This is a genomic window from Streptomyces sp. NPDC111520, assembly GCF_055635295.1.
Window position 1 is genome coordinate 167854 of the sequence record NZ_JBVKBW010000012.1, and the last position, 57369, is coordinate 225222.

48 protein-coding genes and 2 pseudogenes (2 of these 50 cut by a window edge) are annotated in these 57369 nt (G+C 71.1%); 20 read left to right on the forward strand and 30 right to left on the reverse strand.

All coding sequences use genetic code 11. The features are described from left to right. The 11 genes from ACZ7MY_RS27810 to ACZ7MY_RS27860 all read right to left on the reverse strand — a co-directional run. On the reverse strand, window positions 1–660 hold the 5' portion of the coding sequence (locus ACZ7MY_RS27810) for an ROK family protein (protein WP_499605880.1). Its footprint begins 507 nt before the window's first position; the window shows 660 of its 1167 coding nt (coding positions 1–660); it begins with the start codon at window positions 658–660; its stop codon lies beyond the left edge, outside the window. Between the two features lie 281 nt (window positions 661–941). After that, window positions 942–4241, reverse strand: a complete 3300-nt coding sequence (locus tag ACZ7MY_RS27815) for a PQQ-dependent sugar dehydrogenase (protein WP_499605882.1) — start codon at window positions 4239–4241, stop codon at window positions 942–944. Window positions 4242–4381: 140 nt separating this feature from the next. After that, a complete protein-coding gene (locus ACZ7MY_RS27820) occupies window positions 4382–5350 on the reverse strand; it encodes a sugar phosphate isomerase/epimerase family protein (RefSeq protein WP_499605883.1) in 969 nt (322 codons plus the stop codon). Between the two features lie 94 nt (window positions 5351–5444). Further along, a complete protein-coding gene (locus ACZ7MY_RS27825) occupies window positions 5445–6395 on the reverse strand; it encodes a hypothetical protein (protein ID WP_499605885.1) in 951 nt (316 codons plus the stop codon). A 979-nt stretch (window positions 6396–7374) separates the two neighbouring features. Next, entirely contained in the window at window positions 7375–7830 is a 456-nt protein-coding gene (locus ACZ7MY_RS27830; protein ID WP_499605887.1) for a DUF6069 family protein, read from the reverse strand. 185 nt (window positions 7831–8015) lie between these two features. Further along, window positions 8016–9017, reverse strand: a complete 1002-nt coding sequence (locus ACZ7MY_RS27835) for an RNA polymerase subunit sigma-70 (protein ID WP_499605889.1) — start codon at window positions 9015–9017, stop codon at window positions 8016–8018. Between the two features lie 182 nt (window positions 9018–9199). Next, the gene (locus ACZ7MY_RS27840; protein WP_499605891.1) at window positions 9200–9418 is read right to left on the reverse strand and encodes a hypothetical protein; all 219 of its coding nucleotides are present in this window, start codon (window positions 9416–9418) and stop codon (window positions 9200–9202) included. 79 nt (window positions 9419–9497) lie between these two features. After that, window positions 9498–10025, reverse strand: coding sequence for an SMI1/KNR4 family protein (locus tag ACZ7MY_RS27845; RefSeq protein ID WP_499605892.1), 528 nt, complete (start codon window positions 10023–10025; stop codon window positions 9498–9500). A gap of 85 nt (window positions 10026–10110) precedes the next feature. Next, window positions 10111–10437, reverse strand: coding sequence for a CPCC family cysteine-rich protein (locus ACZ7MY_RS27850; RefSeq protein WP_499605893.1), 327 nt, complete (start codon window positions 10435–10437; stop codon window positions 10111–10113). Between the two features lie 301 nt (window positions 10438–10738). After that, entirely contained in the window at window positions 10739–11539 is an 801-nt protein-coding gene (locus ACZ7MY_RS27855; RefSeq protein WP_499605894.1) for an alpha/beta hydrolase family protein, read from the reverse strand. Window positions 11540–12182: 643 nt separating this feature from the next. Next, the gene (locus ACZ7MY_RS27860) at window positions 12183–12467 is read right to left on the reverse strand and encodes a hypothetical protein (RefSeq protein ID WP_499605896.1); all 285 of its coding nucleotides are present in this window, start codon (window positions 12465–12467) and stop codon (window positions 12183–12185) included. 360 nt (window positions 12468–12827) lie between these two features. Between ACZ7MY_RS27860 and ACZ7MY_RS27865 the strand changes: the two genes are divergently transcribed. Next, complete coding sequence (locus ACZ7MY_RS27865) at window positions 12828–14738, forward strand: hypothetical protein (protein ID WP_499605899.1); 1911 nt, start codon at window positions 12828–12830, stop codon at window positions 14736–14738. A 134-nt stretch (window positions 14739–14872) separates the two neighbouring features. Here ACZ7MY_RS27865 and ACZ7MY_RS27870 read toward each other — a convergent pair whose 3' ends face one another. After that, complete coding sequence (locus ACZ7MY_RS27870) at window positions 14873–15493, reverse strand: SMI1/KNR4 family protein (RefSeq protein WP_499605901.1); 621 nt, start codon at window positions 15491–15493, stop codon at window positions 14873–14875. A 309-nt stretch (window positions 15494–15802) separates the two neighbouring features. Between ACZ7MY_RS27870 and ACZ7MY_RS27875 the strand changes: the two genes are divergently transcribed. Next, window positions 15803–16093 (forward strand): hypothetical protein, encoded by a 291-nt coding sequence (locus ACZ7MY_RS27875; RefSeq protein ID WP_499605903.1) that lies wholly within the window; start codon window positions 15803–15805, stop codon window positions 16091–16093. A gap of 187 nt (window positions 16094–16280) precedes the next feature. Here the strand turns inward: ACZ7MY_RS27875 and ACZ7MY_RS27880 are convergent, their stop codons facing one another. Beyond that, window positions 16281–17231, reverse strand: coding sequence for an NAD-dependent epimerase/dehydratase family protein (locus tag ACZ7MY_RS27880; protein ID WP_499605905.1), 951 nt, complete (start codon window positions 17229–17231; stop codon window positions 16281–16283). A 99-nt stretch (window positions 17232–17330) separates the two neighbouring features. On the opposite strand from ACZ7MY_RS27880, the gene ACZ7MY_RS27885 reads away from it, so the two are divergent. The 5 genes from ACZ7MY_RS27885 to ACZ7MY_RS27905 all read left to right on the forward strand — a co-directional run bounded on the left by ACZ7MY_RS27885 (window position 17331) and on the right by ACZ7MY_RS27905 (window position 23592). Further along, on the forward strand, window positions 17331–17945 hold the full coding sequence (locus ACZ7MY_RS27885; RefSeq protein WP_499605907.1) for a TetR/AcrR family transcriptional regulator: 615 nt from the start codon (window positions 17331–17333) through the stop codon (window positions 17943–17945). Window positions 17946–18146: 201 nt separating this feature from the next. Further along, window positions 18147–19346 carry a cysteine desulfurase-like protein gene (locus ACZ7MY_RS27890; protein ID WP_499605909.1) on the forward strand — a complete coding sequence of 400 codons (1200 nt, stop codon included), beginning with the start codon at window positions 18147–18149 and terminating at the stop codon, window positions 19344–19346. Between the two features lie 73 nt (window positions 19347–19419). Beyond that, entirely contained in the window at window positions 19420–20523 is a 1104-nt protein-coding gene (locus ACZ7MY_RS27895) for a Gfo/Idh/MocA family protein (protein WP_499605911.1), read from the forward strand. A 197-nt stretch (window positions 20524–20720) separates the two neighbouring features. Beyond that, entirely contained in the window at window positions 20721–22736 is a 2016-nt protein-coding gene (locus ACZ7MY_RS27900; protein WP_499605913.1) for a HEAT repeat domain-containing protein, read from the forward strand. A gap of 232 nt (window positions 22737–22968) precedes the next feature. Continuing rightward, complete coding sequence (locus tag ACZ7MY_RS27905; RefSeq protein ID WP_499605915.1) at window positions 22969–23592, forward strand: hypothetical protein; 624 nt, start codon at window positions 22969–22971, stop codon at window positions 23590–23592. Window positions 23593–23799: 207 nt separating this feature from the next. Here ACZ7MY_RS27905 and ACZ7MY_RS27910 read toward each other — a convergent pair whose 3' ends face one another. Beyond that, complete coding sequence (locus ACZ7MY_RS27910; protein WP_499605917.1) at window positions 23800–24228, reverse strand: hypothetical protein; 429 nt, start codon at window positions 24226–24228, stop codon at window positions 23800–23802. A gap of 1146 nt (window positions 24229–25374) precedes the next feature. On the opposite strand from ACZ7MY_RS27910, the gene ACZ7MY_RS27915 reads away from it, so the two are divergent. After that, window positions 25375–25632 (forward strand): hypothetical protein, encoded by a 258-nt coding sequence (locus ACZ7MY_RS27915; protein WP_499605919.1) that lies wholly within the window; start codon window positions 25375–25377, stop codon window positions 25630–25632. 101 nt (window positions 25633–25733) lie between these two features. On the opposite strand, the gene ACZ7MY_RS27920 is transcribed toward ACZ7MY_RS27915, so the two are convergent. From ACZ7MY_RS27920 to ACZ7MY_RS27935, 4 genes are all read right to left on the reverse strand, one after another. Then, entirely contained in the window at window positions 25734–26618 is an 885-nt protein-coding gene (locus ACZ7MY_RS27920; protein WP_499605922.1) for a C40 family peptidase, read from the reverse strand. Between the two features lie 152 nt (window positions 26619–26770). Next, the gene (locus ACZ7MY_RS27925; protein WP_499605924.1) at window positions 26771–30667 is read right to left on the reverse strand and encodes an nSTAND1 domain-containing NTPase; all 3897 of its coding nucleotides are present in this window, start codon (window positions 30665–30667) and stop codon (window positions 26771–26773) included. Window positions 30668–30877: 210 nt separating this feature from the next. After that, window positions 30878–31324, reverse strand: a complete 447-nt coding sequence (locus ACZ7MY_RS27930) for a hypothetical protein (RefSeq protein WP_499605926.1) — start codon at window positions 31322–31324, stop codon at window positions 30878–30880. Window positions 31325–31439: 115 nt separating this feature from the next. Next, window positions 31440–32378 carry a hypothetical protein gene (locus ACZ7MY_RS27935; protein ID WP_499605928.1) on the reverse strand — a complete coding sequence of 313 codons (939 nt, stop codon included), beginning with the start codon at window positions 32376–32378 and terminating at the stop codon, window positions 31440–31442. 715 nt (window positions 32379–33093) lie between these two features. Here ACZ7MY_RS27935 and ACZ7MY_RS27940 point away from each other — a divergent pair. The 6 genes from ACZ7MY_RS27940 to ACZ7MY_RS27965 all read left to right on the forward strand — a co-directional run bounded on the left by ACZ7MY_RS27940 (window position 33094) and on the right by ACZ7MY_RS27965 (window position 42912). Further along, window positions 33094–33795, forward strand: coding sequence for a DUF6058 family natural product biosynthesis protein (locus tag ACZ7MY_RS27940; protein ID WP_499605929.1), 702 nt, complete (start codon window positions 33094–33096; stop codon window positions 33793–33795). A 991-nt stretch (window positions 33796–34786) separates the two neighbouring features. Next, window positions 34787–37996: a hypothetical protein gene (locus tag ACZ7MY_RS27945; protein WP_499605931.1), complete on the forward strand. Its 3210-nt coding sequence runs from the start codon at window positions 34787–34789 to the stop codon at window positions 37994–37996. A gap of 22 nt (window positions 37997–38018) precedes the next feature. Continuing rightward, window positions 38019–39647: a hypothetical protein gene (locus tag ACZ7MY_RS27950; RefSeq protein ID WP_499605932.1), complete on the forward strand. Its 1629-nt coding sequence runs from the start codon at window positions 38019–38021 to the stop codon at window positions 39645–39647. Next, window positions 39623–40906 carry a nucleotidyltransferase family protein gene (locus ACZ7MY_RS27955; protein ID WP_499605934.1) on the forward strand — a complete coding sequence of 428 codons (1284 nt, stop codon included), beginning with the start codon at window positions 39623–39625 and terminating at the stop codon, window positions 40904–40906. The genes ACZ7MY_RS27950 and ACZ7MY_RS27955 overlap by 25 nt, the downstream gene beginning before the upstream one ends. A 26-nt stretch (window positions 40907–40932) precedes the next feature. Next, the gene (locus ACZ7MY_RS27960; RefSeq protein WP_499605935.1) at window positions 40933–42297 is read left to right on the forward strand and encodes a hypothetical protein; all 1365 of its coding nucleotides are present in this window, start codon (window positions 40933–40935) and stop codon (window positions 42295–42297) included. A gap of 51 nt (window positions 42298–42348) precedes the next feature. Continuing rightward, window positions 42349–42912: an SLATT domain-containing protein gene (locus tag ACZ7MY_RS27965; RefSeq protein WP_499605936.1), complete on the forward strand. Its 564-nt coding sequence runs from the start codon at window positions 42349–42351 to the stop codon at window positions 42910–42912. 458 nt (window positions 42913–43370) lie between these two features. Here the strand turns inward: ACZ7MY_RS27965 and ACZ7MY_RS27970 are convergent, their stop codons facing one another. Then, the gene (locus tag ACZ7MY_RS27970) at window positions 43371–44099 is read right to left on the reverse strand and encodes an SDR family oxidoreductase (protein ID WP_499605937.1); all 729 of its coding nucleotides are present in this window, start codon (window positions 44097–44099) and stop codon (window positions 43371–43373) included. A gap of 76 nt (window positions 44100–44175) precedes the next feature. Here ACZ7MY_RS27970 and ACZ7MY_RS27975 point away from each other — a divergent pair, with 76 nt between their 5' ends. The 3 genes from ACZ7MY_RS27975 to ACZ7MY_RS27985 all read left to right on the forward strand — a co-directional run bounded on the left by ACZ7MY_RS27975 (window position 44176) and on the right by ACZ7MY_RS27985 (window position 46003). Next, window positions 44176–44553 (forward strand): MerR family transcriptional regulator, encoded by a 378-nt coding sequence (locus ACZ7MY_RS27975; RefSeq protein WP_499605940.1) that lies wholly within the window; start codon window positions 44176–44178, stop codon window positions 44551–44553. 409 nt (window positions 44554–44962) lie between these two features. Next, window positions 44963–45130: a hypothetical protein gene (locus ACZ7MY_RS27980; protein ID WP_499605942.1), complete on the forward strand. Its 168-nt coding sequence runs from the start codon at window positions 44963–44965 to the stop codon at window positions 45128–45130. Between the two features lie 246 nt (window positions 45131–45376). Continuing rightward, complete coding sequence (locus ACZ7MY_RS27985) at window positions 45377–46003, forward strand: hypothetical protein (protein WP_499605944.1); 627 nt, start codon at window positions 45377–45379, stop codon at window positions 46001–46003. A gap of 69 nt (window positions 46004–46072) precedes the next feature. On the opposite strand, the gene ACZ7MY_RS27990 is transcribed toward ACZ7MY_RS27985, so the two are convergent. The 4 genes and pseudogenes from ACZ7MY_RS27990 to ACZ7MY_RS28005 form a co-directional block, all read right to left on the reverse strand. Beyond that, window positions 46073–46690, reverse strand: a complete 618-nt coding sequence (locus tag ACZ7MY_RS27990; protein WP_499605946.1) for a hypothetical protein — start codon at window positions 46688–46690, stop codon at window positions 46073–46075. 185 nt (window positions 46691–46875) lie between these two features. After that, on the reverse strand, window positions 46876–47454 hold the full coding sequence (locus tag ACZ7MY_RS27995; protein ID WP_499605948.1) for a class I SAM-dependent methyltransferase: 579 nt from the start codon (window positions 47452–47454) through the stop codon (window positions 46876–46878). Window positions 47455–47768: 314 nt separating this feature from the next. Continuing rightward, entirely contained in the window at window positions 47769–48137 is a 369-nt protein-coding gene (locus ACZ7MY_RS28000) for a profilin family protein (RefSeq protein WP_499605949.1), read from the reverse strand. Between the two features lie 191 nt (window positions 48138–48328). Further along, window positions 48329–48651, reverse strand: a pseudogene (locus ACZ7MY_RS28005) (twin-arginine translocase subunit TatC); the annotation flags it as partial. A 263-nt stretch (window positions 48652–48914) separates the two neighbouring features. On the opposite strand from ACZ7MY_RS28005, the gene ACZ7MY_RS28010 reads away from it, so the two are divergent. After that, complete coding sequence (locus tag ACZ7MY_RS28010; protein WP_361810266.1) at window positions 48915–49118, forward strand: cold-shock protein; 204 nt, start codon at window positions 48915–48917, stop codon at window positions 49116–49118. 619 nt (window positions 49119–49737) lie between these two features. After that, window positions 49738–49911, forward strand: a complete 174-nt coding sequence (locus tag ACZ7MY_RS28015) for a hypothetical protein (RefSeq protein ID WP_499605951.1) — start codon at window positions 49738–49740, stop codon at window positions 49909–49911. 48 nt (window positions 49912–49959) lie between these two features. On the opposite strand, the gene ACZ7MY_RS28020 is transcribed toward ACZ7MY_RS28015, so the two are convergent. From ACZ7MY_RS28020 to ACZ7MY_RS28035, 4 genes and pseudogenes are all read right to left on the reverse strand, one after another. Continuing rightward, window positions 49960–50985, reverse strand: a complete 1026-nt coding sequence (locus tag ACZ7MY_RS28020) for a glycine-rich domain-containing protein (protein ID WP_499605953.1) — start codon at window positions 50983–50985, stop codon at window positions 49960–49962. A 163-nt stretch (window positions 50986–51148) separates the two neighbouring features. Further along, window positions 51149–51697: a glycine-rich domain-containing protein gene (locus ACZ7MY_RS28025; protein ID WP_499605955.1), complete on the reverse strand. Its 549-nt coding sequence runs from the start codon at window positions 51695–51697 to the stop codon at window positions 51149–51151. A gap of 595 nt (window positions 51698–52292) precedes the next feature. Then, entirely contained in the window at window positions 52293–52856 is a 564-nt protein-coding gene (locus ACZ7MY_RS28030) for a glycine-rich domain-containing protein (protein WP_499605957.1), read from the reverse strand. A 1364-nt stretch (window positions 52857–54220) separates the two neighbouring features. Next, window positions 54221–54986: pseudogene (locus ACZ7MY_RS28035) on the reverse strand (oxidoreductase). Here ACZ7MY_RS28035 and ACZ7MY_RS28040 point away from each other — a divergent pair. Next, a complete protein-coding gene (locus ACZ7MY_RS28040) occupies window positions 54976–55101 on the forward strand; it encodes a hypothetical protein (RefSeq protein WP_499605959.1) in 126 nt (41 codons plus the stop codon). The pseudogene ACZ7MY_RS28035 and the gene ACZ7MY_RS28040 sit on opposite strands and share 11 nt — an antisense overlap. Before the next feature lie 258 nt (window positions 55102–55359). Here ACZ7MY_RS28040 and ACZ7MY_RS28045 read toward each other — a convergent pair whose 3' ends face one another. The 3 genes from ACZ7MY_RS28045 to ACZ7MY_RS28055 all read right to left on the reverse strand — a co-directional run. Further along, the gene (locus tag ACZ7MY_RS28045; RefSeq protein WP_499605960.1) at window positions 55360–55608 is read right to left on the reverse strand and encodes a hypothetical protein; all 249 of its coding nucleotides are present in this window, start codon (window positions 55606–55608) and stop codon (window positions 55360–55362) included. A gap of 9 nt (window positions 55609–55617) precedes the next feature. Further along, entirely contained in the window at window positions 55618–55857 is a 240-nt protein-coding gene (locus tag ACZ7MY_RS28050) for a hypothetical protein (protein WP_499605961.1), read from the reverse strand. A gap of 991 nt (window positions 55858–56848) precedes the next feature. Next, on the reverse strand, window positions 56849–57369 hold the 3' end of the coding sequence (locus tag ACZ7MY_RS28055; protein ID WP_499605962.1) for an MFS transporter. Its footprint extends 877 nt past the window's final position; only the last 521 of its 1398 coding nucleotides appear in the window; its start codon lies off the right edge, out of view; its stop codon occupies window positions 56849–56851.

Below are 57369 nucleotides of genomic sequence, written 5' to 3' on the forward strand. Positions count from 1 at the left end.
CCCGCGGTAGATGTGGCCGTGGACCTGGACGCCGCAGCCTATGCCGCTGCCGATCTTGACGAACAGCAGGTTGTCGACGGCCTTGGCGACCCCGGCGTACCCCTCGCCGAGGGCCATCACGTTCACGTCGTTGTCCACCACGACCGGGCAGCCGTGCGCGCGGGTGAGGGTGTTCCGGACGGGGAAGCGGTCCCAGCCCGGCATGATCGGCGGGGAGACCGAGATCCCCTCCTTGAAGCTGACCGGCCCGGGCAGCCCGATGCCTATGGAGTTGAACCGCGCGCAACCGGCCTGGTCCGCCATCTTGTTCAGGAGTTCGTTGACCCTGTCCAGGACCGCACGCGGGCCCTTGCGGATGTCGGCTGCCTCGGCATAGGAGGCGATCGGGTTCAGCCCTCCGTCGGTGATCTCGATGTCGATCGAACTGGCCCCGAGGTCCACCGCCGCGAAGCGGATGTCGGGATCGAGTTGGACGAGGGTGGAAGGTCGGCCGCCGCGAGAGGTGGCCCGCCCCGCCTCGAGCACCTTCCCGGCGGCGATCAGGGCTTCGAGTTCCGCCAGTAGCCTCGGCCTCGCCACTTCCAGCTCGTCGGACAGCTGCGCGCGCGACAGCGGCCCGAGGTCGCGCAACAGGCTCAGCACGCGGTACTGGATGCTCACGGGCCCACTTCCTGGGTATCGGCCGAATGTGTGACAAAACGTTAGAGGCGTCACTTAATAAGCGTCAATGGCTTTCACGCGAATCGTCGAAAGTTAAATCCGAAACGAAGAAAGCGCCGGTGTGCCGGGAAGTCGGCCGACGGGAATGCCCGTTGGGACGGCCGGGCATGTGGACGGACTCCAGGGCGGGCGGCCGCCGTCCCGCGACGGCCGCCGGAGAGCCCTGGAGCCACCGGCGGGGTGCTGCCCGGCCCCGTGACGGCCGGGCAGCACCCCTCATGTCAGCCGGCCAGGCCTCCCTTCACGGCGAGGGCATCGCGGGCCAGCGCGGTGCGCGCGGTCGCGTCGGTCACCAGCTTCGTGTCCGCCGCCAGTTGCGCGACCTGGTCCAGGACGGCGGCCGCCTGGTTGGTGCGCCCTGCGTCGGCGTGGGCCCGGGCCTGGTCGAGCCGGACCGTCAGGCGCTGCCGGCCCTGCTCGGTGAGCCGGTTCTCCGCACGCAGCTGGGTGATCAGCGTGTCCAGCTCGTCGAAGGAGGTGGTGGTGGTGAAGTGCACCGTGCGCGTGGTGGTGTTGCCCGCCGCGTCACGACCCGTGACCACCAGGTCGTGGCCGCCCAGCGGCAACCGCCACAGCAGCAGGGGCTGACCCGGGGTGACCGCCGTACCGTCCAGCGTCGCCGTCGCGGTCGGCCCGCCGGAGACGGCGTCCGTGACCGTGACCACCGGCGTCGGGCGCTGGGAGTCCCCGTAGGCGGTGTCGGCCGTCACACCGGTGACCGTCACCGCGGGTCCGGTCTTGTCGATCCGGACGGCGACGGTGCCCACGGCGGAGATGTTGTTGGCGGTGTCCGTCGCCCGGTACCGGATGGAACTCATGCCCTCCGTGGAGAGGGTGACCGTGCTGTTCGCGCTCAGCCAGGTCGTTCCGCCGTTGAGCGAGTACTCCCGGCTCTTGATGGCCCCGTTGTCGGCGGCGTTGACGGTCAGCGACACGTTGCCGGTGTACCAGCCGTTGCTGCCGCTGGGCTGGGCCGGGTTGAGCGTGGCCGTCACCGTCGGCGGGGTCCTGTCGGCGATACCGGACCCCTGGAAGGTGAAGGAGTCCACGTCGACGCCGCCCGAGGAGGTGACGTAGAGCTGCCCGGTGCCGGTGGGAGCCGAACCCAGCGCCGTGTTGACGGTCTGCCAGCCGTCGCCCGCCGGGACCGTGATCGTGGCGAACGGGTCGGACCTGGGCGTGCCCCAGCGCAGCGACAGCGTTCCCGCGCCGGTGGCACGGGTCTGCACCCCGGTGATGCCCGCGAAGGACACCGGGTCGTAGCCGATCCAGTCGCCGTTGTCGAAGGCGGTCAGCTTGCGCTGGCCGGAGGCGGTGGTGTCATCGGTGATCGTGACGCCCTGAGCCGAGTCGTAGTGCTCGCCCTGCATCAGCGCGGGGTTGAGGACGACCTGGGCGTCGCTGGTGGCCGGGGGCACACTGCCGGCGCCGCGGTCGGTGTAGGTGAGACCGAGGACGCCGAAGACGTTCTCCGTGTCACCGTGGCCGGCGTCGGCCGGGGTGGTGATCGCACCCGAGCAGCCGGTCCCGCTGCTCACCGGGTGGCCGTGCTGGTTGTGGCCGAGGCCGAGGGTCCAGGCGGCCTTGGTGCAGTCGACGTTGGTACCGTCCTCAGGATCGTCGATCCGGGTGGCGTACGGCACCACGTCGCCCCAGGTGAAGAAGCCGCCGTTGGGGGGTGAGGTGAACGCCACCGTCGGAGCGGTGTTGCCCACGGTGATCTGCTTGCTGGTCAGGCCGGTCTTGCCCTCGGGGTCGGTGACCTTGAGGCGGGCCTGGAGCTGCCCGTTGTCGGAGTACGTGCGGCTTGCCGTCGGGCCGGTGGTCTCGAAGGTGCCGTTGCCGTCGAGGTCCCACTGGTAGATGAGGGCGCTGCCTTCCGGGTCGCTGGAGCCGGTGGCGCTGAAGGAGACGGTCAGCGGTGCCTGGCCCGAGGAGGGACTGGCGCTGATCACCGCGGTGGGGGCCTTGTTGCCCTCCGCGTAGTCGATCCGGTAGAGGCCCGCGTCGGGGTTCTGCCGGAAGAAGCCGTCGCCGTAGTCGAGGACGTAGAGCGCGCCGTCGGGGCCGAACTCCAGGTCCATCGGGTTGTCCCACGGCGGGATGCCGTTGCCGGAACGTTCGCTGTTGGGCAGGACGTTCTCCAGCTTGGTGACCGGTCCGTCCGGGCCGGCAAGGGTCAGGGCGGCGACGTAGTCCTGGGAGAACTCCCCGAAGAAGGCCTTGCCGTCCCAGTAGGCCGGGAACTTGCCCGGAGCGGGGTTGGACGCGTCGTAGTGGTAGACCGGGCCGCCCATCGGGGCCTGTCCGCCGGGGCCGCCGGGACCGCGGAAGGCGGTCAGCTCCGGCCAGGGCTGGTCGGTGTCGCGGTCGCCGTACCACAAGGTGGCCGCCCTCGCCGGGGGCAGCTCGGTGAGGCCGGTGTTCCAGCGGGAGTCGTTGACCGGCGCGGCGCAGTCGAAGGCGGGGCCGGGGGTCAGGGTGGCGAAGTCGAAGTCCCGGTAGGGACGGGTGTTGTCACCGGTGCAGAACGGCCAACCGCTGTTCATGGCGGTGGTCGTGGTGTCCCACTCGACGTAGCCCATCGGCCCGCGGTTGGCGTCGGCGTTGCCGGCGTCGGGGCCGTAGTCGCCCCACATCACGGCGCCCGTGGCCTTGTCCACCGTCATCCGGTACGGGTTGCGCAGGCCCATCACGAAGATCTCGGGACGGGTCTTGGCCGTACCGACGGGGAACAGGTTGCCCGACGGGATCGTGTAGGACCCGTCGTCCTGGACGTGGATGCGCAGGATCTTGCCGCGCAGGTCGTTGGTGTTGCCGGAGCCGCGGCGCTCGTCGAGGCCGGGGTTGTAGGTGGCCGCGTCGTTGATCGGCGTGTAGCCGTTCACATTGGGCCCGGACGCGGGGGTGTTGCCGCCGGTGGACAGGTAGAGGTTGCCCTGCGCGTCGAAGTCGACGTCGCCGGCGACGTGGCAGCACTGACCGCGGTTGGTGGTGACGCGGATGATCTCCTGGGCGGTGGACAGGTCGAGCTGGTCACCGGTCCACTTGAAGCGGGTGAGGGTGTCGTAGCCCTCCCACTGCTTCCAGTAGGCGTCGGTCTGCCCGGCCGGCAGCCGCTCGGGGGCCGAACCGGTCGGAGTGCTCAGCGGCGGCGAGTAGTAGAGGTAGACCCAGTGGTTGGTGGCGAAGTCCGGGTCGAGGGTGACCGTCTGCAGACCCATCTCTGAGTTCTGGTAGACGTCGAGGTGGTTGACGACCTTGGTGATCCCGGTGCCGGGGTCGGTCATCCGCAGATCGCCGTTGCGGGCGGTGTGCAGGACGCGCAGATCGGGCAGCACGGCGAGGTCGATCGGCTCGCCGGTGTTCTTGCTGAGCGTGACCTTCTCGTAGTTCGACCAGTCCACGGCGGGGTCGGCGGCAGCGGCGGTCGCGAGCGCGTCGTCCGGGTGCGCCTGCGCGGCCGGTGCCAAGGCGAGACCGCTCAGCATGGGCAGCGATGCGAGGAGCACCCCGGCCATGAGGCCTCTCAGGGTACGGTACACAGTGATGCGTCTCCTTGGTCTGTGCCGGTCAGGAGGTGCGCGGCCGGGCCGGCCCGCCGGTTGCGCCGTGGCAGCGGCGCGTCACCGGCGGGCCGGGCCCGGTGGGGTGCCTGCGATCAGGCCAGCAGCTGATTCAGCGCGGTGAAGCTGCGCTGCGCGGCGCCGAACGAACCCGGCGGGTTGGGCTGGGTGTTGGGCGCGGTGTCCTGCTCCCAGATGCCGACGTGGCTGCCGCGGGCCCCGATGTCCCGGATGAACTGCTGGTACGGCAGGACGCCGGCGCCGAACTCGACGATGGAGTAGCCGTCCGCGCTCGAGTTGGCGGCGCCGTCCTTCATGTGGAACAGCGGGTACCGGTAGGGCTGGTTGCGCACGTAGGCCGCGGGGTCGAAGCCCGGCCAGCGGTGCTGGCCCACGTAGGCCCAGTACACGTCCATCTCCAAGTAGACGTAGCGCGGGTCGGTGTTGCGCAGGAAGACGTCGTACAGCCGGACCGACGGCTGGTCGGTGGCGAAGGCGAACTCGCCGGCGTGGTTGTGCTGGTACAGCTTCAGACCGCGGGCGGCGGCCGCCTGCCCCCAGGTGTTGAACTCCTCGGCGGCGGCGAGGTAGCCGGAGACCGTGTTGGAGTTCGACGGTGCGTTGGCGGTGCCGACGTGCGGCATGCCCAGGATCTGCGCCGCGTCGAGCTGGGCCTGGAGGTTGGAGCGGAAGTCCCCGATGCCGACATGGCTGCCGATCGCCTTCAGGCCGTTGTCGTCGAGCAGCTTGCGGATCTCCTGGAGCGTGATCTGCCGGCCGAGGATCGAGGTGTTCTGGGTGTAGCCCGCGAACTCGATCTCCTTGTAGCCGATGCGTGCCATCTCCTCCAGGACGACCCGGAAGCCCAGCGAGCTGACCTTGTCGCGGACGCTGTAGAGCTGCAGGGAGATGCGGTCCTTCGGGATGGACAGGATGCTGGGCGCGGCGGCGGCGGACGACGCCGTGGCGGCGCCGACGACGGAGGCGGCGGCGAGCGCCACGGTGACGCCGGCGGTGGCCCGCAGGAAGTCTCTGCGGTCGAAGGATTTGTCCAGGTGGCCCACGGTCACTCCTTGGGGGATGCGGCGAAGAAGAGTGGGGTGTGAGGTGTGCTGTGGTGACGCTGCCGAGCGCTGGTCGTCCGTGGACGGGCCGGGATCACAGCCCGCTGCCCGCGGCGGCCGCCTCGGTCTTCGCCTGCGCGGTCCGCTCCGCCACCTTCGCGGCGAGGTCGGCGCCGCGGTCCTGCGGGGCCGCCTTGGCGGCCCGGGCGAGCGACGCCGAGGGGGCGGTGGTGGTCGCGGCGATGCCGCCGCGCACGCGGGCCAGCGGGCCCACCTGGAGTGCGGGGCTGTTGTCGGTGGCGGTGAGCTTGCCGCGGACGATGGTGTTGTCCAGGACCGCGTTCGCGTTGTTGCCGGTGACCGCGAGGTCGCCACCGAGGTAGGTGGCCTGCGCGCAGGAGCTGAGCGGGCCGTCGCCGCCGAGCTGCAGGTTGTCGGAGTTGTCCTTGTACACCGTGTCGCCCTCGACCTCGCTGGCGCACAGGACACCGCCGAGCGTGTTGGCGCTCACCGTGAGCGTCTTGCCGACCGTGGTGTCGTAGACGTCGGTGTAGAGGTTCGCGTCACCGGCGACGGCGCCGGAGACGGTGGTGCCCGAGATGTACAGCTCGCCGGACGAGGCTCTGATGTCTCCCTTGACCGTGGCGTCGACGCTGTAGAGGAAGCCGTCGACGGCTGAGATGCCGCCGCTCGCCGTGGTGTTCTGCACGTGGACGCCGAAGGCTCCCTGCTGGGTCACCGCGCCCTTGACGCTGCTGTCGGTGATGTCCAGGTAGGCGTTGTTCCCGACGGCGACGGTGCTGCTGAAGGTGACGCCCTTCGCCACGAGGTCGGCGCCGGCCTCGATCGTCACCGTGCCCTTGACCTTCGTACCGGTCAGCGTGCAGGACGCACCGGCCGGCACCACGAGGGCGCCGCTCACGGTGACGGCCCCGCCTTCTCCCACACAGGTGGTCGTGAGCGCCGCCTGCGCGGGCGCCGCAATCGTGACCAGCCCGCCCGAGGCCACCAGCGAGGCTGCGACGAGGTACGAACGGATCTTCATGGGGCTTCCCTTTCTGCTGCGGTTACGGCCACGGCGACATGCCGCGGCCGGGAACCCCCGCCAGGGCGGGGTGCTGCGGAGTGCGGGACATCTGTGACGAGGGAAGGCCGCCGCTCGCGGGCGGGTGGAGGTCGGCTGCTCGTCGGAGGTGAGGACGCGTCACGTATGGCCCCGGCGTGCGGGGCGGGTGGGTTGCAAGGCCGCACTGTCGTTACATCGGCGCAACATCGTGTCGATCGGCTGGAACGCTAAACCGGGGTCCCCAGTGGTGTCCAGAGCTTTGGACGCAGTCACCAAAATCTTTTTGGTGAACCGTCAAAAGATCGCCGTCATCGGTGAATTGAATCCAATGAATGGTGGATAGCACCTTGACAGGCGTGACGCTCTGCAGCACGCTCGTGACGCTTCGCCACTTGGCGAGCGGTTCCACGCACCACCGTCATCCCTGACAGGAGCGCGCATGCCGACCGCAGTGTGGATGACGGGCGCCCGTGGCTGCGTCGCCACCACGGCGACCGCCGGCCTGTTCGGGTGTGCGGGTCTGACCGGCCGCACCCTCCGGAGGCGCGACCGAGCCTCCCCTCCGCTGATGTCGGCCTTCCTGGCTGGTCCGACCTGGTCGTGGGCGGCTTCGGCGTAGCCGATCCCCGCCCGGCGGCCTCCGTAGGGCATGACCGGACCGTGCGAGGCCCCTGTCGTCGCCGCTTGTGGCCTTGAGTGCGGTTGGCGGACGATTCTGTTCGTGACCCGCGGACCCGTACGGCTCGTCGTGAGTCGGGTCGCTGGACGGGTGGCGGCGCAGCTGCCGGCGAGGCGTGGACGCATCGCGGCCGGCATCGGCCGGACCCGCTGGGGTGAGAGCCCGCCGCCCCCTGAACAGCGTGGGGACCCGGGTCATGCCGACCCCGGTTACTCGCGCCGGCGGGTGTAGGCGCGCTCGCGTGTGCCTCGTGTCGTGCGTTGTCGTGTTGCCGGTCCGTCAATCCGTCAGGATGTGGAGGGCCCGTGCCAGGGTGGGGATCATCAGCGCTGCGGGGACGAGGTGAAGCCCGAGGAGGGCGGTGGCGGTGGCGGTGTTCGCCCCGGACAGCAGGGGCGGGGCCAGGGAGATCGCGGTCAGCGACGCTGCCGTCCACGTGAACCGCTTGGCGGGATGGGCGCTCCAGCGAAGAAGAGCAGCGGCCAGCATGACGCCCACGGCGGAGAAGAAACCGGTCACCACGGCGAACCCGGCCAGTGGGATTGTCTGGCTTCCGTCGGGGACCTCGAAGTCGACGCCGGCGGCCTGGGCGAGCGCAGCGGCGAGCGTGGTGGCGGCCGTTGCCGCGAGTGCGGCGATGAGGCCGGTGGCGGCGAGCTTGCGGAGCCGGCGGGTGCGGCTGGTCCGGCCGGGTGCCCGGCCTGTGACGACCCCGCTGTCATGGGTTTCGTTCAACTCGCTTCTCCGTCATTCGGTGAGTGGCCAACGGCGTGAGCTGACCGGGATGTGACGGTCCCGGCCCCGTGCGGGGGATGGCGCGTAGCTCCGTCCGCCGCACGCGCACGCGGGTGACGACGCCGGACGTGTCACGCCAGTGCGCACGACGTCACACGCGTCATCGCGCGGCGTCTGTCCCAGGGCTACCGCGTGCCGTCGGCCGGCAGGCGGTCCGGCAGTGCGAGGTGTGGGAACCGGTCGGCGTGGAAGATGACGATCTCGGTGATCAGCCCGCCGGTGATGCGCAGGACGTCGAGGGTCAGCGGCAGGTAGGCGCTCTCGCGCTCGTTCCAGAGGTAGAAGGCGACGGCGGGCTGCCGGTTGACCGACGTGGGCATGCCGCGCAGTCCCTGCATGCCCTCGAAGCCGTCCTCGATCCAGCCGGTCACCACCGCGTCGCGTCCCACGGACAGGCCCGGCGTGGGCGGCATCGAGCAGCGGACGTCGTCACGGAGCATGCCGGCGAGCCGGGCCACGTCCGTGGCGACACTGGCGTCGGTGAAACGGCGCACCAGCTCGCGCGTCCCGGAGTCCTCGGCGCCGCCGCTCCAGTCCTGCCGCTCGACGGGCAGGTGGTCCCGCAATCTGGCGCGGGCCCGCTGCAGCGCGCTGTTGACGGAGTGGACGGAGTCACCGAGGAGCTCCGCGACCTCTTTCGCCGGCCAGTCGAGCACGTCGCGCAGGATGAGTACTGCGCGTGGGCGTGGCGCGAGGTGCTGTACGGCGACGAGGTACGCCAGCTCGATGGTCTCCCGGGCGACGGCGACGGCCTCCGGCCCGTCGGTGCCGGCCGCGGGCAACTCGTCGAGCAGCCGGTCCGGGTAGGGCTGAAGCCACGGCACCTCGCCGCCGGTCGCGGGCTCCGGCCGGCGCTTGGCGAGCAGGTCCAGGCAGGCGTTGGTGGCGATCCGGTACAGCCAGGCGCGGAACGTCGACCGCCCCTCGAATGTCGCCCGCCCCCGCCAGGCACGCAAGAACGTCTCCTGCACGGTGTCCTCGGCGTCCTCGATCGACCCGAGCATCCGGTAGCAGTGCATGTGCAGCTCCCGCCGGTGCCGCTCCGCCAGCCCTGAGAACGCCGGCTCGTCGGCCTCGCCGAGCTGACTGCTCCCGCCCAGCTCCTGAGGCCGTGTGTCCGCACCCATCACGTGATCCTTCCGTCCCGTGGAGTCCTGCTGTAGGTGTGACGGGTACGGGCGCGACAACTCATCACCAGGGCCGCCCGGGAGGGGATGCCGTCCTCGAAGAGCGGGCCGCTGCGGTCTTCGTGTTCCAGAGGGACGACCTGGACCTTGGACAACTGGGGCCGCCTGCTGCGTCTGAGCGGTTACGGGGATGGCCTCTTCGATCCGAGGATGATGCCGATCAGCCCGCCGGTGGCTGGGCCGAGCCATGGACCGAGGTAGGCGAGGGTGGGGACGTCGACGTCCCAGGTTCGGAGAGTCGTGATGATCAGGCAGAGAAGACTCGCCTGCGCGATCAGATAGACCGTGATCTTGCGCTGTGTGGTCCAGGCTCGCACGTGCTCCACGAGCTTCTGCCTCATCAAGCCCCCCGCCGGCCGTCGCAGCACCGTGGACGATGTTAGGGCGTGCAGAGGGCAGGTGGGCGCGGCGCCCCACTGGTCAGAGGCAGCCTGGTTCGCCGGTGTCGATGAACCGTGCCAGGGCCTCTGTGAGTTGTTCGAGGAAATGCTGTAGGTCGTCGGCGACTTGGTCGAGTTCGGGCTCGTCCAGGGTCGCCGTCCGGGTACGCCAGATGGCGCCTTCGCGGTTGGTGAGGTAACTGCGGCCGCTGCCGTCGCTGCCGAACACGAGCCCGGGTTGGGGATTGATGCCGACGGGGATGGTCGCGTACGCCGTCAGCATCCGGAGGGCGTCCGGGGCGGAGTGGATGAAGTAGCCGTTTCCGACGTCGTCCCACACGACCTCGCCTACGGTGTTGTAGAAGGTGATCAGATCATCGGGCGCCTCCACCCCATGGGCCAGTGCGCGCGCTGCCTCGCGGTCGTCGTGGTCAGCCGGCCGCACGAGGTTGGGGCCGGGAGGACAGTCGTGCCTGCGTTCGAAATCTTCCGTCACCTGGGTGAGGGCATCTGAGACGGTGCCGGCCCATGACGAGACCCAGCGCGGCGACAGCGGACGCTCACTCATGGGGCGGATCATGCCACGCCTCGCGGACACCTCTGCCCACTCACGTGGGCCTGCTCGGCCCACTTACTGATCGTTCAGAAAGCACTCAGCCACGACGACGCTTCGGGCGCGAACGCCACCTGCCGGGGCCGCCATTGGCTGCCGATCTCGGATCTGTTGCCCTCGTCGTGGTGACGTACTGCGCGTAGCGACGACGTGCGTCGGTCAGGCTATCCGCCCCGTTGGGGCCGCCCCGGACCTCGTCGGCGTCCGGGTCGTCCTGCCCATCGTCCTCCCAGCTGCACTCGTCACAGATCTGGAATTGTCCGCGGGCTTCCAGCGTCAACAGCTTGCAGCAGGGACAGGCATACGGACCGCTGGGCGGGTCTGCTCTGGGCGGTTCTTCGGGCGTTGTCACGCTCGAGTGTTGCATGATCTGCGCGGACCGCTCTGGGCTGGTCGCGCCATTCGAACCAGGGGTGCCCCAGACACGGGACGCATCTGATGTGAACCCTGTTACGACGGTTTGCGGGCTTACTCGCCGGCGCGCTCACCGTGCAGCGTCCCAGGTCACGGTCCGGCCCGCCCAGCCGAGGCCGCCACCCCTGGGGCTGCCCGTCGCTCACCGCCCGCTCTGGTGCGCATCGTACGGTCGGGCCTTCCTGGCGTGCGACGCGAGTGGCGACGGGGGAGACCGGCGAGGTGCCGTACGGCCAGTGCCGGGAGTGGGCGTGTCAGTCGTGTACGCCGGCCTCGTCGTCGGCCGCGTAGGCGTTCACGATGAAGTCGACGACCAAGCTGCGCCGCTGGTCGGCTTCCTTGGATCCGTACAGCATCAAAGTTCCGTGCTCCTCGCCGTCGATCGCGACGAGGCGCTTCTGCGGTGCGGCGGATGCCTCGTAGAGTTCCCGGATCTGCCGCTCGTGCCCTCCTTGCATGTCGTCGTGCGCGACCATGAACAGGGAGGGTTCCTTGATCTTCTTCACCGCCGCCACGGCGTCGCCGTCGCAACGTGCAGGTGAGGAGAGCAGAGCCAGGCCGACGATGGGAATGCCGCTTTCCACACCCTGCGTGGCCGCGGTGGTTCCGCCGCAGGAGGCTCCCGCCAGGAAGACGCGCTTCGTTCCGAGGGCCTTCAGCTTGTCGAAGGCGGCCTTCGCGTCCAGGGAGCTGGAAGCGGCGGACTTCTCGGAGGCCACATGGTTGCGGAACTCCGGAAGCATCACTCGGTAGCCGCGCCCGGCGAACTCCTCGGCGAGGTCGAGGAAGTTGCAGATCTGACCTCCGTACTGGTGCCCGAAGTAGACGGCGTCGGGCCCCTTTCCCAGGATCAGGGTGGAGAGGTGCTTGCCGTCCTTTGTGGTCAGTGTGGTGACGTACTGGTGCAGGCGCTTGGGAACACATTCGTTGACGAGGTGTCCTGACCGCGTCCGCACGGTGGACTCGGGGGCCGACGCCGGGTACTCCACCGGCTTCTCGGTGACAGCGGGCTTCTCGGTGACGGCGGTCCCCGATTCCTGCGGGTGGACGACCACGGACTCCCTTGGGGACGGACTCCTGTCCGCCGCCGGCACTGGGGCAGTCGAGGCGCAACCGCCGAGTACCGCGGCAGCAGCAACCAGGGGCAGCGCTGCGATGCGATGACGGGCGCGGCGATTCCAGGGCAAGGAGTCCTCCTGAGGGTGCGGTGTCAATTCTCTGGACGCGTTGTCGACGGGTTCGGTGACCCGTCCATGCGTAGAGACGTCGGAGCCGCCATGAGGTTGGAGAATGTGACGGAGGACACCGCCCCCTTTGTGGAGGCACCCGGCGTCGCTCACGCTCCGCCGCGTGTCGGCCGGGGTGGGTCCACGGCATGAGGTGCCCGAAGCCGAGGAACCGGGCCGAGCCCAGTTCCCGGCGATCGCACCGAGGACGGCGGCCTGGCTGGTCGAGGCCCCAGTGAGTGGTGGCCTCCGGATCAGGCCGAAGACGGCCGACGTGGTCGCGCTCGCCAAGCCTCACAGGGCCGCCGACCTCGCCCGCGCGATGCGCACCGCGGCGACGGTCGGACGGTTCGCCGAGGGTGACCTTCTCTGGGCTCTGGAGCACCAGGGCGAGCACGACCGGGAGGAACTGGTTCGCCGCGGCGAGACGCACGTCTGTCAGCGCGGCACCTGTGCCTGGTCAGGCTTCGGCTCAACCTCGGTCGTCCTGGTCGTCGACCAGGCCGCTGGCAAAGGGGAAAGCCTCCAGGAACTCCCTCCGGCCCGGGTCCTGCTCAGCCTCGGCCAGGTCGGCGAGCACCTTCAGGAAGCGATCGTGCTGGTCCGGCGGCAGCTGCCCCAGCACCCAGCTCACGCTCTCCATCATCTTCACCGCGGAGTCGGGGTCGACCTCGTCGTCCTCGCAACTGTCGAGGAACCAGACGACGTCGACGACGAGTCCGGCAAGGACGGGCACCAGCGGGTCCGTGTCACTCATCGGGGCAACTTATCCGATCCCCGTGACTGTGATGCCACCACCTTGCCGACGGGCACCTCGCGTCGGCCCCGACCGGGAAGGAGCACCCGCTTCATGAACGACAGTCCTGCCCACCCGGTCTGCGACGCCGCCACGGAGGCAAGCCCTGGTGAGGACGCCTCGCCGATCCCCGTGCCCATGCGGGCCGCGCTGCGGATCATGGGATGGGTCTGCCGGTGCTCGAGGTGTGGTCCGGATCCGGTTGCTTGGGCGGGGCCCGCGGAACGACCTCACGATAGGTGACTTGTGGGTGGGCGCGGGCGGGTTGGGCCCGAGGGTGGGGACCTTGTCTCGGCGGGAGTGGGCGGGGATCATGACCGGGTGCAACGGCAGCAGGAACTCCACGATCTGCTCGTACGCGCCGGACTCACGGTCGTCGAGGACGTGCGCCCGGGCAGCGTGTTCCCGCCGGAGGTCGGCTGGCGGATCGCGCGAGGGATCGCGGCGCCGGACGCAGGGGCCCGCGAAGCACTCGATGCCGCGTGGTGGCGCCGTCTTCGCGATGCCGACGGTGAGTTCCTGGTGGCCGTCCTCAGGCACCGGATCGGCGGCAACGACTCCTGGTGGACCAGGGTCCGGGACGTCGGGAGTGGTGTGCCGGGGTTGACCGGCGACCCCGGGTTCGTGGCGCTCTCCCTCGACGGGCAGGTCCTGCTGGCGGAGGTGCCCGGCGAGGAAGGGCCTCGGGTGACCGCCCTCGACCGGCTGCCGGAGCGGCTGGAGGAGGCCGCCGTGGCCGCCGGGCTGGAGACGGAGGCCGAGCGCGCCGAGGTGTGGGCGGCGGTGCCCGGCCGGCCCGCGTGGCCACTGCATTGGGCGGAGGGGATCGGCTCCAATCCGGCTGCGACGGACGACCTGCTGATCCGGCTGCTCGATGTGGAGGTCGGCTTCCTGCACGGATGCGACCGGCCCGCCGTCCTCGACGCCGCCGTGGCGCACCCCGATCCGCGGGTGCGGTCAAGGCCCGCCGACACCTTCCGGCCCAAGCTCACCTCCGACCAGTGGGTACGCCTGATTCGCGCCGAGCCGTCGCCGAACCGGCGCGTGCTTTGGGCGGAGCACGCCGGCATCTGGGGCGCCGAACTCCCCGAGGACCTGTACGACGACCTCCTCGCCGGCCCGTCCCGCGCGCAAGCCGCCGAACTCCCGGGGCTCCCCGCACGATACCTCCCCGGCCTGGCGGCCGACGCCGATCCCCGGGTGCGGACGGCGGCCTGTGCCCGGTGGAAGGACCTCGCTGTGCCGTTGCAGGAGCGGCTCGTGGCCGACACCGACTCCGTGGTGCGAACGGCCGCGCTGCTCGCCCACCACACCGGTGTACCCATGCCCCGTGAGGTTTTCGCCGCCCTGCCCGACCCGCGACGCGCACTCGAACGGTGCCGCCTGGCGTCCGGGCTGGAGGCGGAGCTGGTCCGTGACGGGGACGCGGAGGTACGCCGGGCGCTGGCCGCCAACCCGGGCCTGAGCGCGCGCGGCGTCGCCCTGCTGGCAGAGGATCCGCAGGACGACATCCGCTCCGTGGTGGCAGTGCGCCCCGACCTCGCCGAGGAGCAACGTGCCGCGGTACGCCACGACTTCGACCCGGCGTTGCTGTCGCACACCCTGCCCTGGGTGGCAGACCTGCACGGTGACGCCGACGCGATGCGCCGCCTCGCCGCGTCGTCCCACCCGCTGGTCCGGCGCAGCGTGGCCCGAGCCCGGCACCTCCCGCCGGACGTCCTGGCGCGCCTGGCGCAGGACGAGGACCGGGTGGTCCGCCTGTTCCTCGCCGAATCGTGCGAGGACGCGCCGGCCGACCTGCTGCTGGAGGTCTGGCGCTGGTGGGACGGCAGCTTCAGCCACCCCGGCCGGCCCCGCAGCCACCCCAACTTCCCCCGTACGGGCCTGCTGCGCCACATCACCGACCCCAGCGCGCGGATGCGCCGTCTGGCCCTGGACGATCCGGAGTCGACACCGGCCGACGTCGCACGCCTGGCCCGGGACCCCGAGGCCGAGGTGCGCCGCCGCGCGGCTGAGGACCCCCGGCTGTCACCGGCCGACGCGGTGCGGCTGCTGAACGACCCGGAAGGCTACGTCCGCGGCGCGGCGGTGCGCAGTCCGCGGCTGCCGGCCCGCGTCTTGGCCGGGCTGCTGCACGACCGCGACACGGCGAGCGAGGCGGTCACCAACCCGGCGATCCCGGTCCCCGTCCTGTACCGCATCCTTGCCATGGCCGCGGCAGTCCGGCGCTGAACACCGGCGCCCCGCACGCAGGCCATGCCGGTCCGATGCCCTTGCCATGGCCGTGCGCGGGTCTGCGGACCGAGCGCTCGCGTATGACCTGTACGTGCGGGGTGTGGTGGTCCGGGCGCTGCGTCGGCGTGCCGTCAACGACCCGGCGTGCGCGAACGCGGAACCTTCTGGGCGGTGGCCCGGGGGCCCCATGGGGCGCTCGCGACGATCCCGGGGGAGGCCAGCCCCAGCGCGGCGTTGTCCTTGCCGCCGCGCATGTGGTTGAGCCAGCGTTCGTACCAGCTGAGGAAATCCGGTGCCGAGGAGACGTTCGGGGGCCAGAAGCCATCCGCGTTGCCGGTGACCACACGGCCGGCAAGGGGACCCGTCACAGCGATGAGGCACAGATCGCTGCAGCCCATCTCGATGATGTGGAGGAACAGGTCACCGTGCATCGGGTCGGAGCGGTCCGCATGAGCGAATCCCCGAGGGCCGCCACCCGCAGGCTTAGGGTTCATCGTGAACAGCCTGCACCTGTCGAGCGGAAGAAGACCGTAGAAGGGGCCGGCACCACTGCCCCCGAGTCCGATGAGAAACGCCCGGTAGGCCGCCGGCAGCACAACGTGGTGCTCGGTCTCGAAGGCGTCGGCTTCTGAAGGGCTGATGCGTGGGCCGAGGCGGAACTGGTGGCGTTCCTCGCAGATAGAGTGACTACGGCGTGCCCGGTACGGCATCTTCGCCAGCTCGGAGCGTATGCGGCGTATGCGGGAGTCCATCGGAGGATCTCTTCTCTCGTCTCCGAGACTCTACTCATCGGGCCCACCGAGCCGCATCCGAGGGTGGGTAGAACGGCTGCCGGAGGGCACAGGAGCGCCTCCGGGTAGCGGGGTCTCGATGGTGCCTGCGGGGCCGGCCTCGTGCGTGGCAGGATGACGGCATGTTGATCAGAAAGGGCGATGCCGCGTAAGCGCCCGGGGGCCGTCCGCGCTGAGCGGTGGCGGCCTCGCAGACACGTTGTGGTTCGGCGGATTCGGGGCGTTTCCGCGAGGACTCGTGCAGCTGTCCGCCGTGTCGAGGATGAGCGGATGTGGCCTGGTGCAGTTGCTGATGCGCTCGCCCGTTTCGAGTGGGCGTTCAGGCAAACCGGCCGTTATCTGAAGGCGTCCCAGGTCTGGCAGCCCGGACTGGAGGTGGAGTATGCCCGCGATGACTTGGAAGAGGTCATGCTTCACCTCCCCTGCGGTGCCCGGCGCGACCTCGGTCGGCTGGTTGCCCGCATTGATGACGAGTTCGAGCGTCGCACCTTGCCGAATCCTGCTCCGATGAACGCGTTCACGGTGGGCGGTTGGTGGTGGTCGAGGATCCGTGAGCACTGAGGATGCTCATGAAGTCTCCTGCGCCCGGGTCGTCTCGTGGCCGACCCATGGACTGGTGTGGCCTGCCTGGTCGGCGGCGCCGGCCAGGCAGGCCGCAGGTGGCCGTGCTGCCGGATGCGGTGACCCACCACATCCCGTGCGTCCGGTTGCTGCCCCTGGTGCTGGGCCGTGCTCATGAAGACGGGCCTCAGCGGTCCAGCGTGGTCCGGAACCAGGCGAGGGTGGCGTCGATGGCCTGTGGGTGGGGCGTCGCCGGCAGTGGGCCGAAAGTGTCCGTGAACCTGGTGGCGTCGCTCACGAAGGGACGGTCGCGCTGGTACCAGGATTCTCCGAGGGCACGGACGGTCGAGTTCACCAGGCCAAGACCTCGTTGCATCGTGCGGCTGACGGCGGCGAACTTCTCGGGCAGGCCCGCTTGCGCGAAGACGAGCTCCAGGAACCGGCGGCCCGTCAGGGGGTCTGCCGTGGGGATGTGCCAGGCCAGGCCGTCGGCCCGCGCATCGTCGCCAAGGGTCACCAGGCCTTTGGCGAAGTCGGGCAGGTAGCTGAGCGAGTGGGGCTGGTCCAGGGAACCCACCCAGCGTGCGACCTTGCCCTGCAGGGCTGCGGCGAACACGTTCGTGCCCGTGATGCTGTTCACGCCGCCAGGACCGTAGTAGTCGGATGCCCGGCCCAGTGCGACGCGAAGTTCGCCCGCCTGATGAGCGGCCAGCAGCGAGTTCGCCATCTCGGCGCGGACGCGCCCTCTGGGGTTGCCGGCCGCGTACGGCATGTCCTCGGTCATGGGTGTGGTCACGGGGCCGTACATGTACAGGTTGTCCGCGAACACCAGCTTGGCGTCCGCAGCCGCCGCGCCTTTGCGGACCGTGTCGGTCAGCGCCGCGAACTCGTGACCCCACCGGTCGTAGGGCGGCGCGGCGCAGTGGTACACGACGGAGGCGCCGGCGCACGCTGTCGCCGCTCCGTCGACCGAAGCGATGTCGCTGCGCATGACCTCGACGCCGTCCGGCACGGCGAGCCGGCCGCTGCGGTTCACCGCACGGACACGGCGGCCTCTTGTGATGAGTTCCTTGACGACGGTGCCGCCTACGGCGCCACTGGCGCCGAGAACGACGTGCAGTTCGGATCCCGCGGACATGAACCCCTCCTGTTCTCGCCCTCCTGGCTCGGTTTCGCCAGGGAGACAGGATATTTAGTAACGGCGTTATGAAACATCGTTGCGTTACCCTTGTCAACCATGGGCCGCCCACGCATCCGCGACTACGACGAGCTTCGCCGACACCTGTTGGACGCGGCGGGCCGCCTGCTTGCCGAAGAGGGTCCGCAAGCCCTGAGTACCAGGCGGGTCGCGCAGGAGGTGGGCGCTTCGACAACGGCCGTCTACAACCTCTTCGGAGACAAGGCGGGCCTGCTGCAGGCGATGTTCCTGGAGGGGTTTGCCAGGCTGGCCGAAGCGTTTGCCGGGGTGCCTTCCGACGGCGATCCGGAAGCCGAGCTCATGGCGCTGGGGTACGCCTACCGAGCCGCAGCCAAGGCCAATCCGCACCTGTACGAACTCATGTTCAGTCGGCCCGTGGCGGACTTCCGGCCCGACGAGGCCGCCCTGGCCCAGATTCAGGGCACCTTCGAAACCCTGACCCGTACCGTAGCCCGCTGCATGGAGGCTGGCCGGTTCGTCCCGGCCGACCCGTACGACATCGCCGTCCAGCTCAATGCCCTGGTCCACGGCCTGGCGAGCCTGGAACTGCGTGGGGCGCTGGGAACGGCTCCGCAGGCCGACCACCATTGGCGCATCGCTCTGGAGAACAACCTGCGTGGCTGCCGCCAACCCCCCACCACCGACGGACCGTGACGACCCTGACATTCCTACGCCGCAGCCACGGCACCTGTCGTAGCGGCACGTGCTCTCGCGGCCGGCGGAGCTCCAGCTGCTGCCGGATTTGGAGTTCGAGGCGCTTACGCGCCAGGCTCACATGCAGCCGGTTGCCGCGAGGCCGGGTCCGTCCCGGCGACCCGGCCCCGTGCGGGATCCGGGCTCCGGCAGGATAGGGGCATGCATCTCGACGTCCTGCGAATCCGTGACGACTTCCCCGCGCTGAGGGAAAAGGTGGCCCACTTCGACGGGCCGGGTGGCTCACAGGTACCCCGCCAGGTCGCCGAGGCGATGGCCGCGGTGATGTGCTCGGGCATCTCCAACCGGGGGGCGGTGACAGCCGCGGAGCGCCGTGCCGAGCAGGTCGTGAAGGAGGCGCGGCAGGCCATGGCGGACCTTCTCGGTTGCGAGCCGCGCGGCGTCGTCTTCACCCGGTCGGCGACGCAGGCGGCGTACGACGTCTCCCGTGCTCTGGCGCGGCAGTGGACGGCCGGTGACGAGGTGGTCGTCACCCGCCTGGACCACGATGCCAACATCCGGCCGTGGATCCAGGCCGCGGAATCCGCCGGCGCGGTGGTGCGGTGGGTCGCGTTCGACCCCAGGAGCGGTGAGTTGAACGTCGACGCCGTGCGGGAACAGCTGTCCGGCCGGACCCGGCTGGTGGCCGTCACCGGGGCGTCGAACCTGCTGGGCACACGCCCCGACGTGGCGGCGATCGCCGCGGCCGTCCACGACGTCGGAGCCCTGCTGTACGTGGACGGCGTGCACCTGACGCCGCACGCGCCGGTCGACCTGGCAACCCTGGGCGCCGACTTCTTCTCGTGCTCGCCCTACAAGTTCTTCGGCCCCCACCATGGTGTCGTGGTCGCCGATCCCGGACGGTGGGAGGAACTGCGACCGGACAAGCTGCTGCCTTCCAGCGATGCCGTGCCGGAACGTTTCGAGCTGGGCACCCTGCCGTACGAGATGCTCGCCGGCACCACCGCGGCCGTGGACTACATCGCCTCACTGGCGTCCTCCGCGGGCGACCGGCGCAGCCGGGTGCTGGAGTCGATGCGAGCGGTCGAGGCATACGAGCAGGAGCTGCTGGGGCGGCTGCTGGAGGGGCTGTCGGGCATCGGCGGGGTGCGGCTGTACGGCGCGCCGGCACGCCGTACGCCGACGGTGTTCTTCTCCGTGGAGGGAGTGCCCGGCCGGGAGGTCTACGAGCGGCTGGCGCGGCGCGGTGTGAACGCCCCCGCGGGCAACTTCTACGCGCTGGAGGCATCACGGCTGCTGGGGCTCGGCGACACCGGCGCGGTGCGTGCGGGGCTCGCCGTGTACGTCGACGGCGAGGACGTGCAGCGGCTGATCGACGGTGTCGCGGAGGTTGCCGGTTGAACTGCGTCGCGGCGGCGCACGGTACAGATCGCCGGGTTAGACTCGCGCCCCGGACGCGCGAAGGAGCGGACACGTGAGCGCAGCACCCATACGGTTCGGCATCGTCGGCAGTGGATGGCGGGCCGAGTTCTTCACCCGGCTGGCGAAGGCGCTGCCCGAACGGCTGGCGGTGGCCGGCGTGGTGACGCGCTCGGCCGAACGAGCCGCCCAGGTGGAGGCGGAGTGGGGGGTGCCCGCGTTCCGGACGGTCGACGAACTGTGCGGCAGCGGACCGGAGTTCGTGATCCCGTCGGTGCCGTGGGATGTCACGCCCCAGGTCGTACGGGAACTCGTCGAGCACGGGGTGCCGGTCCTCGCGGAGACACCGCCGGCGCCCGACGTGAACGGGCTCCGGAGTCTGTGGGATGCCGTGGGAGGCGCGACGCGCGCCGGGGGCGGCGCACTCGTCCAGGTCGCGGAGCAGTACACGCTGATGCCCGGCCACGCCGCCCGTATCGCCCTCGTACAGGAGGGGGTGATCGGCGAGGTCACGTCCGTCCAGGTGTCCTCGACGCACATGTACCACGCGATGTCGCTGATCCGGCACACTCTGGGCGTCGGCTGCGGGCCCGTGACGGTGACGGCCCGGGCCTTCACCGCCCCGCTCGCGGACCCGCTGTCCCCGGGCGGCTGGTCGGACGACCTCACGCCCAAGGACGCCGTCACCACGCTCGCCCTCCTGGACTTCGGCGGGGGCCGCACGGGCCTGTACGACTTCACGGACAACCAGTGGTGGAATCCGCTGCGCGCCCGCCGGATGGTGGTGCGCGGATCGCTCGGCGAGATCGTGGACGACACGGTGGTGCGGATGGCCGATCCGCGTACGCCCGTGGAGTCCCCGCTGCTGCGCCGCCGCACCGGCACCGACCTCAACCTCGAAGGGGCGGAGGTGCACCACATCTCGTTCGACGGACGGGTGGTCTGGCGCAACGACTATCTGGGCGCGAGCCTGTCCGAGGACGACCTCGCCGTGGTGGACCTGCTGTGCCGCACCGGCGCCTGGGTCCGGGACACCGGCCCGGAACCGTATCCGCTGGCCGAGGCCTGCCAGGACCATCTGCTGGCACTGGCCGTCGAGGAGTCCGCGCTCACCGGGGCGCCGGTGACGACCGCGGTGGAGGCCTGGGCGGCCCGCTGATCCCGCCGGCCGCCCGGCCGCCTTCGCGCCCGTCCGCGGCGCACTGACCGGTAGCATCCCAGCCTCGTTCACGAGGGCCCGGTGTCAGTGCGCTCGGGCATAGTGCCGGTCATGATCAACGATTTGGACAGCGTCGACTGGTCGTCCATGGGCACCGCGTACGGGCCGGCCGGTGATGTTCCGGCGTGCTTCGGGAGATGACCTCGCCCGATTCCGAGGTCAGGGAGAAGGCGTTCGGCGCCTTCTACAGCGCGGCCCACCACCAGGGGGACGTGTATCCGTGTACGGTCGCGAGCCTGCCGTTCTTGTTCGACATGGCCGATGACCCCGCGACTCCCGACCCTGCCTCGGTCGTCGAGCTGCTGCTGAGCATCGGCCGCGAAGCCCTCGACCGCGGCGAAGGCATCCGCTTCGCGCCGGACGGCACTGCGTCGACGGCCTGCGAGGACGGTGCGGCGATGATGCGTGAACGCGCGGGCGCCTTCGTCTCCTACGCGTCGGATCCGGATCCGCGCGTGCGGCAGGCAGCGATCGAGGGCCTGGGTCTTTTCCTGGACGACGCCCACCGCGCGGTCGCGATCCTGCGGGACCGGTTGCGGGCGGAGAGCGAAATGGCCGAGCGGGTGCTGGTCGTCCGGACCACGGCAAATCTTGCGCTGCGCCTGCCCGCCACACGGGACTCCGTCACGGCATGGCTCGACACCCTGGCCGACGACACGAGCGGGGACCCCGACATCCGTCTTGCGGGCCTCGTGCACCGGGCCCGCTTCGCCCCGGCGAGCATCACCGACAGCACCATTTCCACGGTGATCGATCTGCTGCGCCGGCTCACCGCCGCACCGCGCACCGGGACTGATGACAAGAGATGCCGAACCGGTTCCGGGGCGTGCGCGTGTACTGCCGACACCGGAACTGTGACAGCCCAGGACGTCCCACCGCAGATAGCCGCAGCATTCGCCGACCTCGAACGGCACAACCGCACCCACGCGCCCACCACATCCCTGCTGAGCAGCCTCCACGGGATACTGGACGAGCGTCTGCCCGAGCGCATGGCCCTGCTCGGCGAACAGTTGCGCAACCCGGATCCCGCCACCCGCTACGACGCGATCCGCATGGCCAAGGAGCTGGTCGGCTCCTTCAGAGGAGACCACGCCGGCCTCGTCATGCTCATCGCGGAGTGTCTGCTGCCTGAGGACCCGTACACCGCCGCCGCAGCGGCGGAGAGCCTGGCAGGCATGTTGCCCGTCTCGGAGCCGGCCCGCGAAGCCCTCGCCGCATATGTCATCGCACAACGCACCGCTCACGGACCCGACGTATGGGCGACGCCCCATCCTTTGCTGCGCCGCGCCCACCAGGAAGCCGTCATGGCGCTCGCGCGAATGGGAGACGTGCGAGCCCTGCCGGACCTGCTGACGGCGCTGGACACCGACAGCGACGCCTGGCGTGCCGTACAGGTCGCAGGCCATCTGCGATCCGGGGCCGCCGAGCTGGTGCCTCGGCTGACCCGGCGTCTGACCGACACCGACTTCTCGGGTGAGTGGTCCGCCATGAGCAACGGCGCCCTGATGTCCGCCCTGGCCGAACTGGGCGATTCGGCTGCCGTTCCGGCACTCACGGACGCTGTCACTGCCGCGGTCCGACACGAACAGTGGTCTACCGCCGTCTCCGCCGTGGAGGCGCTCGCGTCCTTCGGCCCTGAGGCCGCACCGGCGCTGGATGTGGTCCGCCCGCTGACCGACGCGCAGGACGTGGCTTTGCGAACAGCGGCCACCGCCGCGGTGTGGGAGTTGGAAGGGGACGCGGTCGGCGTCCTGCCACACCTGGAAGCCCTGCTCGACAGTCACCGCAGCCACGAGGCGGCCGATGTCCTCGGCCGGATCGGTCCGCCCGCCCGGTCCGCGGTGCCGCGCCTGAGGCAGATGCTGCACAGCAGCGGATACGAGTGGACCCGCATCCATGCCGCGGCGGCCCTGTGGAACATCGCAGGTGAGGCCGAAGCCGGCGTCGTCATGTCGACGCTGCTGGCTGCTTGGGAGAAGAACGGCGCGACCTCGACCCACGATCTGAGGTGTCTGAACGTGATGGGACCGGCTGCCGCACCAGCCCTGCCGCGGATCCGGGCGGAACTGGCACTGTCCCGCCGTTTCACAGGTGTCGCCGGCGACGAGGAACGGCAGCGCCTTTGCCGCGCCGTCCTGATGCGCCTCGCCTGACCCCCAGGCCTCACCGACGGTGCCTGGTGGCCGGTGAGGGACCTCTGGTCCCAGTCCGGCAGCCCGTACTCATCCCTGCGGGTGCGGGCATCGATGGGGAACGCTCCTCCGCGGTACTGAACTTGACGGTAGCTCAACACAACATGTGTGGCGCATGATTGAGGCGGCTGTGTTGCCGAGAGGGAGGTGCCCCGTCCCGATGAACCGTAAGACCAGAATGTTCTTGGCCGGTATGGCCTCCGTGAGCGGCGCTGTCGTCGGCGCGGGCCTGCTGCACAACCGCAGGCCTGATCGCCGGGAGCACCTCCGTGTCACGGTCTTCGCCGAGCCCGGTTTCATGGGGCGTAACGAGACGCTGACCTGGACCGGCGGCGAGCGCGAGGTGGTCCCGCTCACCAAGGTGCAGCTGCCGCGCATCGGCTCGATCAGGTTGGAGCGGCTGGTGTACCGATTCCAGCCCGAGGTGCGGATACCGAACCTGTACATCCTGTGGCACGCCCTGACCGAGCGCCCGGACCGCACCGACCCCGAGGGCGGCCTGGCCAGCTTCATCGCCATAAACCAGCTCGCCGGCATGTTCTCGGCGGGTCTGTGGGAGCCGGTTCCGGAGTCCAGGGCGCGGTCCAGACTGCGGCTCTGGGCCGGGCGTCCCGGCCATTTGCTCCCCGCGAACGAGGAGAGGGGCGCTTCCGGTAAGGCGGCCCCCGGCAAGGTTGCGGCCTCCAGTGGGGCGGCCGTTCCCGGCACCGAGCCCTGGCACGACGTCCTGGCGAATACGCCCGACCTCGGCTCCTGGAGCACTCGCACCCGCTACCTCGAACTCGGCTACAAGGACGCCCGCGGCCCTCGCGGCTGACCGGCCGCCATTCTCGTTCGCTGGATCCGGTTCGTGTAGGCGCCGACGGGGGATGTCGGATTGTCATGCTGCGCGGCAATCGAGGGCAGCGGTCAGGTAGTTCGTCTCTTGGCTACTGGCGGCTCCCGCCCCGCCTGCTTGCACGGCTGGAACGACGCCACCGGTGATACCACCGCCGTCGTGTGGATCGTGGCCCCGCGGGCGGTGTCACGCCCCCGAGGGAGGTGTGCAGGCGTGGTTCACCCTCCACGCGAGAACAGCGGCCCCGATGGGTAGACCTGCAATGGAGCCCAGGCTGTCTCCGAAATCTTCGCCGCTTGTCGAGATCTGCGCCCCGAGCATGCTGCCGAGCACCGATAGGCCCACGACGATGGCGAAGGCTGTGGCGATGCCCGAGCGCCAGCCTCGGGGACGCTTCCGGCACAGGTCGACTACCGGCCGGCTCGCTCCGACAACCACCACCATGGTGAGCGGCTTGAGAGCGTCGTGGAGCTGGCCGAGAAACCACGCAACGAGCACCAAAATCCCCAAGGGAACGAGATACACGAGCTGTAGTGAAGCCGTCTCGGCAGCCAGGTCCCATGGGCGGCCGCCCACCGGATCGACCGTCGTGATCTCATTGTTGTTGCTGGTCACGCCGGGAGCGTAGCTGGTGCCGCGGAGGGAATACGACCCGCCGGCAGTGACCGGCAGCCCCCCGGTCGACCACCACGGCACGGACGTCGTCCCGGCTGCGGTAAGCGGAGCGTCCGCGAGCAGGAGGCGCTGGGGGCCACGCATGGCCCCCACGGCGGCGCGGGATCCGGGTGGTGATCCCACACCCCACCGACCAGGCCGACCACCGCAAACGGCGGCGCAGCCACGGACGGCAGACCACCGGCCTTCGACCGCGAGGCCTATGGACCCCGCCGCGCTGCCCGCTGGGAACCGTCACCCACGATCCAGGGCCACGTTCCCAGGCGCCACCACGACAGGACTATGGTGACTGGGCCGCACGATCGTGTTGCGAGTTCTAAGGTACGGCCTATGTCTGATATGTCCACGCCTAAGGGGCGCCTCTGGGCGATCCTGCTCGGGCTCAACGCTGTGGTTGCTACGTCGACGATCGTGGTGTGCAGGCAGAGCAGGACACCGTGGACCGAAACCTTGGTCAGTGCGGGTGTGATTGTTCTTGCGGGCCTGATGGCCGGCCCATGGGCGATACGGCGGGCCCGGAGAAGGGTCGAGGAAGCAATACGGCAACATCGTTGATCCTGTTCCGTCGCCGCCGGGAAGGCGACGGCGGGGGGTGAGGTGATGACACGCCGTCGTCGCCGGGGCTTGAGGGTGGGGCCGGCCGACGCCGGAATCCCCCCCCGTAATGACCGCGCTCCTGCACGATCAGGGTGACACCGAGCGAGCTCGCACCTGCTGGCAGCAAGCAGCGGACCCTGGCGACTGAACGGCTGCTCCCCAAGCACCGTCGACGGGGTCGGCAGACACTGATCCGCCCCTTTTCATCCGGTGAAACGGAATCCGGCGCCTACCTGCACGAGAGCCGGACCGGCGGGGCGCTCGAGGTCGTGGGCAGCTGAGCGTGCCCCGGCCCACCGTACGTGTCCGTACCGAAAGGTACGCTCCGGCCATATCGTGCGGCAGATGGCCGTGCGGCCCGGCGGCGGGTACGAGAGCCGGGACGGCCGCGGCCGCCCCGGAGGCCGACCAGGTGGCCGTCCTGGCGGTGGCGTCCCCGGCAGCATCGTGGTCCCACCGCGGCGCACCCGCCCCGAAGGCCAGGACGTCGTGTGGCAGGTCGAGCAGGTCGGGAAGTCGCTGTACCGGCTCCGTAACACCGGCACAGCCATCGCGACAGGCGTCCGTATGGACCGCGCGCGGATGAACCGGATCGTGCGAAACGTTCCGGAGGACGCAGTCGTGCACCCCGGCGGGGCCACCGAGTTCATCATGGCCGGCGTGGCCGGCAGCCGGATCCCGGCGCAGGTCTGGGTGACCTGGGAAGGCCAGGACGAACCGGTGGCCGTGCCGGTCCCTGCCGCCTGACCTCGGAACGCGAGCAAGCGACCACGAACGGGCTTACGACAGGACGCACGACGGTGCGGGCGCCGGTGGCCGCTTGGCAGCGGCCACCGGCGCCCGGTGCGTCACGGCTTGGGCGGTGCGGTGTTGCAGTCGGGGACCCCGACGAGCCAGGCGGCTCCCTGGATGTAGATGTTGGTCATCCAGGCCTTGTAGTCGGGCAGGTAGGCCCAGGCGTCGTTGGAGTAGCCCTCGGCATCGACGCGTTCGGCGTGCTTCTGGCACTGCACGCGGATGGTGGTCGGGCCGGGGAAGGCGTAGACGCGGCCGGCGCTGAGCGAGGGCGCCTGCTTGGTCCACACTCCGCTGCCCCAGGTGCGGTGGATGTGGCCGGTCACCGTACCGGTGTTGACGCGGACGGCGCCGTAGTAGTCGCCGCCCAGGCGGACGTCGCTGACCATGAGGCGGGTGCCGGACTCCTTGGCCTCGACCATCTTGCCCGCGCCGAGGTAGATGGCGATGTGGTGCAGGTCGTCGGAACGGCCCCAGGCCAGCAGGTCGCCGGGGAGCAGCGGCGCCAGGCCCTGGGCGGCGGTGAAGCGGTTCGCCGCTCGGTGGGTGTAGTACTGCGTGCTGGCGGTGCCGTTGAGGATGTCCGAGCCGGCGGCACGGGCGTAGGCGTGGCGGACGAGGCCGGAGCAGTCGAAGCCGAGCCGCTCGGGGTCGTGCGCGCTGTCGGGGTCGGTCGGGTCGATCTGGCCGTAGGTGGCGCCGGGTTGGACGCCGTGGCCGCCGCCCCAGGTGTACCAGGTGCCGGCCGTCACCTCGGCGCAGGCGGCGGCGATGGCGGCTTCGGCGGCCGCCGAGGCCCCCGGGGCGAGGGCGCCGCACGCGGCGGCTTCCCGCCCCGAAGCGTTCGGCGGGCCGGCGGCGGCGGTCGCGACCGGCGCGGCGAGGAGAAGGGCGAGCAGGGCGATCAGTGTGTGGACGACTCTGGTCCGGTGGGCCATGCCGGGATCCCCGTTTTCTGGTGGTGTGCGGAACTGGTCGGACAGCAGCCTGTGGGCCGCGCCCTGGGCCCGTCGAGGTGCGGGGCGTCGCCCCGTTGCGGTGGGCAACGGGAAACCTTCGGGAAACCCGCGCCCACCTGGAGAGGCGGCCGTCACCCCCGGCGGGGGCAGGCGGCCGTCCGCGGCAGTTCGGACGCGGGGACACCGGGCAGCAGGGCGGCGAGCTCGCGGGCGTCCAGGCCCGCGCGCAGCCGGCAGATCGCGGCCAGCCGGGCCTGCGGGTCGAGGTCCCACAGCCGGAGGGTGCCGTCGGTGCTGCTGCTGGCGAGGGTGCGGCCGTCGGGCGCGAAGACCACGCTCCACACCGAGTTGGTGTGCCCCGTCAGCGTCGCCCACCCCCGGCGCGCGCCGACGTCCCACAGGCGCACGGTGCGGTCGGTGCCGCTGCTGGCGAGGGTGCGGCCGTCGGGGGAGAAGGCAACCCCTCGCACGGAGCCGACGTGGCCGGTCAGGGTCGCCTCGGTGCGGTGGCGGTGTACGTCCCACAGCCGGACGGTGCCGTCGTTGCCGCTGCTGGCCAGGGTGCGGCCGTCGGGCGCGAAGGTGACGCCGCGTACCGCGCCGGTGTGGCCGGTGAGGGTTGCGAGCCGGCGGTGGGTGGTGACGTTCCACAGCCGGACGGTCAGGTCGTCGCCCGCGCTGGCGAGGAGGCGTCCGTCGGGGCTGAAGGTGACGTCGTTGGCGTAGTCCTCGTGGCCGGTCAACACGGCCAGCGGGCGGCCGTCCGCGGTGTCCCAGAGCCGGACTGTGCGGTCGCTGCCGGCGGAGGCGAGGATGCGGCCGTCGGGCGCGAAGGCGACGGCGAAGACCTGCCCGGTGTGGCCCGGCAGGGTGTCCAGCAGTCGGTGCCCGGCCACGTCCCACAGCCGGACGGTGCCGTCGGAGCCGGCGGAGGCGAGGGTGCGGCCGTCGGGCGCGAAGGCCACCGAGAAGACCGTCTCGGTGTGGCCGCGCAAGGTCGCCGCCAGCCGGCGCCGGCCCGCGTCCCACAGCCGCACGGTGTGGTCGGTGTCGGCGGTGGCCAGCAGGCTGCCGTCGGGGCTGTACTGGGCCTGCCACACCTCGGTGAACGGGCGGGCCGTGAGCGCCCGGCCGGCGAGGTTCCACAGCACCACGGACTGGTCGAAGCCGGCCGTGGCGAGCAGGGCGCCGTCGGAGGTGACGGCGACGCCGAGCGCGTAGTCGGTGTGGCCTGCGAGCACGCCCGTCTGGCGCCCGCTGTACACGTCCCACAGTCGCGTCGTCCCGTCGCCGACCGCGCCGGCGACCGTGGCGCCGTCGGGTGTCCAGGTGACGGCGTTGATGTCGTCGCTGCTGCCGGACAGCGTCGCGGTGAGGCGGCCGGTGCGCACGTCCCACAGCCGCACCGTCCGGTCGATGCCGCCGGACACCACGGCGCGGCCGTCGGGGGAGAACGCCACGCCCAGCACCCCGTCGGTGTGGCCCCGCAGCACGTCGAGGGAGCGGGCGCGGCGCAGGTCCCACAGGCGTACGGTGCGGTCGGTGCCGGCGGAGGCGAGGGTGCGGCCGTCGGGGGCGTAGGACAGCGCGTGCACGGTACCCCGGTGACCGGGCAGCGAGGCGGTGACGCGGTGCGCGCCCGTGCTCCGGCGCACCTCGATCGTGCCGCCCGAGGTGGCGACGGCCACCTCCCGCCCGTGCGGGGCGAACGCCACCGCGCGGGCGGCCCGCGTGGCTGCCGGGAGGGTCGCCGTCATGCGGCGGCGGGTGACGTCCCAGAGCTGGACGGGTCCGCTCGTCGACGTCGCCGCGAGGGTGCGGCCGTCGGGGCTGAAGGCGAGGGACCGCACCGGCCCGCGCACCGGCAGTACGGCGACGGTGCGGTGTCCGGGGACGCTGCGCAGGATCACCGTGCCGTCCGTGCTCCCCGTCGCGAGCAGCTTGTCGCCCGGGGCGAAGGCCACCGTGTTGACGGGGCCGCGGTGTTCGTCGAGCCGCGCGGCGAACGGCTGGGACTGGGTGCTCAGCAGGGCGCCGCGCGCCTCGGGGGTGTCGTGGGTGCGGAAGGCCTGCTCGGCCAGCAGCATCGACGCCTCGGGGCGGCCGCCGGCGAGGGAGGCCGAGCGAACGGCGAGGGCCTGGGAGTGCGCGACGCGTTCCTGGCTGCGGGCGCTCTCGCGCTGCTGGTAGGCGAGGCCTCCGGCGGTGACCGCGAGCCCGAGCAGGACGGCGAGGGTGGCCAGCAGGTATTGCCGCAGCCGGGCCTGGCGTCCGAGCTGCCGGCGGTGGCCGTCCTCGGCGGCCTGGCTCGCCCGCAGGAACTCCGCCTCGCCCGGATTCAGGCGGCTCCATCCGTCGGATTCGTCGGCCCAGGTGCGTACGACGTCCAGCCGGGTCCCGCGGTACAGCGCGGAGGGGTCGCGGCCCTCGCTCTCCCATGCGGCGGCGGCGTGGGCCAGTTGCTGGTGCAGCAGCAGTCCGGCGCGGTCGGCGTGGATCCAGTCGCGCAGCCGCGGCCATGCCCGCAGCAGCGCTTCGTGCGTGATCTCGACGGTGTCGCGGTCCAGGGTGATCAGCCGGGCCCGTACGAACGCGTCGAGCGCGGCGGCGGCCCCCTCCGCATCCGTGAACTGCCCCATCAGCGCGACCCTGTTCACGCGCCGGCGGGTGACGCCGCTGCCGTCGGTGACGAACACCAGGCGGGACAGGATGCGGCGGATGGTGCGCTGTTCCGCCGGGTACAGCCGGGCGAACACCGTCTCCGCCGTCCGCGCGATCGCGCCCTGGATCCCTCCGGCCCGCTCGTACCCGGCGACGGTCAGTTCGGCGCCCTCGCGTTGCTGCCAGGTGGCCAGCAGGGCGTGCGAGAGCAGGGGCAGCGCGCCGGAGGCGGTCTCGTCGCCGTTGCCGTTGCCGCGGGTGGTGCCCGGTTCGACGTGCAGCCCGGCGTCGCGCAGCAGCAGGGGGAGCAGTCCCGGTTGCAGGGTGAGTCCGGCGAGTTCCGCGGGGCGGGTGATCGAGGCGCGCAGTTCCACCTCGGACATCGGGCGCAGGACGAACAGCCCGTCGGTGAACACGGGTGCGAGCTCCGGCAGGTCGAGGCAGTTGCCGACGAAGTCGGCGCGGACCCCGAGGACCACGATGCCGGGGGTGTGCGGGTCCGCGGTCGGCGGTGGGCCGGACAGGGCGGCCAGCACACGGACGAAGGCGCGTCGTTCGTCCTCGTCGGCGCAGGCGGTGAAGAGTTCCTCGAACTGGTCGACGATCACCACCGGACGCGACGGCGGCGGGCGCCGCTCCCCGGGCGTGGCCGGTGGCCCGCCCGGGCGGGCCTGGATGGCCGCCGGCAGCGCGGCGGGCTCGCGCCGGAGCTGCTCGGCGGTGACACCGAGGTCCTCGCCCAGGGCCTTGGAGGTACGCTCCAGCAGTTCCTCGAGCGGCCGCGCGATCGGGGTGAGGGTCACCACCGGCCATTGGTCGGCCCCCGGCATCGGGAAGTCACCGCGCCGCAGCGCCGGGACGAGACCGGCGTGCAGCAGGGACGACTTCCCCGCGCCGGACGGCGCGACGAGCATCAGCGGCCCGCTGCCGAGCCGTTCGAAGATCCGCTCGATCAGCACGGCGGTCGCCCGCTCCCGGCCGAAGAACCACGCCGAGTCCTGCGGACCGAACGCCGACAGCCCCCGGTAGGGACACGCCCCCTGGGACTGCGCGCCGGTGCCGTCCGCGTCCTCGCGCGGCCCCGGCGGCCGTTGCGGCGCGCGCTCGACGAGCTCGAGCAACTTCCCTTCGGCGCCGAGTACCTGGTCGCAGAGCCGGGCGACGTCGACGGTCGCCCGCTTCGCACCGGTCTCGATCTTGCTCAGGTAGCCCTTGCTGTAGTGGGTCCTGCGGGCCAGGTCGGCGAGCGACAGGCCGCGTTCCTGGCGGAGTCGTCGTAATCGCTCGGGGAACGAGTGCGTGGTCGGCGCATCCGGTTTCCCCGCGTCGTGGTGGTCTGCTTCGGTCGCGTGGTGTGGGTCGACCACGTTGTCCCCCCGGGCGGTACGGCCGTGCAACGGCGCACGTCAAGGCTACTGGGGGGACGGCTGGGACATCCCGGCGTTCGTGCGCTGTGGCGCAAAGACGCACGTCCGGAGCCGGGTCGACGGCTCCGGACGTGCGTCGCTGCGGTGCCCGGGCGGGGCGTGTCCCCAGGTGAGGGCGGTGGCCCGCGGGCAGTCGGCCGGCCGGGCGGATCAGGTCAGGGTGGCCCCACAGCCGCCGTTGACCCACTGGTGCGACCGGATGTTGTTGTCCACGACGTTGCCGTCGGTGAAGTAGTTGTCCGACAGGTTGTCGGCGTACAGCTCGCCGGGGTACAGGCAGGTGTGGCCGAGCTGGTGGTCCTGCCAGTAGAAGAACTTCACGATGGACAGGTTGCCCGTGAAGCCCCGGTTCATCACTGAGGACGCCCGGTCGTTCGCGGCACCCCAGTTGGAGCTGTCGCCGGAGGCGACCATGATCGGGCTGCCGTTGCAGTCGTAGCCGTCCCAGGCGTACATGTTGCCGTTGCGCGCCCCCCACTTGCTGTCGCACACGGCGCCGGCGACGCTGCTCTCAGCGGCCTGCGAGGTGGCGGCCGGGACGGCCACGCCCAGGGCGGTGAGCCCGATGAGCGCTGCGGAGACGGTGAGCTTGCGCATGGTGGTTTCCCTCGTTTCTCGATGGTGCCCGGTGGTGGTGCGCCGGCGGGGCGGGGCGTCGGGTGCCCGTGGTGTGCCCGCGCCGGTGGACGGGGCGCTTCCGTGCGCGCGATGGTCAGTCGCGCTCCGGAACGATGCGCACCGCCCGGTCGTAGGCCTGCCGGCCGAGACGGCGGTAGGTGTCGATGTCCTGGACGTACCGGTCGGGCAGGCGGTCCAGGTAGTGCTTCTCCCGGGCCGTGGCCACGGCCCGCAGGGAGGTGCGGCGCGCGCAGTCGGCGTCCGCGACGGCGGTCCTGCGCTCGTCGGCGAAGGCCTCGTCGGCGCGTGCCGCGCCCAGCCGCACGGCCGACGCCCGCACGCCGTCCTGGGCGGCCCGGGGGTCGGGGTAGGGTTCGCCCGCCTCACGCATGCACGCTGACCACGCCCGGACGGCCGCGGTGAGCTGCGGGTCCTTCATCAGCTGCCCGGCGTAGAGGGCGTTGGCGCTCAGCGCGATCTTGCTGGTGCGGAACCACTCGGCGGGATCGCCGTAGAGCGTGCGCTCGGCCTCCTCGGTGCAGCCGCCGATGCGCTTGCGGATCTCGCCGCCGTTCGGCATGGGGGCGGTGAGCAAGCGGGCGCCGTCGCCGCCGTCCAGGGCCTCGTCGAACAGGGCTTGGCGCGTGGCGGGCAGTTCCTGGCGGTAGGTCCCGTTGACGTTGCGCTCGTGCAGCCTCGTGCTCTTCGCCTCGATGCGGCTGCCGTAGCCGTAGGTCCGCGCCCACGCCGGGTCGTCCTGGACGAAGCGCACGGGCCGGTTCTCCTGGAGCGTCAACTCGCGCTCCTCCTGGTAGGTGAAGCCCTGGCGCTCCATGCACCGGCTGGTCAGTCGCTGGAGGGCGTCGTTGACGCGGAGCTCCTGCCGCCAGGTCAGCGCCGGTGTGCGCACGCCGGTGTCCTGGCGGGTCCGTCCGCCGGCGTCGCCGGATTCGTCACCGCCGTCACCGCAGCCGGTCACCACGGCGGTGGCGAGTGCGGTCACCGCACACAACGACATGAGCGCTCGTCTCATGGACCCCGATTCCCCCCTGCCGCCTCTTGGCCCTGGATCCCCGGTGCCGCCCGGTCCCCCGTGCGGCACCGGAGAGGGCGCCCCCTTCGGTTGCCGCCGGCCACGGTCGTGCCGTGTGCCGACGGGACACAGACTTGTGGCGCCGCCCGGCCGGGGTCGACGGGTTTCCCGTTGCCCACCGGCTGCCGGACCGGGAAACCGTGGGCGAGGTGGGGGAACGCGGCGGGGGAGTCAACGTCGGCCGAGCAGCCCGGCGGGGGGGTGCCGACGTCCGCTCAGGTGCCTCCCGCTGCGACCACCGGGCGGTGCCTCGAGCGCGCGGACCACGGTTCCCGCGCACTGCGCTCGTAGGGCCTCCGGTGCGGATCGAGGGCACTGCAAGAGGAACTGCACCTCTACGTGTCAAACGGGGGCGATCAAAGCCTGCAGGATTGCGTCCCGCCTGGTGGTGCAGCCAGGCGAGACGCCCGCGGGCCAGGGCCATCAAGGGCGTCGGCTCCCGCACGGCCGCCTGGTGATAGCCCTAGAGATCGTGGAGTCCGCCCAGTACCGGTGGCTCGCGGTGAACACACCGCCCCACCTATTCCGGCCGGCGCCCGCTTCGAACCTCGACAACTTGTCGAACGTCCCGAAGGTCGCGTCGTCCGACAGCTGGAGCCTCGCTCCTGCCGCCAGCTCCGCGTCAATGTCAGTGCCATCTGGGATAGTTCCCGGCATGTCCTATCCCACGACGTATCCGGCTGCGGCTGCCGATCAGCACGTTACCGACCTCGCCGGACGGCCATGCCCGCGTCTGACCGGTCCCATTGACCTCGCACGCCGGTTGGCCGAGCTGGACGAGCATTACATCCGCACCCAGTTCGTCGAACTCGACGAACTGGCCGCCTCTCGAGAGGGCGGCGCGGAAACCGCGCGGAAGCTGATAGCCGATGGTCGGCTGCCCCAACCCGCCTACCGGCTGGACGACGGTACTGACATGGTCGCCGTAGACTTCTTCGCTCCGGTCGATGCCGCAGGCGGAGCCGAGGCGCTGCCGGAGTGGTTCCGCGACCGGTACCTGCAGGCCGCGCGCCAACTGGGCCTATCCGACGGCCCTGCGGAGGCAGACGAGCAGTGGACCACATACCTCTCCGGCGGCTACGGGGTTTGCCTGCTGCAGGCCACGCCGGAGTCGATCGCCGAAAAGGCTCTGTACATCACCACGATCGATCGTCTTCTCGTCAGCCCCCAGCCGGACGACGCGTCCTGGTCCGAGCAGCTTCGTTCCGCGGTGGACGCGCTGGCCGCCATCGAGCGGCCCGGCTCGCCCTTGGATCCTCCGCGCTGGGGCGGCCCGATGTCACCGCAGTGGTACGGCGCCTACCTGCGTGCGTACTTCCCGCAGGCCTTCACGGTTCGCACCGGAATGACAAGCTGACCCAGTGCTGGCTCCGCGGCCTCCCAGACAGAGCGAACAGGGGTGATCGACACGTCTTGACGCCGGCCGGCTTTTCACCGCTCGAGCCGCGGGCGTCGCCAGCGTCGTCACCGCAGCCGGTTCCCGCTGCGGTGCCGAGCGCGCTCACCTCGCACAACGACATGAGCGCACGTCTCATTTCCCGTTGCTCACCGGTTGCCGAACCGGGAAACCGGGCGAGGTGGGGGAACGCGGCGGGGGAGCCGACGTCAGCCGAGCAGCCCGGGGGAGGGAATGCCGACGTCCGCTCGCGCGTCTCCCGCCGCGGCCACCGAGCGGTGCCTCGAGGAACCGCGTGACTGGAGTGCGACGGTCGAGCGGTTGGCCGCCGACCTCGGAGTCCGCCCGATGAGGCTGTGGAAACGGATGCGCCGGGCGGGTGTTGACGACGGCGCGGGGCCCGGGCGCTGCGGTCGACGTCTTCCGCGACTGGGCGGTGCGGCTGCTCCACTTGGCATCGACCGTACGTTCGGCGACCCAACGGTCGGGATGCGACAGCGATTGTGAAGGTGATGGGAAGAACCGACAAGAGGGTCTGGATCTCCCCAAGTCCCCCTTCTCCTGACGTCGCGGCTGCCATCATGTGCCGATGGACCGGCGGACCGCACGCTTCCGCCGGCGGGGGCATGGGGAGACATGGTGGCCGACGAGCCTTCAGCCGCGTTGGATGTCGGCGCGTTACTGACGTCGGAGCTGTCGGTCACCGACCGGACAGCGGCCCGGCGCGTGCGGCATGCCCTGCTCTCACCTGAGCAGCCCGCCCTCGCCTACCTGCGGGAACGCGTCGCCGCCGAGGACACTGACGTCCTGCGTACCCTCCGGGACGGGGATACGGACGTCCACCGGCTGCTGGCCAGCCGCCGCTGCGACCAGCGTCCGGGCCCTGGCGGGTCACGGCCCGTACCGCGCGGACGAACCGGCCGCCGCCCAGGCCCTGCGGGCCTCCGCCGCCATGGCACTCGCTCTGGTCGGCGACGCGGAGGAGGCGACGGGTCAGTTACGGACCGGGATGCTGTGGCTGCGGCACTGCCAGGCGCACCTTCTGCTCGACGGGCTGGAGACGGCGAGTTTGCTGGAGCGGGCGGCACCCGGACACGCGGCACGGATCAGACGGCTGACGGCGGGACTCGGCGAGGACGAGCGGGACCTCGCCCTGCCGGTCCTGCTGTGGCTGCTGACTCTGGACGGGGCGCTGCCCGAGCCGCTGAAGGCCACCGAGGCAGGCGTGTTGTTCGACGCCGGGCGGGGCGGAGCGCGCGGGATCCTCACGGTCGCCGTGCTGCCCGGGGGGCCGCCCGCGCTGGTGCCCGACCCCCGGACGATGTCCGGCTTCCGTGCCGACGCGCGGTTCCAGCAGTCCCTCCGGGACGCCTGGACGGCGGCCGGGCACGAGGCGACCGGGACCGTGATGTGGTCCCTCACCGGCGCGGACGGGGTCGTGGGGATGGTGGCCGACCGGTCGCTGGGCTGTGCCTTCGGCGTGCTCATCGGCGAGGCGGGGCGCCGGTCGGGTAACCGGTCCGGCAACCGGTCCGGCAACCGGTCCGGCAACCGGTCCGGCCCACCTTCCTCCAGGAGCCTCAGGGAACGGCTCTCCTTGCCGGCGTTGCGCCGTCTCAACTCCCGTACGGCGCTGGTCGGCGGGCTCGACGGGACTTCGGCGGGCCGACTCGTCAGCGTGGGCGGCTACGCGAGCAAGCTGAAGGCGGCGGACAACGGACAGAACGTGATCGTCCCGAAGACCGACGAGTACGAGGCACGCCAGGCGTGGCACGGCGACAGGTCCGCGAACCTGCTGGTCGCCTCCACCGTCACCGAGGCCGCCCGCCTGGCCCGGACCTGGGACGGGCCGGCGCTCGCCCGCTGGGCCAAGGTGACCGGGCCCGCGCTCCTGGTCGTCCTCGCGCTGGTCACGGGCTTGGCGGTCTTCCTGGCCAAGGCGGGCGAGCAGGAGGCGGACAAGGCGCTCGCGGCGGACCTCGCCGCGGAGGCCCTGTCACTCCGGCAGACCGACCCCCGTCTCGCGGGCCTGCTCGGCCTCGCCGGAAGCCGTATCGCACCGGACACCCCGCGGGCCGTCCAGGCGATGCGCGACGTGCTGGACACCAACTCCGGCGTACGGCTGTCCTGGCAGGCCAGCTCCACCCGGGTGGACAGCGTCGCCGTGGACGACAAACGCGACCGCGTCTACACCACGGGCAACGACTCGGGCGTCAAGTCCTGGGACCTGCGCACGGGGAAGCTCCTGGGGAAGGCGCCCGGCGAGGTGGGCGGCCTGGTGCTCAACGACGTGAGCGGGTTGCTCGCCGCCCGCGGCTCCTCGGTCGTCACCTTGTACGAGGTGCTGGACGACAAGCCCGTCCTGCGGGGCACCTTGCCGGTGCCGACCTGTGCACGGGCGGAGAGCCGGACCGCGGCGATCGCCTTCACCGACCGGGGAGTGCGGCTCGTCGAAGTGCGGGACGACGGCACGATGGCCCAGTACGACACCACCACCCGCCAGCAGACCGACTGCCGGCGGCTCGGCTCGATGAGTGTCCCGGGGCTGCCCGGTGGCCTGCGCGTGGTGGTGGACGCCTCGGTGGCCACCAGCCCCAATCCGCGCGCCGACCGGGAGCCCGCCGAGGAGCGGGTGGTCTTGCTCCTGACGAACAACCGCGTGGTTTCCGTCGGCCTCGACAGTCACAAGGTGGCGGTGGAGATCGATCAGGAGGACGTCCAGGACACGCCGACGCACATAGGGGCGACCGACGAGCTGATCGTCCTCGCCAGCCCAAAGGGCGTTCAGGCATGGGACCGGGCCCGGCGCCGTCAGCTCACCTTCGCGGTGGGCAATCTGCCCACGGCCCCCCGCGCCATGGTCGAGCACAGCGGCAGCGTGGCGATCGCCGGCGACGCGGGCACCGCTCTCGTACCGGTCGGCGCCGGGGACGACGCCGCCGCGAGCCGGGGCCTCGACGAGCCCCGCGGAGGTGCGGCGACCGCCGTGGCCGTGGGGGCTGATTTCACGGTGGTCTCCGCGGGGCTCGGGGGGCGCGTCAACGTCCTTGACGAGCAGCCGGGACCGCTGGGCCGCAGCACGGCGGAGCAGACCAGCGCCGCCGCCTTCGGTACGGACGGACGGCTGCTCCTCTCCTCGTTCTCGGACCTCGTGCACGCCGCCGAGGGGCTGTACACGGTGCGTCCGGAAACCGGGGAGAACCCCTCCCTCTCCGCCCGGACGGACTGGCCGCACGAGACCACGTACCGCTCCGCCACGTTCTTCGTCAACGACGTCGCGATGAGCGCGGAGTACGTGGCCGGAGCCGGACAGTTCAACGGGCGGGGCACGATCGCCGTGTGGCGGCGGAACGGCACCTGGCTGCGGGACCTGCGGCCCTCCGGCGTCGACGAGACGGACCGTCCCAGCGCCGAGCGGATCGTCACCGACGTCGCGCTCGTGCCCGAGGCCCACCTGTTGATCGCCCGGCACGTCACCGGCCCCGTGACGGTGTGGTCCACCCGGACCTGGAAGGAGCTGGACACCGTTCGCCTCGCCGACGGCATCGACCTGCGGGTGCACGGGACCCGTGCGGTCGTCCTGGAACAGCCGGGCGAGGACGACGCGCGGCTCGTCGCCATCGACCTGAGCACGCCGCGGGACGCCACCACCCGGACGGTGAGGACGCCGGGCGCGTACCGGCTGGACTGGAGCCAGGACGGCTCCCGTCTCGCCCTCCTCGTCGACGGCGACAGCGTCCGCTACCTGGACGCGGAGCTGCGGGACACCGGGTCCCCGCTGCGCGTGCCCGACGTCGGCACCGGGGCGAGCTCGGTGGCCCTGTCACCCGACGGGAGCCGGACCGCCGTCGGCTTCGCCGACCGGGTCCTCGTCCACAACACCGCGACGGGACTGCTGTCGATGCCCGCCCTGCACCGGAGCGGTGCCGGGGACATCATCCACCTGTACTGGTCGCCGGACGACCGCATGCTGGTCGGTGTCACCCGTTCGTTCCGTACCGACAACGCCGCCGGGCCGCTGAACCTCTGGAAGGTGGGCGGCATCGACTGGCAACGGAGCATCTGCCGATGGACCGGCGGAAAGGGGCTCTCCCGCGAGGAGTGGGCCAAGCACGTAGGCGACCGCCATCCGTACATCGACCTGTGCGCCGAGGAGAAGTGACTGACGCATGACTCCCTTATCCATGCCTTTCCGTGTCCGCACCCTGGCGGCCCTCCTCCTGTCGGCCGCCCTGGTGGCCACCGCCGCGTGCTCGGCGGACTCCGACGACAAGGCCGCGGGTGCCCGGGGTGCCGGCCCCTCCTCCTCCTCGGCGGCGGCGGACCGTCAACGGCCCGTTCTCGCCTACGTCCGGCCGAAGCAACAGGCGGTGATGGTGGCCGACGCCGCCGGCCGTACCTGGCAGGCGGACCGTACCGGAGCACAGGTACCGGACCGGCTCACCTGGTCACCGGACGGCCGCCGACTGGTCTGGACGGACCCGGCGAAGGACGACGACACCACCGGACGGCTGCACGTCCTCGACGTCACCACCGGCAAGAAGGTCTCCCACGGCTGCCCTTGCAGTGGGGCCGGTTTCCTCGGTGAGGACGCCGTGAGTCTGGCGAGCGACGGCAGCGCGCTGCTGGTGTTCCCGGCCACCGGCGATCCGCAGCGGATCGCACTGAGCCGGTCCAAGGGACCGTTCGCCAGTCTCGTCACCGGAGGGGCCGAGGACGTCACCCTGTTCACCCCTCTGCCCGAAGGTCCGGGAGTCTTCCGCGGCCAGGGCACACTCGACGCCGTCGACCGGCGGGGACGCGTCCGCCCGCTCCTGCCGCCGAAGCAGCCGTCCACCCTCACCCAGGCGTGGCGGTCACCCGACGGCAAGGGCGTGGCCTGGGGCAGCGCGGACAGCGGCGGGGCCTGCTGGACGGTCTCCACGCTCTTCGAGCACTCCGGCACGTCCGGCCGGCCGACGCGCCTGCTGCCGAGCGACACCGCGTTCCGCCAGGCGCTGATCGGGGACCAGCGCTCGATCGCCTCGGCCGCCTGGGCGGGCGCGGGACTGACCGTGACCTACGCGGGCATCGAGAGCTGCCAGGCCCGGTACCCCGGCCGGTCCGTCACCTACTACGTACGCGACGGGAAGTGGACCTACCTCGGATCCGGGCTGCTCGGACTGGCCCTCGGGGCGGACGGACGGGTCGCGCGGCTACGCGGCGACGCCCACGTCGCCAACGGGATGCGCCTGCCCACCGGTGCCCTCAGCCTCACCTCCGGCGCCGGGGAACGCGTACTGGCGGACGGTGTCTCCACCTTCGTCTTCACCCCTGCGGAGAGCGCCGCCGCTGGGGCACCCGCCGCCCGGCGGCAACCCCCCGGCGCGGCGGTGACGGCGGTCGACAACCACGGGAAGGCGCTGCCCGAGGCGATGGTCCGGCTGGCCCGCCGCATCGAGCGAGCCGCAGCCGACGGCGACACTGAGGCACTGGTACGGCTCTGCGCCGGCTGCGGAGAGGGAGTACTGCAGTGGGTCCGGCGCAGCGAGGGACCGTCGGAGATCCTCCGGGCGATCCGCGCCCACCCCGGCGAGAACGGGCCCCACGGGCTGATGTACCCGGGTCTCACCATGTGTGTGGACGAGCCGGAGCAGGACATCACCTGCACCCCGGAGCAACTGCACGACATCGCCGTACTGGGCCTGAAACCGGACCGCTCCGACACCGACTACTACGGGTCGACGTACTCGGTGTGGGAGTCCGTGCCCGTGCCTCTCATCATGAGCGTGGAGAACGGGGAGGCGCGATGGACCGGACTGGCCGCCGGATGACCGGCCCCGGAGCCGCCGGCTCCCGGGCGGGCACGGAACACGAGATCCCGCCGTGCCGGGCCGGCGACGCGTCGCCGGACGACGGAGCCGGCGCTGACCCGGGGGCCGCGGCACGGCTCGGTGCCGACACGCGGGCCGCCGACGGCCCGATCATGACGGGGGACGTACTCGACGGCAGGCGGGTCGTCGGCTTCGGCTGCGCGGCCCCCGCCGCGCCGACCTCCGCCGACGACCGGCTGCTCCTCGAAGGCGACGAGCACAGTGAGCCGCCGTCACGCAGCACCGACCCCGCCCGGCACCCGGCGCTGGAGCGCGTCGGCCGCCTCCCGTACGCACAGCTTCAGCGGGACCGGATCCACTGCGCCGACGACCTCGCTCCCGGCCTGACCCGAGCCTTCGACGAGCTGATCCACGGCGCGCGCGGCCCCCGGTTCCTCGCGCCCCTCATCGACCGGTTCGCCGCGTCCGGGCACGGCTTCTGGCTGGCCGGGGGCGCCCCGCGCGACCTCCTGTCCGGTTTCCGCCCGGACGACGTGGGCGACCTGGACGCCACGGGCACCGCCCCGGCCGGCGCCTTCTGCGAGCTCGCCGAAGACCTCCTCGAACGGGACGGGTTCAGCGCCGAGTGCCCCCCGCGGTTCAGCCCCGACAGCCTGGTCTGCTCCGTCCTCACCCCGCAGCGCGACGTCCGCGTCCTGGACTACCGAGGCCTCGGCGTGCGCGGGCTGCCCAACCCCGCCACCGGTACGGACCTGGACCAGGACGGCCGGCAGCGCGACCTCACCGTCAACACCCTGCTCTACGACCCGCTGCACCGCGTCGTCGTCGATCCGCTCGGGCGGGCGCTCCACGACCTCCCCCACGGAGGCGATGGACCCCGCCGACTCGTCCTCGCCGGTGCACCGGAGGACCCCGAGACCTGCGCGGAACTGCTGCTGCGCGCGCTGAAGTTCCTGCTGCGCTGGCAGCGGCCTGGCAAAGACCGCACGTCCCGACGGCAGGGCAGGCCCCTCCTGGACGGCGGCGCCGAGGAAGAACACGGCCTGGACGACAACGGCGTGCGGGCCTGGGCCGCATCCCTCCCCGCGGACCTCGTGGCACGGCTGGACGAGCGCGGGGAGGCCGCCTGGGAGCGTCTGCGAGAGCAGGCCGGCACGTGTCTGCCCGGCGGGCCGGACAGCCTCCCCGCCGAGTCGGTCCGCGCCTACGGCCCGGTCGTCGCCCAGCTGCTCGCGCGGATCACCGGGCCCGGAGCATGATGGGCACGGCCCCGGAGGAGGACGTGATGGCCGTGCACCGTCCACTGAGCAGCTGGATCGCCCGCCTCGTACCGGGTGCGCCGGGCGCCCCCGCGTCCCTGGGACGGATCAACGACGGCAACGAGCGGGCCGACGCCCGGGAGATGAGCCGGTTCCGTACCGCCGCCTGGGAGCGGACGAGCGTGACCGTCGGCCGGTACGGACCACCCGTAGCGGCCCTCGCGCTGCGGGCCCCGGACGGATCCCTGGTGGTCGAACTCGACGACTCCGGCAGGCCGCTGCCCGTCACCGAGGACGGAGTGGGCCTGGTCGCGGGACTCGAGGAGTCCTGGACCGCCGTCCCGGCCGATCCCCGGACCGTGGAACGGCTGCGGGCGGAGAGTCTGGAGCTGCGCTACTTCCTGCTGCACCGCCTCGACCGGGAGACCGCGGCCCCTGCGGCCCTCTTCCACTGCCTGCCCTGGAGCCGGGTCGAGGCCGCCGCGCACTCCGCCGTCGCATTCCTCGATCCCGTCGGTGCGCCGCGCTCGTCCGCGAACGGCGTCGTGAGGGCGCCGCAGGCGGGGGAGCTGCGTCACTGGCTCACGCCGGCCGCCACCTCGCTCGCCGGTCCGCTCTCGGTGCTCGAAGCCGGACTGCGCGGCGACCGGGACGACCTCTGGTTCGGGCGCGAGGCGGCTGCGCTGCTCACCGGGCTGCTCACGGCGGACCCGGCGCGCCTGCCGGCCTCCGCCAGGTCGGCCCTCGCCGCGCTGGCCGAACGGCTCGGCGCCGACCCGGTGCTCCGTCACGGCGCCCGGCTGGCCCGCACCCGGCTCACCGGCCCCGACCCCGCCCCCGGCCCTTCGACGGTCCTCGTGGATCTGTCCATGACGGCGCGTCTCGACTCCGAGTTCGTCCTGCTCGCCTCCTCGGGGGAGGAGGACGAAGGGGTCGTCACCCTGCACGAACGACCGCTGACCGCCGAGGTGGCGGTGACGCGCGACGGCATGGTGGACGTCGAGCTGGCGATCGACGACGACGGCGGGGCGACCGCCCGATCCGCGGCGCAGGACGGCCCGCTCTGCTACCCGGTGCGGGTGAGCCCCGTCCGGGGAACCGCCGGGGCCGGCGCCCCCTCCCGGTACTGGATGGTGCTGGACCGAGCCGGCTCCGGCTGGAACGGCTTCCTCACCGTGCCTGTCCCGGAAGGGCAGTTCGACATCGGCCTGGACGCGCCGCCCCTCGCCCTGCCCTTCCTCGACCGGGTCCCGGTCGCGGAACTCCGGGCCTCGCTGCACGCCAACGAGCTGATCGGGAGTACCCGTTGGCACGAGATGATCGACGGCCTCCTTCGGCACCACCCAGCGCACGCGGCGCTCGCGGCGTACGACGCCGAACTCCCCACATAGGCCTTGGCGTACGGGCTCCGGGGGACCGGGCCCAGCGGCTACCGTGGACGGGTGGACACCGCTGACGCCCCACCAGACCCCCCTTCCGGTACGGACACGACCGCCGGTGGCGACGCCCGCCGCCGCGCGTTCGAAGCGGAGTTCCGGCGCCTGGAGGAGAGCGCGATGTACAGCGCCCAGACGCAGTTCGAGGAGGCCAAGCGCTGGAGGGCGCTGCACTGGCTGCTGGGCATTCCGGCGACCCTGCTCGCTGCGGTCGCCGGAACGACCGCGCTGGTGGAGTCCACAGGCGGCACTCCCGCGGGCATCCTCGCTCTGGTCTCGGCAGGCCTGGGCGCGGTCCTCACCACGGTCAACGCGCCGCAGCGGGCGGGGCAGGCGGCAGCCTCCGCCAACGCTTTCCTGGAGATCCAGACGGCCGCACGGCAACACCGCGAAATCGACCTGCCGGACTGGCCCCTCGGGGAGGCACGTGAGGCACTCGCCGCGCTGACCACCCGCCGCGACGCGCAGAACACCCAGGCAGAGGTACCCAGCCGCCGCGCCTACCGCAGGGCGCAGGCCAACCTGCGCGCGGGTTCCCAGACCTACGCCGTGGACGAAGGGTCCGGCTGATCCCCACATCACCGGACGCGGGCCGGAGGGCCAGGTGGTGTTCGAGGTGTAGGCACGCCGCTGGCGACGTACCGGGGGCGGTGGGACGGCCGGCCGCCGCGTGCGAGAGGAGACCGTCGCCGCGGCGGCCGTGACGCCCTGGCCGCGCCGCCAGGGAGGGGTGAGCGGCGCGGCCACAGTCCCACCTGCCCAGCTCTCCCGGGGGTATGCACCAGCTCGTCCACCGGATCCGGACCTGGTGGTGGACGACCTGCGTCGGGGCGCATGCGGGGGTGTGGCCGGCCATCGGTGGGGGAGTGGCTGAGCCGGCTGTGCCGAACGACGCCTACGCGCCCGGTAGGACCACGTGACGGAGACATCCCGGGGTCTGGACGGCGGCGTTCGCCCCCGACATCAGGGCGGCGCCAGCCGAAGCCGGGGAGGCAGCCGACCGAAGTCCGTGCGGCTCGAGGGGCTCCTCAGGCCGCCATCAGTGCCGCCATGGCGCGGTCCATTACGGCGTTGAACACTTCCGGCGTCAGCGGCAGACGGGACTTGACGTCCCGACTCCACTGGTCGGCGAGGACCTCGGCGGAATCCGCCTGAACCCCGTCGAGTGCCGCGTCGGCCAGGTCCGACGGCGCGATCTTGTCCACGGGCCAGCCCGAGGCCATGTCGGTGTCGGCCAAGCCGAGGTGCACCGCCGTCACCAGCGTGCCCTGCTCTGCGAGCTCCAGACGGACGCCGTTGGTCATGGCCCAGGCAGCGGCCTTGGACAGGTGGTAGGCATTGGCACCCTTGGTCCCGAACCACGACATGGCGGAGAGGACGTTGACGATCGCGCCCCCGCCGTTTCTGGCGAGCGCCGGCGCGAACTCCCGGATCATCGCGAGGTGGCCGAACAGGTTGGTCTCCAGTTCGTGCCGCACCACGTCCAGCGAACCGGTCACGAGGTCGGTCCCCGTGGAGATTCCCGCGTTGTTGATGAGCAGCGAGACGTCCGGGGCCGCCTCGGCGGCGGCCCTCACGGATGCGGGATCTGCGATGTCGAGGGGCAGCACCTCGACCCCCGGCAGGTCCACGGTCTCCGGTCGGCGGGCCGTCGCGTAGACCTTGCGGGCACCCCGTTCGAGCAGGCGCTGGGCGAAGGCGCGGCCCAGACCGCGGTTGGCTCCGGTGACAAGGGCGACGCAGTTGTTGATGTCCATGTCCGGTACGCTAAAACCTGACGTTGACGTCAGAGGCAAGTGCTGGTCGTCAGAGCCATGGGTGAGAGGAATCACCATGTCGGTCACAGAGGCCGCGGCCGAGCGGCTGATCCGCATCGGCGAGGTGGCGCGGGGTGCCGGCGTCTCGGTCCGCGCCGTGCGCTACTACGAGCAGCAGGGGCTGCTCATTCCGGAGCGCAGCCCGTCCGGCCAGCGCCTGTACCGGCAGGACGCCATCGTTCTGGTCCGCTTCTTCCAGCAGATGTTCGCCGCCGGACTGACCAGCCGGAGGATCACCGAACTCCTTCCGTGCTGGGTCTCCGGGCACACCGATGCCGGGCAACGAGCCATGCTGCGCGTCGAGCGCGAGCGCATCCAGAGCAAGATCGACGACCTGCAGGCCGCCCGTGATCGCCTCGACGAGGTCATCGCGATCACGGACACACACCCGTAGACGCGGTCGGCCGGACGTCTCCCCAGCGAGCTGACCTCGTTGTCACGGCCCGGAGGGCAAGGAGTCGTGGTGGGGGAACCGTCGTCCGGTGGCCGACGCGGCTTCCCGTGTTCGGGGATGGCGCGGCAGCGCGGCGGTCCGGTTCTCCAGGCACTCCCGATACTTCGACCGAGGCCTGGAGCCGTTGGCGCTCGCCCCCTTCGGTCTGGTTGTACATGTGCTCGCCCGGCCTGCAGCGCCACCGCCGGGGAGGCGGAACGCCCCGAGAGATGGACGAGTCACAGCTGCGGGCCGTCTGAACCGGAGATGCACCGCGCGGATGGCGGGTCGCTCGCCGCGTCGTCCCCTCGGTGGTCGCCGATGCGCCCACCACGCCCTGCAACCGCCGGCGAAGGAGCCCAGCGATGCCGTGCTCGTGCCGGTTCAGGCGCCGGCAGTTTCGACGTTCGCCTCCAACGAGAAGGTGATGTTCACCTCCGGCATCAAGGCTACGGCCGACACCTTGGCCAAGCGCTACCCGGACAGCGAGGTCCGGCCCAAGGACGGCACCACCGCCAAGGCCGCCGGCACGTGTTGAACTGGGCTTCACCGACATCGACTTCAGCAACTTCGAGCGCTGGTGGAACGCTTGGCCTATGATCGCGAACCGCCGCTCACTCGGCGCCGGGCCGCAACGGGCCCCGTCCTCCAGTACCGCCACGCCACGCGGCCCCAGCGTCGTCGAGATCGCCGCAGTCCTTGCCGGACCGGTTGCCGCCGTTTCTCCGTCGCGGGCTCCACGTGTGGCGGATCCATCCCCCTGAAAACAGCGCGAGGTACTGCCATGAGACGCCAACCAGTCCGTCAGACAGTGCATCCGACCGCTCATTTCCGGCTTGCAGGCTGGATCAAGGTCGGATGGACTCTCATCCTGGTGCCTTACCTCATGCTCCTCAGGCTCATTACCTTTGGGCCGGACTGGGGAAGTTTCGACTTCCACAGTGCAGATCTGAGCAACGCCATGAACGGCCTGGTTCCACCGCTCGTATTCGTGCCGGCTGCGGCACTCGTTTCCTGGATATTGTGCCTGCGCCCTCGGGTCAGCGTGACGAACGACACAATTTGGGTAGTAGAATCAGTAAGTCGCGCAAAGATTCCGATTTCATCGGTGGAAGCCATTTTCGACCGATATGGAAAGGTGGTCATAGCGGTCCAGGGCGGTCGGGAAGTCGTGGCCAGGCCTTTGTCAGCACGTGTCAGTACCGGTGAAGTCTCTCCGCCGGACATCCTGGAGGCCTGCGCAAACCTGCGTGAGTACCTCGAGGACCAAAGCGGTGTGGACGTCTCCTCAATCACTCCGGACGGATCGGGATCCAATAAGCAGCGACCAGAATGGCATTTTTATGTGCGGCCCTCTGATCTGCTCTTTCTCAGTGCACTCGCGGCGGCGATCTTTTACACCCTGAAGTAAAGGGGTCCTGCTGGTACCGGCCGCCTGGCTGCAGTGCGCAGCGTCCCGCCTGGCCGGTGTGAGCCCCGGTCAGCCGCTGGTTCCTGCGAAGAGACCGGCCGGGTCCTGCGGGGCGCCGTCGCCGTTCGCCGGGAGGTCCCCGCGTTCGGGCCGGCCTTGGCCGCCCTTGTCCTCGGACGGCAGGACGCGGGCGGACTCCTCGGCGGAGGCTTGGTGGACGTGTTCGGCGGCCTGCCGCAGGACGTCGCGGCCCACGGTGGCCGGATCCGCGGACAGCCGGATCACGCGGTCCGCGTCCTCCAGCACGTACGAGTGCGACGTGCTCGTCGCCCGGTACCAGTGGTTTCCCTCCTGCTCGCAGGTTGCCTCACTGGTACCGGCCGGCTCGGTGTCCTCGGTGCAACTGACGGGCCCACTGAAAGCGCGCTCGTCGACCCGCAGTTCGATGGTTCCTCCTTCCGGCCCGCTGTAGGAGGCCCCGAAGCCGTGGTCGCCGATGACGCCGACGGACTGGAGGGCGACGCTGTAGCCGGGGACGTCGGTGACGTACACCATGGCCGGCTCGATACCCAGGGACCATGCCCTGCTCTCGAGCGCGGCCCCGTTCGCGGACTGCGTCCCGCAGGCGGTGAGCGCCATCAGAGCTGACAGGACCAGGGGTTGCAGGGCCGATCGTATGTGCGCCATGCGTTCATGATCTCCTACCCGACGTAGGTCCGATGGTGCTTCCGCGTCGACTGACCCCGGCCGGGGAAGACGCGAAGCGCCGATCGGGCAGACGCCGTGGCAGTCACCGCAGTTGGTTGCGTCCTGGAGCTCGGCCGTGATGTCGCTGATCCGGAACTCCAGGCGAGTGGTGGACGGCCCTTGGGTTAGCGGCAGGTACTGGCCAGCAGCGCTGCGTGGGGAAGGACCAGCAGGCCGTCCTCGCCGAGGAGTTCCTGGGCCAGAGCGTCGAAGTGTCGCTTCACCTCGGCGCGAGTTCCCTCGGTCTGGCTCAGCAGCAGTTGCCCGATGAAGGCCACCCCAGCCGCCGGCCCGCTCCACCACTCCTCGGCGCCGGCCCGGTGATCCCACCGCAGCGTCCGACACGCGGCCTCGCGCAGTCCAGCCGACGTCATAAGCCCGACCAGGCCGTCCGGATCGCGCGGGAAGTCGTCCTCCGTGGCCGGCGGAGGCAGATGCGACGGCCGAGTCACGCCCGCCATCTCGACAGCCCGGCCCAGCAGGGCCTGGCCGGCCGGAGCGGGAACCGCCCAGATCGTCAGCGCGATCCGCCCACCCGGCCGGACCACTCGGCGAAGCTCCGCGAGGGCTTCCCTGGGACGCCCCACATGGTTGAGTACGAAGTTCCCGACCACCGCGTCGAAGGCACCGTCCTCGAAAGGGAGCGCGGGAAGGACGGCTGCCAGCACCTCGGCGGAGGGCACATCGAATGCCGTGACCTGCACCGTCTCCCCTCCCGGTTCCGCCGCAGAGATCAGGAATGCGGCTGGGCCAGGACCCTAGCGCAGAAGAAAGGCGTTTCATCGGTCACCCGGGCGGCTCGCGACCACACAGGCGCCGGGTCGTGCAGCGTTCTCATCAGTGTCGCCCACTTCGACAGGTGACCCGGCTCCGGAGCATGCCCAGGCAGATACGGCGACGCTCTGTGGCATCCCTCGGCGCCAGGTGAGGGTCTTCCGGTGTCTGTTCGTCTTGGGGAAGACGTTCGGACGCTGCTCTGTCTGCAGGGCGAAGGCAGTCGACGCCTCGCTGCCGACCGTCAACTGGCGTTCTCGGCGCCGTAGGTCTGGAGCTTGCGCAGGGCTTGAGGCGCGGCGCTCTCCTCGGCGCGCGCGACGATGACGATCTTGCTGGTGGCGACCGCGACGAGCGCCTTGTCGGCGTTCTTGCCGATGACGGTGTCGTCCTGCCGGGCTGTGAGGGCGTAGTTCTCGCCTTGAACCGTCAGGCGCGGAGTGGCTTCGGGATCGCGGACCGTATTCACGATCCCAACGGTCTCCTGGGGCGAGGGGCGCCAATGCGCGGCATCACTGGTGCCGTAGAAGCTCCCGCTCGGGTCAGCGAGGAACACCGCATCCACGCCCGGAGTGCTGCGGACGATGCCCTCGCAGGACGGTTCCCAGCTCATGAGCCACTCCCTTCCGATGAGGAGTCTCCAGGACGGCGCGCATACGGTCAGAGTGCGACCTGGGGCAGTTCCCCGCGCGGTGTGCTGCTCCGAGTCAGTGACCAGCGCACGAGCAAGGAGCCGCTGATTGCGTCGTCGATGTCGGCGCAGGGCCCTGATGTGCGCCCCGCGACGTTGCTACTGAAGGGCCCTCAGGTCACGTCGTCTCACCGTCGAAGCGGTCGTCGTCAGCGTCCGGCTGCGCAGGCGGGGCCTGGCCGACGACCACTGATTCCACCTCGCCGATGTCCTGCGGTGTGAGGTCGAGGTCGGAGATCTCGTGGTCGCCCGGTTCCTCTTCCTCTCTTCGGGCCTTGCGCCGGTCGTGGAGAGGTGAGAAGACGGCGGCGCCGAAGTAAAGCACCCAGATCGGTCCGGCCGGCGTCAGCATGGTCACAGGGCCCGTGCTCGGCGTCGTCACCGCCGAAAAGGCCGTGATTGCCATGATCATCCCGCGCCACCAGTCGATGGCCCTGTTCGCCAGCCCCGAGCTGCCCGCCCGGTCGGTGGCCCGATTCCCGCGGCTGGCGTTCACCAGCATGCCCGTCCTGGTGGCCACCGGTCTCTACCTGTCCTGGCGGAGAGACCACCCGAACGAGGTGTCGGCACCGGCGCGAGCGAATGTGCTGGCCAAGGCGTCGCCTCATCGGGTATGTATGGGCCCGCGGCCCGGAAGAACGGTCTGCCGGCGTGCCCTGCAGGGTGCGCCGCATCAGCGGTATGTGAGGGACGAACACAGTGGCATCTGGCGTCGTGAAGTGGTTCAACTCCGAGAAGGGCTTCGGCTTCATCGAGCAGGACGGGGGCGGGCCGGACGTGTTCGCCCACTACTCCAACATCGCCGGCAACGGCTACCGCGAGCTCCAGGAGGGCGAGCACGTCACGTTCGACGTGACGCAGGGGCAGAAGGGCCCGCAGGCGGAGAACATCGTCCGCGGCTGACGCCTCGCGTTCAGCGCACGCACGTTTGGAGCGGGGTCGCCTTGTACGTTGAGGCGGCCCCGTTCCGCGTTTCCAGGAGGCGCGTCCCCGCGCGTGGGGTTACACCCCCGGGTGCTCCGTCCGGTACGCGGCTACGTGCTCAGCCACAGTGACCTCGGCCAGGCAGGACGGCCGGGGCCACCTGACGGCGACGAGCGGGAATGGCTCCAGCAGCTCCGCAGGCGCGGCGCTATGGCAACGTAGACCACGAGAGCAGCGGACACCGGCTCCACCCACAACCGCCGCCAGCACGGTCTCCGCTGCCAGCTCCCGCGCCGCATCAGCCGGTGCGCCTGGGCGCAGTGCCAGGCCACCGCTCCTGGAACCCCCGTACTCAGGCGGCAGGATGCGCTCAGTCGCTAGTGGCAGACGCAGAGGTAGGTCAGCCCGGAACGGTTCACGATGGTTGTACACAGGAATATCGAGTCGCCGGCTTACGCCGGTCCAATGCGGGCTTGTCCCTCTGCACCACCACCGGAGGAGTCACCGGCGCCACCATGTCCGCGCGCATCAGCATGCGGCTGGCGCCCGCACCGATCCGCCCCCGACATGGTGGCCGTCCGGCGGAGGCGCCCATCAGATGCCGTGTTGGTGCCAGTCCAAGCGCCAGCAGTTCGAGGTGGTCGCCGCCAACGGGAAGGTGGTGTTCACCTCCGGCAACAAGGCCACGGCCGACACCGTGGCCAAGCGCCACCCCGACAGCGAGGTCCGGCCCAAGGGCGACGCCAAGACCGCCGAGGCCGCCGGCTCCTGACCCGCCCGTGCCCGGCGCGCCAGGTGGCGTGCCGGGCCTCGGGGCGTTCTACCACCAGATGACGACGTATCCGTTGCCTCCGGCCTGGCCGGGGTTGATGGTGGGGTTCCCCGCACCGCTGTCTCCGCCGGTGCCCGCGTTCGGGGGCGCGGGCTGGACGACGCCGTCCACTGCCGGGCGGCCGCCTGGGGTTGCCGGAGTGAACGGGCCGCTAGCCGTGCCGGTCCCGCCGTTGGCGCCCTGCCTTGTTGTGCCCTGACCAGGACATGTGGCCATGCCACCGGCGCCCCCGCCCGTAAGTCCTGAGGTCCCGCCGCCGCCGTGGGCGGTCGCGACGTTGACTCCGCTGACGACGACGGTGTCGCCACCCGTCGCACCTTGGCCGAGCGGACCTATGCCGCCCGTTCCGCCTGCGCCGACGGTTACCTGGATCGATGAGACGGCGGTTGTATCAAGGACGCACCATGCGAAGCCCCCGGCGCCGCCACCTCCTCCTGTGTGGGTGCCGTCTGATCCGGCGCCACCCCCGCCGGCGCCCCATGCCTGGACGAAGATGCTGGTGACCCCTGCGGGCACGGCGACCACGAAGTTCCCGGCCTCGTCGAAGTCCTCCAAGCCGTGCGCCGGGGCGGCGCCGGGTGGTCCCTGCGGGCCGGGATCGCCCTGCGGGCCCTGAGGTCCGGCAGGTCCGGCGGGTCCCTGCGGGCCGGTCTCGCCCTGAGGCCCAGCGGGGCCGGCGGGGCCCTGCGCTCCTGGGGCTCCCGGCGGCCCGGGAGGTCCAGGCGGCCCGGGCGGGCCGGGAATCCCGGGGCGTCCCGGATGGCCGTGGTATCCCGGACGGCTGGGGCAGTACCCGGGGAAGTACGGGAACAGCAAGCACGGGTTGGCAAAGCCGATTTCGACGCCGGGCTTCGCGGCGTCAGCCTGAGCACTGTCGGCGTTCACGGCGTTCACCGCGTACGCAGGGCTCGTCAGAGAACTGGATGCCAGGGCCACGCCCGCGGCCATCGCCCACCACGCACGAGGTAGGGCTATTCGAGACAACACGTCACCTCCAGGAAAAGGGCCCGCCATGGGGGACAATCGCCGCTACCTGTCGTCGTCCCCAGCAAGCCCACCGCAAGAATCGCCCTACGTAGTGCAGCGTGCCCTTCAGTAGCCGACTGGGTGACCTCCAAGACAGCCGCCGGAAGACGTGGCGCCCGGCGCGCCAGGTGTGCGCCCGGCCGCCTGCTCTCTACCACCAGATGACGACGTATCCGTCGCCGCCCGCCGTGCCTGGAGCGTCGGTGTCGCCGCCGCCGTCGCCGCCCTCGCCCGCACCGGTCGGTGCCGGCTGGACGACGCCGTCCACCGCGGGACGACCGCCCTGACCCGGGGCGCCCGGTAGCGGGTTGCCCTCCTGACCGTCCGCGCCCGTGCGGGCGGTTCCCTGCCCGGGACAGACGCCCGTGCCACCACTGCCCCCGATCAGCAGCGACGCGCCTCCGCCGCCACCGGCCGACGCGACGCCGCCCAGGCTGTTGTCCACTGCGGTCGGTGTCCCCGGAGAACCGTTGGTCGCGCCGACGCCACCGGCGCCGCCGGTGCCGACGTCCACCGCGACCGGTGTGCCCGGCTGGACGGGGAGGACGCACCAGGCGAAGCCGCCGGCGCCGCCACCGGCACCGGTGATCGCGCCGCCACCTACGGCTCCGCCCCCGCCGGCGCCCCATGCCTGGACGAACACACTGGTGACCCCTGTAGGCGGGTTGAACACGAAGGTCCCGGCGTCGTCGAAGTCCACCAGGCCGTGTGCCGGGGACGTGCCGGGCGGCCCCTGAGGCCCCGCGGGTCCGACGGGTCCCTGAGGCCCAGCGGGTCCGACGGACCCTTGTGGGCCGGTCTCGCCCTGAGGGCCGGCGGGCCCGGCGGGCCCGGCGGGGCCCTGCGCTCCTGGGGCTCCCGGCGGCCCGGGAGGTCCAGGCGGCCCGGGCGGGCCGGGAATCCCGGGGCTTCCCGGATGGCCGTTGTACCCCGGACGGCGGGGGCAGTACCCCGGGAAGTAGGGGAACAGCAAGCACGGGTCGGCGAGGCCGGTTTCGACGCCGGGCTTCACAGCCTGACCGCTGTCGGCACTCCCGGCGTACGCAGGGCTTGTCATAGCACTGGACGCCAAGGCCACGCCCGCGGCCATCGCCCACCACACACGAGGTATGGCTATTCGAGACAACGCTTCACCTCCAGGAAGGGGCCCCCACGTGTGGCAGCCGCCGCTACTTGCGATCGACAGCGGCGAGCACACCGTCAGAATCGCCGTGCGTTCAGTAGCCGCAGGTGATCCTGCGGGCCCCTGAAGGCGCAGTGCCGGCGCGCTCCGCGGTGCATCGGGCCAGGGCGGTCTACCACCAGATGACGACGTATCCGCTGCCGCCGTTGTCGCCGGTGTTGTCGGCGCCGTTGGCGCCGCCGGTGCCGCCGGTTCCCGCACCTGCCGGCGCCGGCTGGATGATGCCGTCCACTGCCGGACGGCCTCCCGGGCCGCCGGGTGCAGCACTCGAGAACGATCCAGGGCCGCCGGCGGCGCCTTGACGGACCGTGCCCTGGATGCCGTTGCATTCGCCCATGCCGCCCGTGCCACCGACTGAGGGGAGGAACCTCCCACCGAGGCCGCCGCGGCCGGCTGCGAAATTGCCGACGCTGTTGATCGCCCCGCTGTTTCCGCCGACAAGGCCGTCCGTTTCTCCGGACTGGCCGACACCTCCTGTGGCGACGAACACCGTGACCGGTGTACTGGGCTGGACAGGCAGGACGCACCAGGCGAAGCCCCCGGCGCCACCACCGGCTCCGCTCAGGGCGGCGTTACCACCCGCACCGCCGCCGCCGCCACCCCACGCCTGGATGAAGACTGTGGTGACATTCGCGGGCGGGACGAATTCGAAGACACCGGGATCGTCGTAGTCCACCAGGCCGTGTGGCGGTGCGACACCAGGAGGCCCCTGCGGGCCGGGATCGCCCTGCGGGCCCTGAGGTCCGGCAGGTCCGTCGGGCCCTTGCGGGCCGGTCTCGCCCTGAGGTCCGGCGGGACCAGTCGGCCCGGCGGGACCAGTAGGACCAGCCGGGCCGGCAGGGCCAGGAGGCCCTGGTGGGCCGGGAATCCCGGGGCGCCCCGGGTGCCCGTGATGCCCGGGGCGGCCGGGGCAGTACCCGGGGAAGTACGGGAACAACAGGCACGGGTCCGTGAGACCGGTCTCCGCGCCTGGCTTCACAGCGCCAGCCTGACCGCCGCCGGCGCCTTCCGCATACGCGGCACCCGTCAGAGCACTGGACACCAGGGCCACGCTCGCGGCCACTGCCGACCACGCCCGAGGTATGGCTATTCGGGACAACACGTCACCTCCGCAGCAAGGGGCCCACAACGCGCGGCGGACGCCGCTCAGCAGGAGACAAGTGCTGTCGGAGACAGCGGCGAGCCCACAGCAAGAATCGCCGTGGGTAATGACTTATGCACATTGGGTAGCCGACCGGGTGACCCTACGCGGCGCGCTACGCGGTGCGCCGGATCCCCGGTCACGGCCCGCCTGTGACGAGGCCGACGAGGTCCACGCCGCGCCAGATGTTGCGCTGCAAGACCGCGGCGGCCGCGACGACCACGACGACCAGGACGATCCCCGTGCCGATCTGCTAGGCGCTCTCGGACATGCCCTCGAAGGACACAGCGACCACGCCCCCGGCCGTGAGGACGGCCCAGACGATGATGCACACCACTCGCGGTCGAGGCCCCCGTCTCGAGGCAGCGAACCCACCCGCCCCTGGCAGTAGCGTTCGGCGCAGGTCAGCACGAGCGCGCGCACTCGGCCCTCGAAGCGCCTGCCGCGCCGAAGTTGTCACCGCAGCACCGGACGGCAAGCCGCTCCCCTCCCTGTACGACGAAGGGCCGCACCCCTGCGGGTGCGGCCCTTGATGCCGTCGGCTCGCGCTCGGGGGCGCCGCACTCCCGGGCGATCTCCTCGGTCCAAAGCCTGTGCTCGGCCATCATGGAATTGGTGACGCCCTGCGCCTTCATGCTCTCGCCGCATGGCGGCGCACTTGTGGCGTAGCCGCTCCTCCGCCGCCACGGCCTCCCGTAGTGCGGAGGGCGTGGCCGTGAGTCCCGCCGCTGCTGGAGCGCTCAACGTTCTTCTATCCCGTGCAGACCGTGTAGAGCCGCGGCATCCACTGGCCGTACTCGTACGTGGTCCCCCGGTACTCGCCATACACGGTGACCGAGTTGATCCCGGAGAAGGGATCACCGAGTGGCCATCGTTACACCGCGCCGGCAGACGCGACCTCAGGCCCCGCCGTTGAGGTGAAGGGAACTGCCGGCGATCCACTGGGACCGGTCGGACAGCAGGAACGCGATTGCCTCGGCGACGTCACGGGGGTCGCCGCCTCGGCCGATCGGAACCGAGGCGTAGACCTGCTCCGCGGTGGCGCCCATGGCCCCCGCAACCGTCTCCAGCAGCTCTGTGCCCCCTGGGGTGAGCACCATGCCAAGGACGACGGTGTTGACCCGGATACCGGAGGGCGTCAGCTGGGTGGCAAGGCCCTTCGACCAGCTTTCCAGTGCCGCCTTGGCCGCTCCGTAGTGCAGGACGGGTGCGGGAGGGTTGGCGCTGACGGCCGAAGAGACGTTGACGATGGCCGCCCGATCGCTTTGCTTCTGGGCGGGCAAGGCGGCCGAGGTGACCCGCCGCCGACAAGAAGTTGATCGCGAGGGAGTCCTCCCACTCCTCGTCCGGAACGCCCGTGAGGTGGACGCGGGCGGCGCCCGCGTTGATCACCAGGAGGTCGAGGCCGCCGAGAGTGTCGAGGGTTTCGTCCATCAGGCGACGAGCCCCATCTGCGCTGCGGATGTCGGCACTGATGAAGGTGGACTCCTTGGGGGTGTCCTCGGCGCGGTTGCGAGCGCTGGTGACGACTGTCGCCCCACCGTCGACGAGCTGCTGTGCCACGGCCGCGCCGATCCCGCGCGACCCGCCGGTGACCAGGGCGCGCCGCCCTGCGAACTCGCCCGGGATCGGGATGGTCGGGATGAATGCCTGTGTGACGGACATGGAGATGTTCTTCCGGCCTGGTCTCCACGGCCATCTTGTCGGTGACCGCAATTGGGCGTACGAGGAATTCTGCGACTGGCTCGCCCGGGCTCTCCTCCACGAACTGCTCACCTGACGACAGCGCCTGGGCGAGTTGCCCGGGTCGCCGTGCGAGCTGACCTCAGTTCTGACCAAGGCAATCGAGCGAGTCGGTGTCCGTGAGTTCGACGGTGACCGAGGCGGCAGCGGACTCTTGCGCTCGTGGGGTTGGCTGCTGCACTACGGCACGGACACCGCGGCTGCGCGGGTGCCCACGAATGGTCTTCGACGAGTAGGTCCGACCGGCCGGCACCATGGTCGGCCGCGTCCGAGGACGACCACTGACCGTTGCCGGTCAGCGGGGCGGTTCGATGAGCCGGACGGCCAGGCGCTTGGTGTCGTCGTCGATCTCCACCATGCACAGTCCGCGACCGTCGGCGAAGCTCAGAATTCGGGCGTGCTCAGACTGCTGGGGGATGCCAGGAAGCCGGTGCGGGTCGCCAGAGGCCACCAGGAGGGCCGCTTCGAGAGAACGGCGTGCCCAGGGCTGGAGAAGCTGGAATTCGGCGACGACCTCGGAGCTGAGGTCGATCTCATACGGCACGGAGCCAGACTACGGGCGCATGGACGGGGCGAGGGCCCGAATCTCGGCATCGGACGCCGTGGGGGGAGCTTCGGCTTTGCCGGCCCGCTCGTCGGCGATGCGCCGCGCCATGGCGAGCATGGCCGGACTCGCAAGGGCCCGAGCCCGGGCATCCCAGTCGGCCAGGACCGTACCGATCATGTGAAGCTCAGTGTTGTCGATCTGCTCGTTGAAGCCGGCCCGGTGCTCCGGGGGGAGGGCTGCGCGCACGCTGCGGATCGTAGGCGCGGCCTGGGGGGCAGGACCGGTGTCCGCGGGCTGGGCGCTCATGCTGTCCTCCGAGTGGAAAGACCCTTCGTCATTGGAGGGTATCGGGAGCATCGGCTGGGGACCAGCGCACTGACCGTTCGAGCGAAGCGGCCCGTCCTGAGGGGTACTGTGGTCCGTCCCCGAAAACCCTGCCGAGGAGCGGGCGCAGCGACCGAAGCGACCGAACCATGGGCTGGCTTCCGACCTGCAGACAGAGAGACACCGCCTTCCCTGTCACGGGTCTCGTAAGTCGTTCCGGTTGTGCTGCGGAGGCGGTCCCACCCGCTGATCAAGTACCTGCGGCAGTGACTGAAAGGGGCCGGCAGCGAACGAGTGTCCTCAGTCGCTTTGCAACAGGAGGCGAAGCGCACGGCGCCGGTAACGTGCATGCATCGGCGACCTCGGTCAGTGACGCTTCTTCATCCAGGACAGGTCCTCGCCGCTGTGCCCCAACGAGCCCGATTTCCAGGCACGCATGTCGCGGCGAGCATCCCGGACGTCCTGCGACATGGCGGCGCCGTCCCGGAAGGGATGCTCGCCATGCCGACGTGCCCTCCAACCGACCCAAGAGGCAAGTGCGATGACAAGTACGAGGGGTACCCAAAAGATCCACATGCGATGACCATCTCGTCAGCGTCGGGGGCCGGACAAGTACCCGTCCTCGACAACCTGGCACATGCCGGTTGCCGCGACACGGCCTTGACAAGGGTGAGCCCGCGGCGGCTTCGAGCCGAGAGAAGGGCAGGCCGAGGGACCGTCACAGGCGGCGGATGCCGGCCAGGATGTGGCGGACGCCGATAGCGCGCAATATCCGTCGCCAAGAGCCCGGCTCCTCCCGATGGCGACAGTCATCTCCTCCCCGCCAAGCGCGGGCGGTGACATTCGCTGGACACCTGCTGTCACCCCTCAGGCTTCCTTCCCAGCCCCGCGTTGTGAAACGCAAGATGTCCAACTACTGGCTCAAGCGATTCACGCACCGAAACTGGCCGCAACCTTCCCAGACACCAGCACAGGCCGTCGCCATCGAACCGCCCGAACCGTAACGCAATGCCATTGCCCCTATACGCCCGCGAGGAGCATTTTTTACCCCGGTCCGCGGGCACTCGACCCCGTCTTGCTCAAGCCCCTTCATTTCCTCTGTGTGAGCGTCACGAACCGCCCCGCCACTGCGGCGAGCATGCCGGCGCCGAGGACGGTGAAGCCCGCTACAAAGAACACTGTTTGCAGGGTTGTGGTTGACACGAGAATCGCGCCGAGCGCAGATCCCAACGCCAGAGAGACCTGCAAATTTGTGACATTCACCGCCGATGCCGCCTCCTGGTTTTCCGGGGCTGCGTCGAGTAGCCAGACCAAGGTTGCCGGGTTCGCGATTCCCCAGATCACGCCCCAGAGTGCGAGCAGCAGGCCAGCCAGCCACGGTAGGGTTCCCGCGCTCGCCAGCCCAATGAGCATTGCGGCCACCGCAGCCGTAGA

Coding starts and splice junctions, on each gene's coding strand:
- ACZ7MY_RS27815 (WP_499605882.1), bottom strand. CDS start 4,241: ATGGCCGGGGTGCTCCTCGCATCGCTGCCCATGCTGAGCGGTCTCGCC.
- ACZ7MY_RS27825 (WP_499605885.1), bottom strand. CDS start 6,395: ATGAAGATCCGTTCGTACCTCGTCGCAGCCTCGCTGGTGGCCTCGGGC.
- ACZ7MY_RS27835 (WP_499605889.1), bottom strand. CDS start 9,017: ATGGGTGCGGACACACGGCCTCAGGAGCTGGGCGGGAGCAGTCAGCTC.
- ACZ7MY_RS27840 (WP_499605891.1), bottom strand. CDS start 9,418: ATGAGGCAGAAGCTCGTGGAGCACGTGCGAGCCTGGACCACACAGCGC.
- ACZ7MY_RS27845 (WP_499605892.1), bottom strand. CDS start 10,025: ATGAGTGAGCGTCCGCTGTCGCCGCGCTGGGTCTCGTCATGGGCCGGC.
- ACZ7MY_RS27850 (WP_499605893.1), bottom strand. CDS start 10,437: ATGCAACACTCGAGCGTGACAACGCCCGAAGAACCGCCCAGAGCAGAC.
- ACZ7MY_RS27860 (WP_499605896.1), bottom strand. CDS start 12,467: ATGAGTGACACGGACCCGCTGGTGCCCGTCCTTGCCGGACTCGTCGTC.
- ACZ7MY_RS27870 (WP_499605901.1), bottom strand. CDS start 15,493: ATGGACTCCCGCATACGCCGCATACGCTCCGAGCTGGCGAAGATGCCG.
- ACZ7MY_RS27875 (WP_499605903.1), top strand. CDS start 15,803: ATGTGGCCTGGTGCAGTTGCTGATGCGCTCGCCCGTTTCGAGTGGGCG.
- ACZ7MY_RS27880 (WP_499605905.1), bottom strand. CDS start 17,231: ATGTCCGCGGGATCCGAACTGCACGTCGTTCTCGGCGCCAGTGGCGCC.
- ACZ7MY_RS27885 (WP_499605907.1), top strand. CDS start 17,331: ATGGGCCGCCCACGCATCCGCGACTACGACGAGCTTCGCCGACACCTG.
- ACZ7MY_RS27890 (WP_499605909.1), top strand. CDS start 18,147: ATGCATCTCGACGTCCTGCGAATCCGTGACGACTTCCCCGCGCTGAGG.
- ACZ7MY_RS27900 (WP_499605913.1), top strand. CDS start 20,721: ATGACCTCGCCCGATTCCGAGGTCAGGGAGAAGGCGTTCGGCGCCTTC.
- ACZ7MY_RS27905 (WP_499605915.1), top strand. CDS start 22,969: ATGGCCTCCGTGAGCGGCGCTGTCGTCGGCGCGGGCCTGCTGCACAAC.
- ACZ7MY_RS27920 (WP_499605922.1), bottom strand. CDS start 26,618: ATGGCCCACCGGACCAGAGTCGTCCACACACTGATCGCCCTGCTCGCC.
- ACZ7MY_RS27930 (WP_499605926.1), bottom strand. CDS start 31,324: ATGCGCAAGCTCACCGTCTCCGCAGCGCTCATCGGGCTCACCGCCCTG.
- ACZ7MY_RS27935 (WP_499605928.1), bottom strand. CDS start 32,378: ATGAGACGAGCGCTCATGTCGTTGTGTGCGGTGACCGCACTCGCCACC.
- ACZ7MY_RS27940 (WP_499605929.1), top strand. CDS start 33,094: ATGTCCTATCCCACGACGTATCCGGCTGCGGCTGCCGATCAGCACGTT.
- ACZ7MY_RS27945 (WP_499605931.1), top strand. CDS start 34,787: ATGGCACTCGCTCTGGTCGGCGACGCGGAGGAGGCGACGGGTCAGTTA.
- ACZ7MY_RS27950 (WP_499605932.1), top strand. CDS start 38,019: ATGCCTTTCCGTGTCCGCACCCTGGCGGCCCTCCTCCTGTCGGCCGCC.
- ACZ7MY_RS27955 (WP_499605934.1), top strand. CDS start 39,623: ATGGACCGGACTGGCCGCCGGATGACCGGCCCCGGAGCCGCCGGCTCC.
- ACZ7MY_RS27960 (WP_499605935.1), top strand. CDS start 40,933: ATGGCCGTGCACCGTCCACTGAGCAGCTGGATCGCCCGCCTCGTACCG.
- ACZ7MY_RS27970 (WP_499605937.1), bottom strand. CDS start 44,099: ATGGACATCAACAACTGCGTCGCCCTTGTCACCGGAGCCAACCGCGGT.
- ACZ7MY_RS27975 (WP_499605940.1), top strand. CDS start 44,176: ATGTCGGTCACAGAGGCCGCGGCCGAGCGGCTGATCCGCATCGGCGAG.
- ACZ7MY_RS27985 (WP_499605944.1), top strand. CDS start 45,377: ATGAGACGCCAACCAGTCCGTCAGACAGTGCATCCGACCGCTCATTTC.
- ACZ7MY_RS27990 (WP_499605946.1), bottom strand. CDS start 46,690: ATGGCGCACATACGATCGGCCCTGCAACCCCTGGTCCTGTCAGCTCTG.
- ACZ7MY_RS28000 (WP_499605949.1), bottom strand. CDS start 48,137: ATGAGCTGGGAACCGTCCTGCGAGGGCATCGTCCGCAGCACTCCGGGC.
- ACZ7MY_RS28015 (WP_499605951.1), top strand. CDS start 49,738: ATGCCGTGTTGGTGCCAGTCCAAGCGCCAGCAGTTCGAGGTGGTCGCC.
- ACZ7MY_RS28020 (WP_499605953.1), bottom strand. CDS start 50,985: ATGGCGGGCCCTTTTCCTGGAGGTGACGTGTTGTCTCGAATAGCCCTA.